Source organism: Blastococcus sp. KM273129, from assembly GCF_021698995.1.
In the GTDB taxonomy this organism is placed as follows: Bacteria; Actinomycetota; Actinomycetes; order Mycobacteriales; family Geodermatophilaceae; genus Blastococcus.
On sequence record NZ_SSXB01000005.1, the window covers coordinates 1 to 57,671 of the forward strand.

At 71.0% G+C, this 57,671-nt stretch carries 38 protein-coding genes (1 of these 38 running past the window's edge); 24 read left to right on the forward strand and 14 right to left on the reverse strand.

Annotated elements, in window-relative coordinates; all coding sequences use genetic code 11:
• Window positions 1-108: 108 nt before the first annotated feature.
• Window positions 109-1,311, forward strand: a complete 1,203-nt coding sequence (locus tag E9565_RS22880) for a transglycosylase domain-containing protein (RefSeq protein ID WP_308196079.1) — start codon at window positions 109-111, stop codon at window positions 1,309-1,311.
• A 45-nt stretch (window positions 1,312-1,356) separates the two neighbouring features.
• Here E9565_RS22880 and E9565_RS02500 read toward each other — a convergent pair whose 3' ends face one another.
• From E9565_RS02500 to E9565_RS02510, 3 genes are all read right to left on the reverse strand, one after another.
• Window positions 1,357-1,530 carry a hypothetical protein gene (locus tag E9565_RS02500; protein ID WP_236827406.1) on the reverse strand — a complete coding sequence of 58 codons (174 nt, stop codon included), beginning with the start codon at window positions 1,528-1,530 and terminating at the stop codon, window positions 1,357-1,359.
• Window positions 1,531-1,648: 118 nt separating this feature from the next.
• Window positions 1,649-3,322: a CocE/NonD family hydrolase gene (locus E9565_RS02505; protein WP_236834000.1), complete on the reverse strand. Its 1,674-nt coding sequence runs from the start codon at window positions 3,320-3,322 to the stop codon at window positions 1,649-1,651.
• 40 nt (window positions 3,323-3,362) lie between these two features.
• Window positions 3,363-5,018, reverse strand: a complete 1,656-nt coding sequence (locus tag E9565_RS02510; protein ID WP_236834001.1) for an FAD-dependent oxidoreductase — start codon at window positions 5,016-5,018, stop codon at window positions 3,363-3,365.
• Window positions 5,019-5,132: 114 nt separating this feature from the next.
• On the opposite strand from E9565_RS02510, the gene E9565_RS02515 reads away from it, so the two are divergent.
• Window positions 5,133-5,768: a hypothetical protein gene (locus E9565_RS02515; protein ID WP_236834002.1), complete on the forward strand. Its 636-nt coding sequence runs from the start codon at window positions 5,133-5,135 to the stop codon at window positions 5,766-5,768.
• A gap of 78 nt (window positions 5,769-5,846) precedes the next feature.
• Here E9565_RS02515 and E9565_RS02520 read toward each other — a convergent pair whose 3' ends face one another.
• The gene (locus E9565_RS02520; protein WP_236834003.1) at window positions 5,847-6,722 is read right to left on the reverse strand and encodes an NUDIX domain-containing protein; all 876 of its coding nucleotides are present in this window, start codon (window positions 6,720-6,722) and stop codon (window positions 5,847-5,849) included.
• Window positions 6,723-6,807: 85 nt separating this feature from the next.
• On the opposite strand from E9565_RS02520, the gene E9565_RS02525 reads away from it, so the two are divergent.
• The 3 genes from E9565_RS02525 (at window position 6,808) to E9565_RS02535 (ending at window position 9,384) form a co-directional block, all read left to right on the forward strand.
• Window positions 6,808-7,467: a helix-turn-helix domain-containing protein gene (locus E9565_RS02525; RefSeq protein ID WP_236834004.1), complete on the forward strand. Its 660-nt coding sequence runs from the start codon at window positions 6,808-6,810 to the stop codon at window positions 7,465-7,467.
• Window positions 7,460-8,230 (forward strand): hypothetical protein, encoded by a 771-nt coding sequence (locus tag E9565_RS02530; RefSeq protein ID WP_236834005.1) that lies wholly within the window; start codon window positions 7,460-7,462, stop codon window positions 8,228-8,230. The genes E9565_RS02525 and E9565_RS02530 overlap by 8 nt, the downstream gene beginning before the upstream one ends.
• A 113-nt stretch (window positions 8,231-8,343) precedes the next feature.
• Complete coding sequence (locus E9565_RS02535) at window positions 8,344-9,384, forward strand: NAD(P)-dependent alcohol dehydrogenase (protein WP_236834006.1); 1,041 nt, start codon at window positions 8,344-8,346, stop codon at window positions 9,382-9,384.
• Between the two features lie 12 nt (window positions 9,385-9,396).
• On the opposite strand, the gene E9565_RS02540 is transcribed toward E9565_RS02535, so the two are convergent.
• The 5 genes from E9565_RS02540 to E9565_RS02560 form a co-directional block, all read right to left on the reverse strand.
• Window positions 9,397-10,398, reverse strand: a complete 1,002-nt coding sequence (locus E9565_RS02540) for a DUF3048 domain-containing protein (RefSeq protein ID WP_236834007.1) — start codon at window positions 10,396-10,398, stop codon at window positions 9,397-9,399.
• A gap of 466 nt (window positions 10,399-10,864) precedes the next feature.
• Window positions 10,865-11,101, reverse strand: a complete 237-nt coding sequence (locus E9565_RS02545) for a hypothetical protein (protein WP_236834008.1) — start codon at window positions 11,099-11,101, stop codon at window positions 10,865-10,867.
• A 716-nt stretch (window positions 11,102-11,817) separates the two neighbouring features.
• Entirely contained in the window at window positions 11,818-13,476 is a 1,659-nt protein-coding gene (locus E9565_RS02550) for a nuclease-related domain-containing DEAD/DEAH box helicase (RefSeq protein ID WP_236827392.1), read from the reverse strand.
• Window positions 13,477-13,636: 160 nt separating this feature from the next.
• The gene (locus tag E9565_RS23040; RefSeq protein WP_236827391.1) at window positions 13,637-14,257 is read right to left on the reverse strand and encodes a matrixin family metalloprotease; all 621 of its coding nucleotides are present in this window, start codon (window positions 14,255-14,257) and stop codon (window positions 13,637-13,639) included.
• 451 nt (window positions 14,258-14,708) lie between these two features.
• A complete protein-coding gene (locus E9565_RS02560) occupies window positions 14,709-15,347 on the reverse strand; it encodes a hypothetical protein (protein WP_236827390.1) in 639 nt (212 codons plus the stop codon).
• 164 nt (window positions 15,348-15,511) lie between these two features.
• Between E9565_RS02560 and E9565_RS02565 the strand changes: the two genes are divergently transcribed.
• The 5 genes from E9565_RS02565 to E9565_RS02585 all read left to right on the forward strand — a co-directional run bounded on the left by E9565_RS02565 (window position 15,512) and on the right by E9565_RS02585 (window position 19,685).
• A complete protein-coding gene (locus E9565_RS02565; RefSeq protein WP_236827389.1) occupies window positions 15,512-16,294 on the forward strand; it encodes a thioesterase family protein in 783 nt (260 codons plus the stop codon).
• Between the two features lie 349 nt (window positions 16,295-16,643).
• Window positions 16,644-17,213, forward strand: a complete 570-nt coding sequence (locus E9565_RS02570) for a hypothetical protein (protein WP_236827388.1) — start codon at window positions 16,644-16,646, stop codon at window positions 17,211-17,213.
• Complete coding sequence (locus E9565_RS02575; RefSeq protein ID WP_236827387.1) at window positions 17,210-17,683, forward strand: hypothetical protein; 474 nt, start codon at window positions 17,210-17,212, stop codon at window positions 17,681-17,683. Before E9565_RS02570 ends, E9565_RS02575 begins: the two co-directional genes overlap by 4 nt.
• Window positions 17,680-18,435 (forward strand): hypothetical protein, encoded by a 756-nt coding sequence (locus E9565_RS02580; RefSeq protein WP_236827386.1) that lies wholly within the window; start codon window positions 17,680-17,682, stop codon window positions 18,433-18,435. The genes E9565_RS02575 and E9565_RS02580 overlap by 4 nt, the downstream gene beginning before the upstream one ends.
• Window positions 18,436-18,785: 350 nt before the next feature.
• A complete protein-coding gene (locus tag E9565_RS02585; protein ID WP_236827385.1) occupies window positions 18,786-19,685 on the forward strand; it encodes a hypothetical protein in 900 nt (299 codons plus the stop codon).
• Window positions 19,686-19,714: 29 nt separating this feature from the next.
• On the opposite strand, the gene E9565_RS02590 is transcribed toward E9565_RS02585, so the two are convergent.
• Window positions 19,715-21,034 (reverse strand): endonuclease/exonuclease/phosphatase family protein, encoded by a 1,320-nt coding sequence (locus tag E9565_RS02590; protein ID WP_374201715.1) that lies wholly within the window; start codon window positions 21,032-21,034, stop codon window positions 19,715-19,717.
• 20 nt (window positions 21,035-21,054) lie between these two features.
• Window positions 21,055-21,720, reverse strand: a complete 666-nt coding sequence (locus tag E9565_RS02595; RefSeq protein ID WP_236827383.1) for an NUDIX domain-containing protein — start codon at window positions 21,718-21,720, stop codon at window positions 21,055-21,057.
• Window positions 21,721-21,796: 76 nt separating this feature from the next.
• On the opposite strand from E9565_RS02595, the gene E9565_RS02600 reads away from it, so the two are divergent.
• The 5 genes from E9565_RS02600 to E9565_RS02620 all read left to right on the forward strand — a co-directional run bounded on the left by E9565_RS02600 (window position 21,797) and on the right by E9565_RS02620 (window position 26,367).
• A complete protein-coding gene (locus E9565_RS02600; RefSeq protein WP_236827382.1) occupies window positions 21,797-23,212 on the forward strand; it encodes an ADP-ribosylglycohydrolase family protein in 1,416 nt (471 codons plus the stop codon).
• Window positions 23,209-23,667 carry a hypothetical protein gene (locus E9565_RS02605; protein WP_236827381.1) on the forward strand — a complete coding sequence of 153 codons (459 nt, stop codon included), beginning with the start codon at window positions 23,209-23,211 and terminating at the stop codon, window positions 23,665-23,667. The genes E9565_RS02600 and E9565_RS02605 overlap by 4 nt, the downstream gene beginning before the upstream one ends.
• Window positions 23,664-24,926 carry a hypothetical protein gene (locus tag E9565_RS02610; RefSeq protein WP_236827380.1) on the forward strand — a complete coding sequence of 421 codons (1,263 nt, stop codon included), beginning with the start codon at window positions 23,664-23,666 and terminating at the stop codon, window positions 24,924-24,926. Before E9565_RS02605 ends, E9565_RS02610 begins: the two co-directional genes overlap by 4 nt.
• Window positions 24,927-25,592, forward strand: a complete 666-nt coding sequence (locus tag E9565_RS02615) for an HD domain-containing protein (protein ID WP_236827379.1) — start codon at window positions 24,927-24,929, stop codon at window positions 25,590-25,592.
• A gap of 139 nt (window positions 25,593-25,731) precedes the next feature.
• Window positions 25,732-26,367 carry a hypothetical protein gene (locus tag E9565_RS02620; protein WP_236827378.1) on the forward strand — a complete coding sequence of 212 codons (636 nt, stop codon included), beginning with the start codon at window positions 25,732-25,734 and terminating at the stop codon, window positions 26,365-26,367.
• 34 nt (window positions 26,368-26,401) lie between these two features.
• On the opposite strand, the gene E9565_RS02625 is transcribed toward E9565_RS02620, so the two are convergent.
• On the reverse strand, window positions 26,402-27,085 hold the full coding sequence (locus tag E9565_RS02625; RefSeq protein WP_236827377.1) for a DUF6308 family protein: 684 nt from the start codon (window positions 27,083-27,085) through the stop codon (window positions 26,402-26,404).
• 279 nt (window positions 27,086-27,364) lie between these two features.
• Between E9565_RS02625 and E9565_RS02630 the strand changes: the two genes are divergently transcribed.
• The 6 genes from E9565_RS02630 to E9565_RS02655 all read left to right on the forward strand — a co-directional run bounded on the left by E9565_RS02630 (window position 27,365) and on the right by E9565_RS02655 (window position 45,094).
• Entirely contained in the window at window positions 27,365-28,501 is a 1,137-nt protein-coding gene (locus tag E9565_RS02630) for a hypothetical protein (protein WP_236827376.1), read from the forward strand.
• Between the two features lie 17 nt (window positions 28,502-28,518).
• Entirely contained in the window at window positions 28,519-29,493 is a 975-nt protein-coding gene (locus E9565_RS02635; protein ID WP_236834010.1) for a DUF4268 domain-containing protein, read from the forward strand.
• 133 nt (window positions 29,494-29,626) lie between these two features.
• A complete protein-coding gene (locus E9565_RS02640) occupies window positions 29,627-32,689 on the forward strand; it encodes a PD-(D/E)XK nuclease family protein (protein WP_236827000.1) in 3,063 nt (1,020 codons plus the stop codon).
• Window positions 32,686-35,913, forward strand: coding sequence for an exodeoxyribonuclease V subunit beta (locus E9565_RS02645; protein WP_236827001.1), 3,228 nt, complete (start codon window positions 32,686-32,688; stop codon window positions 35,911-35,913). Before E9565_RS02640 ends, E9565_RS02645 begins: the two co-directional genes overlap by 4 nt.
• A 146-nt stretch (window positions 35,914-36,059) precedes the next feature.
• On the forward strand, window positions 36,060-41,960 hold the full coding sequence (locus tag E9565_RS02650) for a DUF4011 domain-containing protein (RefSeq protein WP_236827002.1): 5,901 nt from the start codon (window positions 36,060-36,062) through the stop codon (window positions 41,958-41,960).
• Entirely contained in the window at window positions 41,957-45,094 is a 3,138-nt protein-coding gene (locus E9565_RS02655; protein WP_236827003.1) for a DUF3427 domain-containing protein, read from the forward strand. Before E9565_RS02650 ends, E9565_RS02655 begins: the two co-directional genes overlap by 4 nt.
• Before the next feature lie 304 nt (window positions 45,095-45,398).
• On the opposite strand, the gene E9565_RS02660 is transcribed toward E9565_RS02655, so the two are convergent.
• Complete coding sequence (locus E9565_RS02660; protein WP_236827004.1) at window positions 45,399-48,152, reverse strand: AAA family ATPase; 2,754 nt, start codon at window positions 48,150-48,152, stop codon at window positions 45,399-45,401.
• Between the two features lie 47 nt (window positions 48,153-48,199).
• Window positions 48,200-50,116, reverse strand: a complete 1,917-nt coding sequence (locus tag E9565_RS02665; RefSeq protein ID WP_236827005.1) for a hypothetical protein — start codon at window positions 50,114-50,116, stop codon at window positions 48,200-48,202.
• Window positions 50,117-50,432: 316 nt separating this feature from the next.
• On the opposite strand from E9565_RS02665, the gene E9565_RS02670 reads away from it, so the two are divergent.
• The 3 genes in view from E9565_RS02670 to E9565_RS02680 are tightly spaced (each overlapping or abutting the next) and all read left to right on the forward strand, a layout consistent with a single transcriptional unit that may run on beyond the window.
• Window positions 50,433-53,990 (forward strand): helicase-related protein, encoded by a 3,558-nt coding sequence (locus E9565_RS02670; RefSeq protein WP_236827006.1) that lies wholly within the window; start codon window positions 50,433-50,435, stop codon window positions 53,988-53,990.
• Window positions 53,987-55,156, forward strand: a complete 1,170-nt coding sequence (locus E9565_RS02675) for a hypothetical protein (protein WP_236827007.1) — start codon at window positions 53,987-53,989, stop codon at window positions 55,154-55,156. The genes E9565_RS02670 and E9565_RS02675 overlap by 4 nt, the downstream gene beginning before the upstream one ends.
• Window positions 55,153-57,671, forward strand: the 5' portion of a protein-coding gene (locus E9565_RS02680; RefSeq protein WP_236827008.1) for a DUF1156 domain-containing protein. Its footprint extends 229 nt past the window's final position; 2,519 of the gene's 2,748 nt are visible here — the first part of the coding sequence; it begins with the start codon at window positions 55,153-55,155; its stop codon lies beyond the right edge, outside the window. The genes E9565_RS02675 and E9565_RS02680 overlap by 4 nt, the downstream gene beginning before the upstream one ends.

The window sequence follows — 57,671 nt, forward strand, 5'->3', positions numbered from 1 at the left end:
GACCCGCCCGCCCCGGCCGAGCGCGAGCCGGTGGGCGTCGGCTAGGCGGTTCGCCCGGCAGGCCGCCGTACCATCGACTCTCGACGCCGACCTGAGGAGCACCGCCTCGTGGCCTCCGTCCCGCCCGACCCGCGCTCCACCCGCTGGCTCCGCCGTCGGCCCACCGAGCCGCTGCCGCAGCAGGAGCCGCCCCGCCGGCCGCGTTTCGACCGGCCGCCGCCGGAGCGGGACGACTGGTACGCCGGGCCGCCGCCCGCCGGGGGTCCACCACCGCCGCGCACCTGGCCGGGGCAGGCGCCGCAGGGCCGGTGGCCGTCGGCCCCGCCCGGGGGCGCGTACCCGCCACCGTCCTATCCGCCCCCGCGGGGCCCGTTCCCCCCGGAGCGCGGCCCGTTCCCGCCGCCGCGCGGGGCGTACCCACCGCCGCAGGCCCCGGTCCCGCCGCCGGCCCCGCCGGCCGGACCCGAGCGCGGTCGCCGTCGCCGGCTGCGCGCGCCCCGGCGCCGCCGGGGGCTCGTCCGCCGCATCGTGAAGGTGCTGGCGGTGCTGGGCGTCGTCCAGGCGCTGGTCGTGCTGTCGCTGCGCTGGGTGGACCCGCCGACGACGGCGTTCATGGCGGCCAACCCCGCGGGCTCGGTCCAGCAGTCGGTGCCGGTCGAGCACGTGTCGCGGAACTTCCTCGCCGCGGTGATCGCGCACGAGGACGCGCAGCTGCCCTATCGCGACGGCGCCTTCGAGTGGGACGCGCTGTGGGACCGCGCGACGGCGCACCTCTCCGGCGCGGAGGACCCGTCGGGGTCGACCATCCCGCAGCAGGTGGCGAAGAACCTGTTCCTGAACCAGGAGCTCAGCGCCTGGCGCAAGGGGCTGGAGGCGGCGCTGGCGGTGGAGCTCGCGGCGTTCGTCGACGACCGCCGGATGCTGGAGCTGTACGTCAACTACGCGCAGTTCGGCCCGACGATCTACGGGGTCTGCGCGGCCGGCTGGTACTACTTCGACTCCCCGCCCGCCGAGCTGTCGGCCGACGAGGCGGTGATGCTCGTGGGCCTGCTGCCCTCGCCCGGGCACGTGCAGCGGGCGCCCGGCGGCGGGATGGACTTCCAGGTCGACGACGGCCTGGGCTGGCTGTCCCGCTCGCACGTGCTGAACGCGCAGGCGCGGGTGCCCCGCCACCTCGACCGGCTGGGCTTCACCCCTGTCGAGGACGCCGGCGTCACGGGGCTTGCCTCGGAGCAGGAGCCCTCGGGCGACGACTGCTCGACGCCGCCGCAGGAGGTCACCGACCTGATCGCGGCGGAGGGCACGGCCTGAGGGCGTCGCGCGCCGGGAGCCCCCACGGGGCTCCCGGCGCGGCGCTCAGCGCTGCTCGGCGTCCTTGCCGAACTGCGGGTTGGGGACGCCGGGGCGCGGTTGCCGCAGGCCCGCGTCGAACCGCTGGGTGGCCTCGAGCTCGGCCGTGTCCGGAGCGGCGTGCCGCCCCGGGCGGGGCATCGTGAATTCGGCCGTCTCGTCGAGCAGGTGCTTGCCCACACCATGTCCTTCCGTGGAGGGTTTGGGCCAGCCTACGAGCGGGGTCCGACGGTTCGCGGGACCTCCGTCGAAGGTGCAGGTCGGCTGTGACGAGTGGGGCGGCCGGGGTGTCCGGGGCTCAGCCCAGCGGCAGCGTGACCGACGACGCCGACGCCCCGCCGTGCCCGATCCGGTGGGTCACCGGCACCCCATGGGTGCCCTGGCCGGGCGGCTCGCCGGTGCCGAGGTTGCGGGCGTACCGGGGGTGGGCGCCGCCGGAGACCTGCAGGCGCAGGCGGTGCCCGGCGAGGAATCGGTGCGCGGTGTCGGGCAGCGTCGTCTCGACCAGCCGCTCGCCCACGACCGGCTCCTCGCCCTCGGCCGGGTCGAGCCGGACCAGGCGGTCGGTCACGTTGACCGAGCGGCCGCGGGAGTCCACGTCGCAGAGCCGCACGAAGACGTCGGCGTACGGGTTGTCCGAGGTCAGGCACAGCCGGACCGTGGCGCCGCCGAGCAGCTCGACCGGCTGCGTCAGCGGCGCGGTGGTGAAGGTGCGGACGTCGTCGCGCGCCTCGAGCCGGCGGTTGTCGCGCCGGCCGGCGCTGCGGGCGAGCACCCGGCCGCCGACCGACGGCGTCGGGTCCACGGGGTCGTGGCGGAAGCTGGTCGCGTCCGGTTCCGCGGGCGGGTCGTCGCGCAGCGCGCCGCTCCCGGCGAGGTACCAGGTGCGGTCGGTGGTGGGCGGCGGCCAGTCGTCCATCCCGCGCCAGGCGCGCGCCCCGGTGACGTGGACGCGGACCCGGTCGGGGCGCCGGATCGGTTGCGTGCCCTCGACCGGCAGGTGGGTGTTCAGCCAGGCGAGGCTCTCCGGCGTCGTCACGGCGGCGTCGATGGTGAGGTGCGCCCACGGGCCGACGGTGAGGCCGACGTCGACCCCGCGGTCGCGCAGCACGGCGTACTGGTGGAGCGTCTGCTCGAGGAACCAGTCCTGCCAGCCGCCGATGAGCAGGGTGGGGACGGTGCTCGAGTGGACCGCCGGGGTGGCCCGGTAGCGGTCCCAGTAGGGGTCGTCGAGGTCGGGGTGGGCCAGCCACTCGTCGAACCACGGCGCCGGGTTGCCGCCGAACCGCTCGGCCAGACCCTGCAGCGGCAGCCGGTGCAGGTGCGGGGCCAGCCGCCGCTCCGCCGTCATCAGCCGGGCGGTGCCGCGGATGGCACCGAACCGCTCCTGGTGGGCGACGAGCTCGGTCCAGATGGCGAGGTTGGTGAGCTGGAACGCGCCGTCGACCAGCCCGGCCTGGGCGAGGTCGTGCGGGCCGATGTGCAGCACCATCGCCTTGAGCTCCGGCGGCGGGTCGAGGGCCAGCGCCCACTGGGTGTAGCCGAGGTAGCTCGGGCCCAGCGTCGCCAGCCGCCCGTCGAACCAGGGCTGGTCGCGCAGCCAGGCGACGGTGTCCTGCCCGTCGTGCTCCTCGTTGACGACGGGCGCGAAGTCGCCGCCGGAGCCGAAGGTGCCGCGGACGCTCTGCAGAACGACGGCGTAGCCGCGCTCGGCGTAGGGCACGGCCATGGTCACGGCGAACTGCGGGCCGCGACCGTACGGGGAGCGCAGCAGCACGGTGGGGTGCGGGCCGACGGTGGGCGGGAGGTGGACGTCGGCGCGCAGCGAGGCGCCGTCGCGCATCGGGACGGCGACGTCGCGCAGCACCCGCGCCGGGCCGAGCGCCCGGGGCAGCCGCCACCGCTTCGCCAGCGCGGTGGCGGCGAGGCGGGCGGCTCGGGACAGCGGCTGACCGGCGTCGACCTGGGGCACGGTCGCCGACCCTAGCCAGGGGCGCCGACAGCCCCTCGGGTCAGACCTTGAGCAGGCGGTGCACGTACTGGATGGCGATCCCGCCCTCGCCGACGGCGGAGGCGACCCGCTTCACCGACCCGTGCCGGACGTCGCCGGCCGCGAGCACGCCGGGGATGCTCGTCTCCAGTGGCAGGGGGCGCCGGCCGAGGGCGTCGACGCCGGCCTCGCTCAGCTCCGTGCCGGTGACGACGAAGCCGGCCGGGTCCCGCTCGAGGTCCGGCGGCAGCCACGCGGTGTGCGGCTGGGCGCCGATCATGAGGAACAGCGCGTAGGCGTCCACCTTCTCCTCGGCGCCGGTCGCCCGGTCGCGCAGGACGAGGTGGTCCAGCCAGCCCTCGCCCCCGCCGTCGACGACCTCGGTGCCGGTGCGCACCTCGATGTTCGCCGTCTCCTCGACCTGGTGCACGAGGTAGTGCGACATGCCCGCCTCGAGGCTGCCCGCGCGGACGACGAGGGTGACCCGGTCGGCCCAGCCGGCGAGGTGGATCGCGGCCTGCCCGGCGGAGTTGGCGCCGCCGACGATGAACACCTCCCTGCCGGCGACCAGCGGCGCCTCCGAGGCGGCGGCGCCGTAGAAGACGCCCGCGCCGTGCAGCGCCTCCAGCGACGGGACGTCGAGCCGGCGGTAGGCCGCACCCGTCGCCAGGACGACGGCGCCGGCGACCACCACCCCGCCGGTGTGCAGGCGGACGACGACGCCGTCGCCGTCCGCGGTGAGGTCGGTGACCTCCTGCATGAAGGCGAACCGGGCGCCGAACACCCACGCCTGCTGGTAGGCGCGGCGGGCGAGGTCGGCCCCGGTGATACCGCGCGGGAAGCCGAGGTAGTTGCGGATCGAGGAGCTCGACGTCGCCTGGCCGCCGATGCTGCCCGAGTCGATCACCACGGTGCGCAGCCCCTCCGAGGCGCCGTACACACCGGCGGAGAGGCCGGCCGGCCCGCAGCCGACGATCACCAGGTCGTAGCGCTCCCCGGTCGGCTCGATGACGGTGCCGGCGGAGCGGGCGATCTCGACGTCGCTCGGGTCCTCCATGACGTCGCCGGTGGGCATGACGAGGACCGGGAGCTTGCGCGCGGGCGCGTCGCCGAGGAGGGCGCGGCCCTGGTCGGACCCGGCCAGGCAGAAGCGGTGCGGCATGGCGCAGCGGCCGAGCACCTCGCGCAGCTCGAACGCCCGGCCCGACCACGACTCCCCCACCACGTCGATGGTGTGCGGGGCGCGGCGGCGCTCCTCCGCCCAGGCGAGGAGGAACGTCGACAGCGCCTGGTGGAACTGCTCGTCGGGCGGCGGGGCGGGCCGGACGACGTAGTGGTCGATCCGGCCGCCGGCGATCGCCTCGAAGATCGCGTCGCCGGCCTCGGCCACCCCGACGCTGGCCCAGTCGACGAGCAGGGCGCGCTGGGCGTGCCGGAACAGCCCGGGCACCTCGCCGAGGAGGTCCGCGCCCGGGGCGCCCGCGAGCTCGTCGGCGGCGAGGACCAGGGCGACGTCCTCCCCGTCGGCGGCGAGCTGCTCGAGGGCGGCGAGCGCGGCGGCCGGGGTGCGCAGGCAGGAGACCCGGTAGTCGGGCTCGTACCGGGTGCGCAGCTCCCGCTCCACGGTCGCGAGCCGGGCGGGATCGTCGTCGACGGCGAGGATCAGCGGGACGGGCATGGGATCTCCGGTGGCGTCGGACGGCCCCCGCTGCCGAAACGGTAGGCCCGGTCTCCGCGATGCACCAGGGTCCGGCGGTGGGTTGTCCCGGCGAGCCCGTGGTAGGTCACCCCGGTGGACACGCGCACCCTGCTGCTGGGCGACTGGACGCCGGTGATCCGGGACGGCATCGACGTCCTGCGGCTGGTGATCCTGGGCGGGGCCGTCTTCTACGCGGTCGCGGGCGACTGGGGTGCGGCGGCGCTGCTGGCGTTCTTCTTCGGCATCACGCTGGTCGCGCGGCTGCTGAACCTGCCGCGGCCCTACGACCTGTCGCTGACCGTGGCGATGGCGCTGCAGGGGTTCGGCGAGGTGCTCGGGCTCTACGACGAGTGGCTGGCCTTCGACGACCTGGTGCACTTCACGCTGCCCATGCTCACCGCGCCGGTGGTCTACATCGCGCTGGCGCGGGCCGAGGTGGTGCCCGACCCGCGCGACGAGACGCACCTGCCGCACTACATCGGGATCGCCGTCGTCACCGCCGCGCTGGGCATCTCGATCGGCGCACTGTGGGAGGTGTACGAGTGGCGCTCCGACGCGTGGCTGGGCACGGACCTGTCGATCGACAACGACGACACCAACGGCGACCTGGTGCGCGACTCGCTGGGCTCCCTGGTCGGGGCCGGGCTGCTGGTGGTGTGGGCGCGGTTCGGCTGGGGGTCGGTGCGGCGGATCCCCGGGGTGAACACCCACGAGGACGTCTCCGCCTGAGGGCCTTTTGTGCACATAACGCCCCGCGGTGCGCTCTGTGCACAAAAGGCCGTGTGGTGCGCCCGGTTGTGCGCCGGGTCAGCTGATGGCGGTCGGGTCGACGTCCCGCGCCCCGAACGGCTCGACCAGCCCGGAGAGCGGGGCCGGGCCGTCGTCGGCGTCGTAGACGTAGTCGACCCGGCCGCCGTCGAGCACCGGGCGGGCCAGGACCGGTCGGATGCGCCGTGGGGTCGCCATCACGGAGGCGACGTCCGGGTGGGCGGCGAGGTCGCGCAGGGTCGAGGCGGTGGCGTTCATCATCGTCAGCGACCCGGCGCGGAAGCCCGCGAACGCCTCGGCGACCGGCAGCCAGGTCACCCGGTCGGCCTCGCCGCCGACGTCGCGGGTGCGCTGACCGGCCGGGAGCGCGGCGAGGAAGAACCGGGTGTCGAACCGGCGGGCCGACCACTCCGGCGTGATCCAGTGCGCCCAGGGGCGGAGCAGGTCGGCGCGCAGCAGCAGCGACCGCGCGGCCAGGAAGTCGCTGAGCGCCAGCGTGCCCGCGATGAGCGCCAGCCGGTCGCGCTCCCAGTCGTCGCCGGTCGTGTCGGTGACCGGGGTGCCGTCCCGGTGGGCGGCGAGCAGGACGCCGGACTCCTCGAACGTCTCGCGGACCGCCGCCGCGACGAGCGCCGTCGCCAGCCCGGGGTCGCAGGAGAAGGCGGCGGCCCACGCGGCCGGCGGCGGGCCGGCCCAGTGGTCGGCGGCCTCGCGGTCGCGCGGGTCGACCGAGCCGCCCGGGTACACGTGCATGCCCGGGGCGAAGGCCATGGTCGGACGGCGCCGGAGCAGGTAGACCTCCGGGCCGGTCGCCCCGTCGCGGAGCAGGACGACGCTGGCGGCGTCGCGGGCCGCGACGACGTCGGTCTCCCCGCGCAGGTAGCGCGCGACGAGCTCCGTCCGGTCGGCAGCCATGGCCGTCATGCTCGCACCGAGCGGCGCGCACGCGTTTCGGCTTGACCGATAGCGTCGTTCTGACGACATTGTCCGTATGCCCCTGATGACCACCGAGCAGGCCGCCGACCGGATGGGCGTCTCCGTCCGGCACGTGCAGCGCCTCGTCTCCGGGGGCGACCTGCTGGCGATCGGCCCCGACCGCGTCGACGCGGACTCCGTGGCCCAGTGGGTGGCGCAGCGGCGGGGCAGCCGGGTGCGCGCCTGGGAGGAGCCGACGGCCTGGGCCGCCGTGGCGCTGCTGGAGGGGCGTCGGGCCGGGTGGCTCGGGCAGGCGCAGCGGTCGCGGCTGAGGTCGGCGCTCGCGGTCTCGGCCGCCGACGAGCTCGCCGCGCGGACCCGCAACCGGGCGTCGGTGCACCGCTACCGGGCGCACCCGCGGGCACTCGGCCGGCTGGCCCGCGAGGTCGTCGCCTCCGGCGCCGCCGGGGGCATCGGCGGGTTGAGCGCGGCGCCGGACCGGTGCGACGGGTACGTCGCCGAGTCGGTCGCCGACGCTCTCGTCCGGCGCTACCGGCTCGACGCCGACCCGTCGGGTGGCGTCACGCTGCGGGTGACGGGCATGCCGATGGACGTCGTCGAGGAGCTGGCGAGCGGACGGCGGCAGGTGCTCGCCGGGCTGGACCTGGCCGCCTCCACCGACCCCCGCGAGCGGTCGGCCGGCCACCGCATCCTCGACCGCGCGCTCGGGCAGCTGCGTGGCTGAGCTGCTGCGGCCGCCGACGCCGGCGGGCGGATGGGCCCGTCCCTGGCCGGACGTCGCGGAGCTGGCCCAGGCGGTGCCGGCCGACGCCTGGACGCTGATCGGCGGGCTGATGGTGCAGCTGCACGCCGCGGTCGCGGGGCTGCCGGTGGTGCGGCCGACCGGCGACGTCGACGTCCTGCTGCACGTGGAGACGGGGCGCGGGCGGGCCGCGCAGGTGGCGCGCTCGCTCGAGGAGCTCGGGTACCGGCTGGCGCCGAGCGTCGATCCCCGCGTCGGCACCGCGCACCGCTTCGTCCGGGACGGCGCCGTCGTCGACCTGGCGACGTCGGGCAGCGAGCGCTCCGTCGTCGACGTCGTCGCGGCCGACCACGTGCCGCCCAGGGCGCTGCCGCGCTTCCGCGGCTACGACCTGGTGCGGGTGGCGGGCGGCACGCAAGCGCTGCGACGGACGGTGCTGGCCGAGCTGCGCATCACCGGCACGGGGACGACGACGATCAGCGTGCCCGACGCCTTCGGGGCGCTGGTCCTCAAGGCCGCGGCGCACCGCACCGACGGCCGGGATCGTGACCGGCACCTGGCCGACGCCGCCGTGCTGCTGGCGTGCGTCGACCCGTTCGAGGAGCGCGCCCCCTCGGGGAGCGACCGCAAACGGCTGCTGCACCTGCAGCGGCACCTCGCGGACCCGACGGCGGCGCCCTGGCTGCTCCTCCCCGACGAGGCCCGCCGTGACGGGCAGGTGGCGCTCGACCTGCTCTGCGCCTGAGCTCGTCAGACCAGGGACTTCCGCCCCTGACCGCGGGACACGACGACCTGCCGCCCACCGCGGTCCCGCCCTAGCGTCCGGGGGGACGACGTCCCCGGCACGGAGGAGCAGGCATGCGCGCGGTGCAGTACCGGACCATCGGTGGCGAGCCCGAGGTCGTCGAAGTCCCGACACCGGAGCCGGGCCCGGGGCAGGTCCGGCTGCGGGTCACCGCCGCGGGGCTGTGCCACTCGGACGCGTTCGTCATGGGACTGCCGGCCGAGCAGTACGTCTACGGGCTGCCGCTGACGCTCGGGCACGAGGGCGCCGGCGTGGTCGACGCGCTGGGCTCCGGCGTGACCGGCGTGGAGGTCGGCGAGCCGGTGGCGGTGTACGGGCCGTGGGGCTGCGGGCTGTGCCACGCCTGCGCGTGCGGCGCGGAGAACTACTGCCCGCGGGCGGCCGAGCTGGGGATCCAGCCGCCCGGGCTCGGCTCCCCCGGCGCGCTCGCCGAGTACATGATCGTCGACGACGTCCGGCACCTGGTCCCGCTGGGCGACCTCGACCCGGTGGCCACGGTGTCGCTGACCGACGCCGGGCTGACGCCGTACCACGCGATCGTCTCGTCGCTGGGTGCGCTGCCCGCCGGGAGCACCGCCGTGGTGATCGGCGCCGGCGGGCTCGGGCACGTGGGCATCCAGATCCTGCGGGCGATCACCGGGGCGACCGTCGTCGCGCTGGACATCAGCGAGCAGAAGCTGGAACTGGCCCGCGAGGTGGGCGCGCACCACGTCCTGCGGTCGGACGAGTCCGCCGTCGGGGAGATCCGGTCGCTGACCCGCGGGGTGGGCGCGCAGGTGGTGTTCGACATGGTCGGGGCGCCGCCGACGCTGGAGATCGCCCGGCAGTCGGTCGCGCTGGACGGCGTCATCCAGATCGTCGGGATCGGCGGTGGGCTGCTGCCGACCGGCTTCTTCTCCACGCCGATGGGGGCGTCGGTGCGGGCGCCGTACTGGGGCCGGCGGTCGGAGCTGATGGAGGTGCTCGACCTGGCGCGCGTCGGAGCGATCCACGTCGAGGTGGAGCGGTACACGCTCGACCAGGCGCCTTCCGCATATCGCAAGCTGCACGAGGGCACCATCCGCGGCCGCGCCGTCGTCGTCCCCGGGGAGTGACCTCCTGCGCGCTCAGCCGGTGGTGACCGCGCCGGAGTTGGGGACCATCTCCACCCAGGTGGTCCCGGGTGTGAGGGTCACCGGGTCGCCGTCGGCGTCGGTCAGCTCCACCCGCTCACCGACGGCCGGCTTGGACCAGGTCGCCTCGGCGGTGTGACCGCCGGAGGCGACGAGGGCCCGCCCGCTGCCGGTCAGGACCGTCTCCGGGACGGGGTTGCCGGCGGGGTCGCGGGCTCCGGTCTGGACGACGTCGACGCGCAGGACGACGACGTTCGCGGCACCGATGCGCGCGCCGTCCGCCTGGACCGCGGGGGTGCTGCCCTCGGCGCGCAGCCAGCGGCCGTCGGTAGCGCTCCAGGTCCAGCGCGGTGTGCTGATGCCCGACAGCGCGAGGTCCAGCGTGGCCGTCGGCTGACCTGCGCTAATGGCGGTGGCCTGCTCCCCCGGTGCGGCGTGGTCGAACTGGGTTTCAGGAGCAGCGCGGTGGTCGGCGTCGGCCTGGTCGAGCAGGGTCTGCGGGGTCGCGTGGACGTTGTGCGGCGCCGAGCGGGCCGTCGTCCGGAAGAAGCCGTCGGCGCCGGCGTCCTGGCGGAGCACCTGCAGCCCGGCGTTCTCGGCGGCGGCGATGTAGGGCGGCACGCCGCCGGAGAAGGCGAGCAGCCCGCCGAGCGGTGCGGCGATCGCGGCGTCCATCGGCCGGATCGACCGGACGGGGCCGATCTCGGGCGGGAGGGTGGAGTGGTAGACGGCGACGAACCGGGTGATGCCACCCTCGACGACCTGCTCCCACACCATGTCGGCGGCGTTGAGCCCGGTCTGCGGGCGGGCGGCAGAGCTGTTCTCGATCTTCACGGCGAGCGCCGGGCGGTCGGGGACCGAGTCGGCCGGAACGCCGGTCAGCGGCCAGGTGGGCCCGGACGGCGACGTACCGGCGAGCACGGAGTCGAGGAACGGCAGGGCTGTCACGTGCGGCTTGACCGTCGGCCACACGACGACGCCGGCGACCACCAGCACCGCGAGCAGGAGGAGACGACCGCGGCGGGACCCGGAGCGGCGACGACCACGGGCTGTCTTCTTCTTCGCCGGCGTCGATCGCTGACCGGCGCCCTTCCTGGGCCGGGAAGGCTTCGGCGACCAGCGGCCGGTCGTCGACCGGCCGCGGGGCCGTGGTGCGGTGGTCCTGGGCAACGGGGAGCTTCCTGACTCGGCGACGTCCTGCGTTCTCCTCATCGGCACGGTGGACCGGACCCACGACCAAGCCGCTCACCGACCCGAACCGAACCGGCTGGTCGCGGATGCCAGGCTCGACCGCGCAGCCGCCAGGGGCGTCGCCGCTCGCCAGCGCCCGCCAGCCAGACGCCGCTCAGATCGACACGCTGGTATCACCCGGAGGTACCCGAGATGCAGCCGATCGCCGGTAGTCCGGGCACAGGCATCGTGCCCTGAGCCCGACTAGGCGGTCGACTCACCGATCATGGCGTCACCTGCGGTCGGCATCGCTCAGTTCGAGGATGGCTTCACCCGACAGCCGACTCCGCTTGAGGAGCACACGCTGCTGCACGCGGTCCCACACCACGTCCCGGCCGGGACGCCGCGCGAGCGCCACCAAATGTGCGCGCAGGTAGTCCTGGAGCGGCTGACCGGCCCTGGCCGCCTGCGTCGCCAACTCCTTAGCAACGTCATCAGGAACGTCGGGAATCTTCACGGACACCGGCATGCGGGCACGGTAGCGACGGTCGCAGCAGCAGGCATCGGAGATTGGAGAAGACCGTGCATCTTGGCGGCACAAGGCGCGCCGCGGGACAGCGCATCTCGGCGCCGCCCCGCGTGTCCGACGGAGGCTCGTCGCCGAGCGGCGAGCATGGCCGGGAGGGTGACCGCCAGTCCGTGGAAGAGCTCAGCGAGGGGTGACCCGGAGGCGGGATGCGATCACCACGACGGCCGACGCCCGGTCGCCACGTCCATCGCGGGCGGACCGGCGTCGTCGTCCAGGTCCCGGGCGTTGCCGTTCAGGTCAAGGACGATGACCGCCGCAAGTCAGAGCAGCCGCTTGTTTGCCGTCGACCAACGCAACGTTCCGGACGACCGAGTGCAGTGGGGGCGCAGCCTTCAGCGGAAGCGACCCGTGGGCGTCCTGCCCGAACGCCTGGGCACGAGGTCGGCCGGCGGCGGAGTCCAGGAGCCCGACGTCCCTGACCGGGCCGCCGATCGCCCGTCAACGCCCCGATCAGCCCGCCGACTGGTGATAGCGACGGAGCAGATCGGCCGAGATCCGGCCGAGGTCGCTGACGGCGATGCCCTGCGTCCGGGCTCAGGCGCGGATCTCGGGGGACGACACGGGCCGGGTCGGCATGGGCTGGCCGGGAGCGACGCCTTCGCGAGCATCACAGGCGGCTGGTCGAGCTCCCAGCACCGGGCCGCACCGCCCGGCCCTCAGCCGGTGGGCGCCGATCCGGCGGACTGCGCGAGCCGCTGGGCGACGGCCGGGCCGCCCACCCGCCGGATCAGCTCCAGGTCGCCGCAGACCACGAGCAGGTCGCGGGCGCGGGACAGCCCGACGTACAGCATCTCGCGGGCGCGCTCCTCGTCCCGGAAGCCGTTGACCGCGAGGACGACCGCCGGCCGCTCCAGCCCCTTGAAGCCGAGCACGTGCCCGTAGAACAGGTCGTCGTCGGCCCAGAAGGAGTCCCAGTAGGCGTCCTGCCCGGCGGTCTGGCGCTCCGCCTGGACGGGGTGCCGCCGGTAGGTGGTCAGCAGCGCCACCGACTCGGCCGGCCACCCGGCGTCCAGGAGCGCGGCCGCCTCGTCGTCCGCCGCGCCGATGGCGTCGTCGGTGTCGCACTGGACGAAGCGCACCGGGACGCCGTCGCCACCGCGGTAGCGCATCTGGCTGGTGGTCAGGCTGCCGAAGGTGCCGGCGATCTGCTTGGTGTTGCGCAGGTTCTCGTCCAGGTCGAAGGGGGTCAGCGCGACCGGTGGGCGGCCCTGGCGCGCGAAGACCCGCTGCCCCTCGTCGGCGAACACGTAGAGGCAGCCGCCCTCCGGAGTGCGCAGCGCGGCCAGGACGGCCGGCCACCAGCTCTCGGCGAAGTCCTGCGCCTCGTCGATGACGATCGCGTCGAAGCGGTCGGCCACGGACAGCGCGCCGGCGAGCTTTACCATGCGCTCGGGGAGGTACTCCTCCCAGTAGCCGCTGTCGTCGTCCGATCCCGGGGTGACGCCCCAGTCGATGCCCAGCCCGTGGAACGTTCCGACGTAGGCCGGGCGCTCCTTCGGCTTCCACGTCTCGACCCGGCGGCGGAGGTACTCGGCCAGGCCGCGGGAGTAGCACATCACCGCGACCCGCTCCCCCTCGAGCGTCAGCCGGCGGGCCTTCTCCAGCGCGAGCCAGGTCTTCCCCGAGCCGGCCCCGCCGCGCACCTCGACCCGCCGGTTGGAGCGCAGCCAGTCGAGGACGCGCGCCTGATCGCGGGTGAGCAGGTCGCACTCGGCCTCGCGCTCGTGCAACGTCGCGAGCAGGTCCTGCTGCGGGATGCCGACCCCGGCCAGGCAGTCGACGAACGCCTCGACGTCCTCGGCCGTCGGCGGCTCGACGTCGCTCTCGCACTGCCGCAGCGCGCTCGCCACCCGGGCCGCGGCCTGCGGCAGGTCCGTCTTGTCCAGCACCATCCAGCGGGGTGCGTCGGGGGCGGCGAAGTCGTCCGGCAGCGTTGTCGCCGGCAGGGCGACCAGGTGGACCATCCGCGGGTCGCCGGCGGTCCAGCGGCGGTCCCGACGCAGGTAGTCGCGCAGGAGGTACTTGCAGCGCAGCGCCTGCTCGACGGGGCGGATCTGCTTGTCGAGCCCGCCGCCGACCTGCCGCCACTCACCTCCGCGGAGGTGGACGCTGCCGCCCTTGACCTCAACGACGGCGATCCCGAAGCCCGGCCAGGCGACGATGACGTCGGCCTCGCGGTCCTCCCGTCGGTCGCTGAACCGCTGGCCGCAGACCATGACGGCGTCGTCGGGCAGCTGGTCGCGCAGCGCCTCGGCGAAGAGCCGCTCGGCGTGCGACTCGAAGACCGGACTGCTCGGGAAGACGCGCGCCGTCATGCGCGCACCGCGGACGTCGTCATGCCGTGCCCCCGTGGCTGGCTGGGTTGGATCGTCCCGGCAGCGTGACATGCCACACCGACATGTCCGTCCAACCGGACGCCGAGTTTCTCCCCGCAGAACCCATCCGTATCCGTCCGACGCTGCCCCAGCAGTCCGCTCACACGTTCGGGACGCACTCCCCTCCCCCGAGCTGGGACAGGCCGGTCAGGTCACCGGCGTTGAAGTCGAGCACCGTGCTGGTCGTCGGGTACATCAGCTGCCCGGGGTCCGCGACGTGTGCGAGTCCGACGAGGTGGGCGAGCTCGTGGAGGACGACGGCACGCGCACCCGCGACCCCAGCCGGATCGGCGAGCATGTCTCCGAAAGCGGCCGCGTCGAGTCCGACGACGCCGGTGACGAACACCCGCGGGCCGCCGGGCGGCTCGACGATGGCGCTGCCGGCGAGCCCGGCGACACGGCCGGCCAGCTCCGGGTTCTCGGCTTCGGTCTGCCACGACACGAGCACGGGCACCCAGCGGTCCCCGTAGCGGTCGGGCTGGAAGCTCGGGCGGTCCTCCCACGCCGACTCGTCGGTGGCGCCGTCGAAGACGAACTGCAGACCGGTGACGTCGGAGACCCGGGCGAAGGCCTCGTGGACCAGCGCGTCTCCCCCGGGCGGCGCATGGTCGGGGCGGATGACGTAGTGGACCGGTCGGCAGGGGTCGTAAGCCACGGGTCGCTCGCCGTCGTCCTGCACCCCGAGGAAGAGGTGGGTGCCACCGGGACTCGGTGCCGGCACGGGTGTACCGAGCGGCGCATCAGCAGCCTCGAAGCCAGGCGTCGGCCAGTTCGCCGGCCTGGCGTCGCCGACCACCCCTCCGAGCCCGCGGGGGTCGAGCACCACGGCGCAGAGGACTCCCGCCCCCGCCAGGACGGCGACCAGGTAGGCCAGACGGCGGCCGCGACGCCGAGCCGGTCGCATGGACGACGAAGCGGGTGACCAGGAGCGCCAGGGCTCCGGGGTGGATGCCCGACCGCTCGCCTCGTCGAGCACCCACTGCGGCACCCGGCCGGTGGGCGACGTCCGGAGACCGGACGGCACCCGGCCCGGTCCTGCACCGTTCCGCACTGTCGATCCCCCGCGCTCGCCGCTGGCCTGACGTCCTCCCATCGGAACCTCCGCCGGCCCGGAGGAGGCCGACGCCGGGCTGCCTACTCCCGACGGGCGAGGCCCTGGCGACAGGCGGGGATCAGGGATCGATGAAGGTCTGGACGCAGGTCGCGCAGGACCCCTCTGCGGTGACGAACGCTTCCGGCGCGGTGGACCGGCGGCAGGTGCGGCACCAGCGGAAGGACCGGCGCCGGTGGGAGGCGATGGCCTCGGCCATCTCGGCGACGAGGTGCGGCTGGTGCAGGACGTCGTCGCGGGTCAGCCGCGGCTCTTCACCCATCAGCGGACCGGGACGGTGCTGACCCCAGGAGGTGAGCGGCCGAGCCAGGACGAACCACGGCCCCTGGACGCCGATAGCGAGCTGCGCTGGCTCGCCGCTGACGAACCACCGCACGCCGTCCTGACCGTCGGCCGCGTCCTCGCGCCGCCACCCGGTACCCAGTGCTCGGATGAGCACGGGGTGCTCCACGTCGAGCAGGCCGGCCAGCTCGGCCTCGTCGGCGGTGGGATCGGACTCGCTCCCCCACGCCAGGTCGCAGCTGCGGCAGACGAAGGCCGGCTGCTCGTCCATCACCAGGCAGCCACCGAGCGCGACCTGCCCGTGCTCCGCCTGCTCGAAGAGGTCACCTCCCGGCAGCCCGTAGACGAGAGGGACAGAGTCCTCCCGCCCGCACCCGGGGCACACCCGCCCCGCCTGCACACCGACTGATCCGCCCATGCCACTCCCTGGTCCGCACCGTCCCCGTGACGGCAGGGCGGACCATGACAGGCGCCACCGACAGCAACCGGGCGCCCGCCCAGGCATCCGCCGCAGCGCCACCCGATCAGGCGACGGCACGTCCGCCCGGTCCCCCTGGAACCGCCTCCGCCACACTGCCGGGCATGGAGATCGAGGCCTTCTACCTGCCGCTGGGCGACAACCGGTTCGCGCCCACCCGGGCGACCGAGAGCCCCTGGGACCACAGCGCCCAGCACGGTGGACCGCCGTCCGCGCTGCTGGCCCACCTCGCCACCGACGCCGCCCGGGCGACGGGGACGCCCACCCGTCCGGCACGGATCAGCGTCGACTTCTTCGGCGCCATCCCCCGCCGCGAGCTCGCCGTCGAGGTGTCCCCCGTCCGCCCGGGACGACGGATCGACCTGACCGAGGCGGTCATGACCGTCGACGGCCGCACGGTCGCCGTCGCCCGCGTCTGGTCGCTCGCCACCGGGCCCACCCCGCCGGTGGTCACCGAGCTCAGCCCGCCTCCGGCCGTGCCCGACTCCTCGCCGCAGGTCCTGTTCGGCCTTCCCGACTGGGGCTTCGGGCAGGCCATCGACTGGCGCTACACCGCCGGGTCGCCGGAGGAGCCCGGGCCGGCCGACGTCTGGACCCGGGTGCGCGTCCCGCTGGTCGCCGGCCTGCCGCTCACCGGCCTCGACCGCGCGCTCATCGCCGCCGACGCCGCCAACGGCATCTCCGTGGAGCTGCCCATCGACAGCTGGTGGTCCATCCCGCCGGGCATGACCACCCACCTGACCCGCGAGCCGGACGGCGAGTGGGTACACCTGGCTTGCCGCACGCGGATCGCCGCCGACGGCATCGGGCTGTGCCACGGCGAACTGTCGGACGAACGCGGTTCGATCGGCGAGGTCGCCCAGCCGCTGCTCGTGCAGGCCCGCTGACGGAGTCACGAGCTCCCCGCTCGAGCGTCTCTACGCAGACTGAGGCGGCCGGATGCTCGCGATCGCCGGCCCGGTGCGGTGCGGTGCGCTGCAACCACGCCTCGCAGATGTTCGGCCAGCTTTCGGACAGCCGCCTCGCTCACTTGGACGGGCACGCCGGCGACGCCCACCCTACGGGGCGAGATGGCGGTGTCGTCCCGGATGCGTCGCCCGGCGCCTATAACCTGCCGCAGTGCCTCTCCCTCTGATCGCGATAGCCGCTGCCCTGGCAGGCCTCGGCGTCCTGGGCGCGGCTGCTACAGCAGTCGCCACTCTGTGGCCAGGGCTGCCCAAGAAGACGTTCCTCATCATGGGTCCCGTCGTCAGCGGCAAGACCACGCTGTCGGAGTACCTGGCGCACGGAGTCGTCCCAGAGGAGCTGGTGGCCACCGGCGGGATCCAGCGCATCGAACCGACAGCGGATCTGGCGCTCGCCGGGTTGAAGCTCAAGGTCAAGGTCGTCCTGGACGCGAGCGGCGAACCGGAGGCGATCCGGGCATGGCACGACCAGGCGGTCGTCGCCGACTTCCTCGTGTACCTCGTCAGCTACGCCGAAGCAGCCGATGAGGCCTACATGGCTCGAGTACGCCGCGACGCCGGGCAACTGCGCGACTGGAAGCAACTCGGCGAGCTCAAGGACGACTGCCACACCGCTCTCGTGGTGACACACATGGACTGCCACGAGCCGTTCCGCCAGGGCATCGGATTAGAGCTGGCCGCGGACGCCGAACGGGTAGCGCGTACGGCACCGGCGGTCCGCGCGGCTGTCCGGGAACTGGGCCCGAGTTGCACCGTGATCGCCGGCTCGCTCGCCGACGACGAAGGTTGCGCGGATGTCACCGCCCGTCTCCTCACCGCACTGAACGCGAAGCTGGCATGAGCCTCCTCGAAGGCGCGTGGGTACAGGCCGACGAGGAAGCCGACACGCTTTTCCTGCTCAATGGCGTCGCCCTCTCCGTCGAGGAGGACGCTGAGCGCCAGGACTTGGTCCGGGCGCTCTCGAACGTCACGGTCGACGGCCGCCGTTACGGCTGGTCCGACGGCACCGCCCTCTACGTCCTCGATGGCCTGCAGGGTCTGCACGACGTCGTCATGGAGGTTCGGCGAGCGAACTACACGGACTCGCACGGCCGGCAGGTGCTGGCCAGCCTCGTGCTTGGTTCGGTGAGCTCCGGGGAGGCCGAGGACCGGCTCACCGCCATCCGGGAGAATATCGCCGATCACGGCGTCGCGCTCCTTCCTCCGCCAGCGGACCTCGGCCTTCGCCTGCGAGGCCTCGTCGCCGCCGGGCGGCAGGGGTGTCTCTCCCCTCGCGCACCCGGACAGCCCATGGGAAGGATCGAGCGATGACCACGCCGCGCGAGGGCGCTCGCAAGCTCGTCATGGTGCTGAACCGGGCCGGTCTCGACCGGTGCAGCTACGACGACGATGGGGCAGAACTGCTCCGTACGCCCGGACTCTGGCTGGTGTCGGACTCGCCGACGGACGAGCAGCTGCAGGACCCGCTGATCGCCGGCCTCGACCACGCGGGGCTGCTGGTGGCAGGCAACGTCCTGGTTCAGATGCCATATGACCCGGACAGCTACGAAACCGCTGACGAAGCGCAGCAACGCGCGGCCGAACGCAAGCACCTGATCTTCACGAAACTGTGCCAGCTCCTGGGCGCACGGCACGTCCACCTCGAGGTGGTGGAGACGCAGAGCGACAAGGGCGAGGCCCGGGTCGACCTCACGGGATCCGCTCGCGGGGTCACCGGTAAGGGCCACGTCGAGAAGAAGACCGCCGAGGCACTCGCCGCTTCGATGAGGCTGGACGACCGTTACGTCGGTGGCGCGACAGACATCGAGGCAGCCGAAGCACTTCTGGAGAAGCACCGACTCACGTCCGAGCCCCAGATGCGTTCCCTGGTGGACGCGCGAGCTTCCAGCAACCAGCTGCACTCCCGGAAGTACACCGTCGACCTGTCCCGTGAATCGTCGCGCCAGTTGCAGGCGGCGGCACAACTCAAGGTGCCGAAATTCCTGACCGTGGGCGCGAGCGCCCTCAGCGCCAGCACGAGCACGCTGAAGTACCGGGCCACCTACGAAGTAGCGTTCGAGTAGCGGCCGCGGCTCGCACGTCCGGCGACCGACCGGCGTCCCGAGGGGAACCCTGCGCCGCCATGAGTCGGCGGAGCTCGTGTCCGTGACGCGACCTCGGCCGTTCCCTCTCTGCCTGCGCCCGATGGTGATGCACCCCTGACAGCGCCGCACCTGATGAGGGCCCTCGGCCGAGGCAGCACCCGATCGGGCGACGACCGCGATCGCTGGCTTCACGGACTCCCGGGTCGAGTGCGGTGCGCGGCGCGACCTTGGACTGCGACCCCTGACACGGCGAGCACGTCGCCCGCGAGATCTCCGATACGCCTTTCGGGAAGGCTGCAGGCCGACCTGCGACGCGGCACGCTGACCGGATGTTCCCCAGCAGAGAAGTGCTCAAGGCCGCGGACGTCCTCGTGGCGAAGGATGCCCCGTGGCAGTCCGAGCTGCGACTTCGTCAGGCGAAGTGGCGGGAGCAGCTCGGTCAGCCGGCGGGTTTGGCCGGTCAGCGACGTCTCGGCTCCCGGCTCCCCGCCGGCGACACGACCAACAACTTCCTGACCCCGGCAGTCGCCCGCGCGGTGGCGGCGGCGAGGGAAGACCCTGGCGCGTTGATCAGCGCACCCCGCATCTACGACAACATGCTGTCGTCGCAGCCCCTGGCGTTCAACCTATTCGCCGAGCTCCAGCAGGACCTCGACCTGGCCGCGGTCGTCGGTCGGGCCCTGTGGCCAGATCTGATCGAGTCGGTGGAGTCCATCCGGTTCGAGTGGTCACCCGGGCGTGCCGACCCGCAGTTTCTCGGCAACCGCTCAGCCTTCGACGTGGCATGGCTCTGCCGCGACAGGACAGGAACCGCGACGTGCGTGGGCATCGAGGTCAAGTACCACGAAGACCTGTCGCAGGACCCGGGGTCGCCGGACAGCCCTCGCTACTCGGCGGTGGCAGCAGCTTCCGGTGTCTTCCGCGATCCGGATGAGCCTGCGTTGCGGGCGCTCCCCCTGCGCCAGATCTGGTTCGACCACCTGCTGGCGTTGTCGATGACCAGAGGCGACGGACCGGTTGCCCGATCCCGGTTCGTGCTGCTCGCTCCGGCGATCAACGAGGCGGTCAACGCCGTCGACGTCCGCTACCGGAGTCTCCTGAGGGATGCGCTCACCTACGAGCGCCGGACCCTGGAAGAGTTGACGGCGGTGATGGCTGCCGTCACCTCCGCGGACTGGATCCGCTCCTTCCAGCGCAGGTACCTGACTCCGAGCACCCGCATGAGCTGATCGCCGTCGGCCGGACGGCTACGGGCTCCTCAGTCGTCGCAGCTCTCGCAGCGTCCGCTGCGCGGCCGCTGGATGAAGTGGACCGGGCACAACTCGCCCCAGGTGTCGTGGACGGCGGCGGCGCTCCTGCCCGTGACGTCCCGGTAGTCCGGCAGTTCGATGAGCTCGTCGGCGGACGGGTTGACGTAGGTCTTGCCCGACCACGCCACGGCGCGACCGTTGCGGCCCAGGGCGATGTAGGTCCCACTCGCGACGATCCACACCTGATCGTGATCGACCCCGGCCAGGTGCTGGGTGATCAGCGGCCAGTTGCCCCGCGGGGCACCGAACTCGGGCAAGGCGTCGGCGAGCGAGCTGAAATAGCGCCGGCCCTCGCCGCGAAGTTCCTTGTCGCACCAGGCGCACATCTCGCCGTCGGTGACCGTCGCCTCGAGCACCTGCGAGTCGCTGAGGTGCGGGCAGCTCCGGATGTGCAGGCGCCCACCGGTTGCGGTGCGGTACAGCGGCTCGCTCGCCGCGCTCACGGACGTTCCCCCGTGGACGCCGACCTCCGCCGTGTAGGCGGCGTGGTCGCTCAGGTGTCCGCCGTCGTACTCCGGGCGGTGCACCGAAGCGATCTGCTCGCCGGCCAGGAGGTCACGACTGACGGCCAGGTGGTCGATGGCGTGCGAAGTGCCGTTCAGGTGCTCGGCACGCTCGGTCAGCGGCACGAGCCCCAGCTCGTCGAACGCGGCTCGCAGGGCCTCGGCGCCCTCAGCTGTGGTGAACCAGTACGGCGGAGTCAGCTGCTGGTTGAAGTCCCCGCCCCAGACGAGCGGCTCTCCCTCGAGGCGTTCGGCCGAGATGCGGGCGACGTGGTGGTCGAGGACATGGCGGAACTCCGCCGCCTGACCGGATGGGAGTCCCGGCCAGTACGGGCCGGCTCCCTTCCACGGCAGCACCGAACACGCCACCAGGACGGACGACGCCCTGTCCAGCTCCAGCCGGGCGAGCGTCAGCCCCTCCTCCCCCGCGTGGGAGGGGTCGCCCGACGTCCGCAGGTCACCCAGCGGCAGGCGCGTCTCAACACCAGACCACCGCTTCTCCGCCGGCGCGATCCCCCGCTCAGGTGCGACGACGAAGCGCCCGTCACCCGGCGTCCAGTCCCGATGCACCTCGGTGAGCAGCCAGACATCGACGTCCTGGCTCTTCATCCAGTCGGCGATCGCCTGCCCGCGTGCGGAGGAGGACGTCGGGCAGAGCCGGAGGTTGTAGGTGCCGATGCGCACGGTGCTTTCTGTTGACTGGACGACGAGAGACGCCCCACCTGCTGCGCAGCGTGAGGGGCGGCGACGCACTGTCGCACGCACGTCCGACAAACTCGCGCAGGTCAGCGGCGGACGTAGAGCTGCGCCGGCTTGCCGACGGTGCCCTCGGATCGGCGCCTCGTCTCCTTCAGCCGCGGGAGCATGGCCCGGCGGAAGGTGTCCGGGGAGAACCCCAGCCCGCCTTCCACGGCCTCGTGCAGGCGGTGCAGGTCGCGGATCGTGAACGGCTCGTCGAGCAAGCCGTCCGGGTCGGGGCGCTCGAGGTACTGCCGGCGCATGTCGGCAACCGCTCGGCCCACGATCTCGTCGTGGTCGAAAGGCAGCCCCCGGACCTCGTCCACCGGGCGCACGCACACTGCTCCCCCACCCGTCGCCAGCACCGGCTCGATCTCCCGCCACGGCAACGCAGCCACGTGCGCCACGGAGAGGACCCGGCCCCGCCAGTCGCGGTCGGGGTGGTCGAACACGTGCAGTTGGCGAGGGGTGACGTCCGGCGTCAGCCCGGCCTTCTCGCGCAGCGATCGCCCGACCGCCCTCGCGAGCGTCTCCATCTCATGCAGGAAGGTGCCGGGCAGCAACCACTCCGACCCTTCGCCCTCTACCGAGCGTCGGACCAGCAGAACGAACAGCCGCGTGTCCTCGTCCGGCACGGTGAGGACGGCGGTGTCGACGGCGACCGACGGCTGGGGGTAGTCGGTCAGCGCCCTGCCGGAGCTGTCGCGGTACACGTCGTTGACGTTAGCGCAGGTCTCGTCTAACTTGGGGTTAGCGCGTGGATGCGCTAACTCGTACGGAGGAGAGTCCATGACCACGCCCATGCACCGCTCCCACCGCGTCGCCGGCGCGCTGGTCGGCTCGGCCGTCGGCGACGCCCTCGGTGCCCCGTTCGAGTTCGGCCCGCCCGGCCGGTTTTCGGCGCGCTTCCCCTCCCCCGCCCGCGGCGCCCGCACCGAGATGTGCGGCAGCGGCCCGTGGGAGCCGGGCGAGTTCACCGACGACACGCAGATGGCGCTGCTCGTAGCATCGTCCCTGGCCGACCTCGGCAACCTGGACGAGGCGGACCTCTTCGACCGCTTCCGCGCCTGGGCAGCGGCGGATCCGAAGGACGTCGGCATCCAGACCCGCACCGTCCTCGACTCCAACCGGCCGTGGGACGTCGCCGCCACAGAGCACTTCCATCGGACCGGCCGCGCTGCGGGCAACGGCTCGCTGATGCGGACGACGCCAGCTGCGATCCGGTTCTCGCGCGACGGACGCGAGGCGACGATGGACGCCGCGCGGCGGATCTCCGCGCTGACCCATGGCGACCCGTCCACCGGCGAAGGGTGCGCGATCTTCCACGAGCTGATGCGCGCGGCCCTCGACGGCGGCGACCCGCTTGCGGCGATCCCCTCGGCGCTGGAGGCGGTCGCCGACGAGCACCAGGAGCGGTGGGCGACCGTGCTCGCCCCGGACTGGACGCCGGACCGGGCCACGGAGTCCAACGGCGCGGTGTGGCCGACGCTCGGGCAGGCGGTGTGGGCGCTGCGGAACGGCCGCGACTTCGCCGAGGCGCTGCGGCTGGCCATCGATTTAGGTGGCGACACCGACACGGTGGCGTGCGTCGCCGGCGGGCTGGCCGGGGCGGTCTTCGGGATGGGCGCCATTCCGAGTCGTTGGGCGTCAGTGGTGCACGGTCGGGTACCCGGCCACGGCGACAAGGTCTGGCGGCTGGCCGACCTGCAGCAGCTCGCGGCCACGCTCGACGGTGGGGTGCAACAGAACTACGACCCCGGGGTGATCCCCCGCATCGGGCCGACGGAGGTCCTGCCCGGCATCTGGGCCGGCAACCTCGACGGCGCGCGCTACAGCGACGGAGACTTCGCCGTCATCTCGCTGTGCCGGCTGGGCGAGCCGTTCCCGCACCCGGTGCACCGGATGGCCTACATCGCCGACAACGACCACAACGCCGACCTCGACGTCATGCTCGCCGACGTCCTGGACGACATGAAGGCACTGCAGGCGGAGGGACACCGGCTCCTGGTGCACTGCCACGGCGGCGCCTCGCGCACCGGCCTGGTGCTGCGCGGCTGGCTGGTGCGGGAAAAGGGGATGTCGGTCGAGGAGGCGACGGCGCACGTCGCCGAGCGCTGGCCGCACCTCGGCCTCTGGAACGACAGCTTCACCACCGCGCTGCAGCGCCTCTCCGCGCGGTCCCACGACGACGGAGGTTCGCAATGAGCACCCTGCAGGCGCACCTGGACGACCTGGCCGCCACTCCCCCGGTCCGGAGCCTGGCCGAAGCTCTGGCGGCCCGGACCGCCATAGAGTCCGATCGCACCGGCACCTACGTCAGCCTGCGCCCGTCGCTGTCCGGCGCTATCGCTGTGTACGCCCACCGCAACCGGATCTCGATCGGCTTACCGCCCGAGCGCGCCGCAGAGGTCGTCGCCCGGTTCCCTGGGGCCAAGCAGGAGGAGAAGGGCCCGACGACGTACCTCCAGCTCAGCGACGAACTGCTGGCGAACCACGCCACAGCTGTCATGGACCTAGCTGTCGAAGCCGTGACGTGGAAGGCCGCGGGGCCGGCTTCAACGCTAGGCGGGCACGCCAAGCAGTCGGAAAAGGCGCCTCAGATCTGCCCGGAGCACTGGTATGCGCTGTCCCCCGCCGGCGCATGCCCGGTCTGCGGATGAGCGGCGTGCAGTACGACGAGGTGCGCCGCCGAGTGGCCGAGTCCGTCGCTGCCTGGGATGACGAGGACGTCGCCATCCGCGTCGAACAGGCGGCGCTGCACCCACTGCAGGTGATGATCAGCAGCAAGCACCCGTCCACCTACTACAACCAGTGGGTCGACCTGCAGGACGACGGCGCCGTGCACCTCCCGGCTCCCGACGACGGCTTCACCTCAGTCGGCGCGCAGGGCACGACGGCGGCTCGGGCGACCACCACCGACGAGGCGGTCGAGTTGGTCGTCCGCGAGGTGTCGGCCGCGGTGCGGGTGCTCGAAGTGCTCCAGGCCAGGAACCTGGCGTGGCACCGCCCCGTCGTCCAGCCGCCGGTGCCGGACGACGCCCTCGCCGAGGCGTGCAGGTTGTGGCAGGGCGGTAAGAACGTGGGCTCGTCGCCGGTGCGCGCCGCGGCTCGCGTGCTCAGCGGCGTGCGCCACTACTTCCACGCGGGGTTCATCACCGACTACGACGAGCAGGCACGGACGACGCCCGAGGTGCTGGCGGCCGGCCTCGCACTGCTGCGGGCGGTCAACGATGCACCACACCGGGACGCGAACGGCTGGTCCACCGCCGTCGGGGTACCCGCCGGCACGTTCGCCGGTCGGGGGATCAAGTCCAAGCCCAACGAGGACCCCCAGATCGAGAAACGCCTGGCGACCGGACGCATCAACATGCCGCTCTGGGGCGTCTCCCTCTCCCCCGACGTCGCCGCCGGCTTCGGCACGCGGTTCCTGTTCGAACTGGTGGGCGACTTCCCCGCTGTCCCGGCGTGGCAGCACTCAAGCATCAAGGACGACGAGCAGGAGCTGGTCACCGGCGGGCAGTACCGGGTGCTGTCGCAGGAGGTGCGCGACGGGACCACCCACGTGCGGCTGCAGTGGTTCGGCGCCAGCGGTGACCGGGTGGGCTCCGACCCGCTGCTGCTCGCCGTGCTCGGTGCCGCTCCCAGCGTCGTGCACAGTTCGCTGACCCGGTCGACCACCGCACCGCAGGAAGAGACGCTGGAACTGCGGCTCGGTGGCGAGGACTGTGCCACGGTCACCCGCGCACCTGAAGCTCAAACCGTGAACGTCGTCCGTTACTGGGCGTGGGAGCCCGGCTGGGACGCCAAGGGCGACGACGAGTACAGCCAGTGGGCCGCCATGCGCGCGGCCTCGCGGACGACGACAGAGCCGGCCGACGTCGAGGCGGTCGTCGCCGCCATCAAGACGGGGAAGAACTGAATGACCACGACCTTGGATGACCGCCGCGCGATGGGGAGCGGGCCGTTGAGCGAGCGCTTCGACGAGGCCCTGCTCTACGCGTCGCGGCACCACCGCGAGCAGCTGCGCAAGGGCTCGCGTGTGCCCTACATGACGCACCTGATGAGTGTCAGCGCGCTGGTGCTCGAGCACGGCGGCACCGAGGACCAGGCGATCGCCGCGCTGCTGCACGACGCCGTGGAGGACGCGCCCGCCGGCCAGGGCGGCGCCGTGCTGGCCGAGATCCGGTCGCGGTTCGGAGGCGCGGTAGCTGACATCGTCCGGGCCTGCTCGGACGGCCTGCACGCCGACGGCAACCGGAGCGGGACGTGGGCCGCGCGAAAGCGCCCGTACGTGGCCGGTCTCGGCGCCAAGCCGCTCGACGCGCTGCTCGTCACGGCGGCGGACAAGACGCACAACGGGCTCTGCATCGCCGCCGACGTCCGCCGGTACGGGCAGGACTTCTGGACGACGTTCAACGCGAGCCGCGACGAGCTGCTCTGGTACTACACGAGCGTCCGCGACGTGGTCGCGAACCGGCTGCCCGGTCACTCGATCTCCGACGCGCTGGGCTGCGCCGTCAGCGCCCTGATGACCGCGGAAGGCAACAAGCAGCCTGAGGGAGGCACGTATGTCCTGGGGGCCTGATCCCGTTTCGCCCAGATTGATCGGCGACAGTGGACCGTGGATCTGGGGACTTCCGACACTAATCCAGGCGCTCAACGACCCGGACGGCCCTTGGTCGCCACCGCCCGCACCGTGGCAGCCCGGCGGGCGCTCGGACCCATTGGCCGAGGCGATCGCCTTCTGGGCACCGCTCACCACGCTGACCTACGGGGTCCTCGGCTGGACGCAGCCCGACCTCGGTGTGCAGCGCTGGCTCGCCGCCGGACGCCCGACAGACACCCCCCAATTGATGCTTCTGGACCGCTGGTGGGGAGAGCACGCACTCGCTCTGACCGCCTGGGCGCAGACGTCCCCATGCCCAAGAATGCACGCGCGCGAGATCGCCAAGCGGACAGGATCCGTTGTGGCAACACCAGCGGCGACCGAGCCGGTGCGGGTCCTGCCGGAGTGGCATCGCACGCTCGGCGGCGGCGCTGACCCACTGCACCTGGGCCACGTCCTCGACCACCTTCTTGGTCCGGGACTCGACGACCACGGAGTCACCGGGACCTTGCTGCACCCCTCGCCCACGAGCGGTCAGCGGGAAGCCAGCCTCGTGCTGGACACCTACGCCGGCTGGTACGCCCGTCTGGCTCGCTGGGGCAACGAGCTGCCGCAGCGTCCCGACGGCCGGTCCTGGCAGGTCCACGTCACCGTGAAGCCGGTGGGCTATCTCGGCGCCTACCGGCGGTCCAGGACGACCGGTCGGTGGTTCGCCGGGCGGCACGCCCACCACCTCCTCGGCTGGCCCGGCTGAACATCTCAAGCTGCTGCGGTCAAGCCGCGAACCTTCAGACCAGACCGGCGCACCCATTCGTCAGATGAACGGGTCGGTGGCGCATCCAGAAAATCACGTCCAGCACCCGGAGCGCAGACACCTCGGGCGACACACCTGCCGCGTCACGTGCCGCCTCAAGACGGTCGGTCAGCCGGGCGCCGTCATCCGCGAACATCGCAAGCAGCCAATTCCACAACCCGTCGGGCCGCCCGAAGGCACAACGGACCACCCGGTCGTACACCGGGAGCAGCTGGGGCCGCTTCCGGGCCAGCAACTTGCCTGTAATCACCCAGCCCATGCCGTGCGGCTCCTCCAGCAGATCCCAAGCAACCCTTGCGTGCGAGTGACTGGCGAAGTGCTGGGCGGCAGTGCGATCGCTGATCGCCACGTCGGTGGGGATGCGCTGAAGATGCCGGCTGATGTCGCGCCCTAGGTCGCCTTCCAGCAGCTGCAGCGCCACGTCACCGGGCACGTCGACCGACAGGAGGGTCACCGCCACGAGATCGTCGACAGTGATCCGATCAGCCGTCTCGGGCCGGTCGCCGCCACCCGCCAAGAACTCGAAGCGACTGCCGGAGTAGCGCGGCATCGTCCCCGGGGCGCGCGTGGGCTGGAAGTACTTGCGGAGGTCTTCGGTCGCCCGCGGGTCGTCGACGATGGACAGCAACCGGGAGAGCTCGATCGGAGTTCGGATCACCCCTCGACTGTCATGGATACGAGCCCGGGTGTCGCGGACACGCCAATGAGAGCCGTCGAACCAGCGCGCAATGTGCCGTTGCTGCCAGGGACGGATCGCCGTTCATGGCCGTCATCGCCCCAGCTCTGCGGCGTCGACAAGCCCTGCACATGTGGTCCGTCGGCGGGACGGTCCGGGCAGGACGTCCGCAGCGTCGACAGCTCCTCGACGGCCGCCACGACCGGCGCGCCTCCGGTCAACCTCGCCAGCGTCGTCTCAGAGCCGTGCGACAGTGCCACCGTGGCTTCACCGCGCAGCGCTGTCGAGATCCGCGTCCGGGACCACGGTGGTAGGTGGACCGAGCCCAACAGCTACGGGTACGTCAACGAAGCTGAACTGCAGCAGATCCTGTGCGAGCAGCCGAGCCTCATCGAAGGCATCAGCTCCGAGGCGATCGCGGTCCGCGAACTGGTTACCAGCGTGGGTCGGGCCGACCTCGTCGTCATCGACAGCGACGGCACCATCACCATCGTCGAATGCAAGCTGGCGACTGACGCGGACATCCGCCGGACCATCGTCGGGCAGATCCTCGATTACGCAGCACGTCTCGCTGAGCTCACTCCGAAGATGTTCGAGGAACTGTGGCAGTCGCGCGGCGGTCCGTCCCTCGACGTTCTCTTCGACGGCCAACCGGATGACGCACGCCGCGCCTTCGAGATGAATCTCGAAGCCGGCGTCTTCACGTTGGTGCTGGCGGTCGACTCGATCAGTACGGATCTCCGACGAATCGTCCGCTACCTCAACACGCACACCACAGCGGGGATGCGCCTGCTGGCCATCGAGCTTCGCCACGCCGTGCACAGCGACACCGAGATCCTCATCCCGACCGTGTACGGCTCGGAGTCAGCCGAAGACAAGAACGCGCGCCGCAGCACAGCCAGCACCGTCCGGTGGAACCACACGGACGTCGATGCCTGGTTGCGGGAGCGCGATCCTGGACTTGCGGACGCGGTCGTGTCGTTTGTCGACGACCTTGCGACTCACGGCTTCCGTGTCCGACACGGCGGCTCGGGCACCTACCCGAGCTACTCGCTCTGGGGCACCGCAGCCTCCGGAGCCGAGATCGCTCCGTTCAGCGTGTACTGCGGGTTCCCCACATCGCTCTCGTGCAACTTCCAGTGGGCGCGCGGAGCCGACCCCGAAGCTCTGGGTCGCTTCCTGGAAGATCTCTCGGCCGCGGGCCTCCCGCTGGCGACCGATGCCATCACCCGAGCCGAGTTCAAGAAGCGGCCCGGGGTACCTCTCGACCTGTTGAAGCGCTCCGACCTGCGCGCCGCCATCGTGGCTGCCGCCCAACGACTGTGCGGGCCCTCCCCATCGAGAGATGCTCCATCGAACATCTCCGATGCAGGATCCGGCGCTCTTGTTCTGAATTGATTGCTGAGGTTCGCACGGTGACCCACGTGCCGCTGCTGGGGAAGCTCGAGACGGTCCCGGTGACCGAGGTCTGGTCCCACGAGGCGTACGTCTTCACCCCGTGGTTGCTGGAGAACGCCGATCGGCTCGGTGACGCCCTCGGCATGGACCTCGAGCTCACCGTGAACGAGCACCCGATCGGCGACTTCTACCTGGATCTGCTGGGCCACGACATCAGCACGGGCGAGACCGTGATCGTCGAGAACCAGCTCCAGAAGACGGACCACAGCCACCTCGGGCAGCTGCTCACCTACGCCGCTGGTGTGGATGAGGTGAGCAACATCGTCTGGGTGGCACCGGAGTTCAGGCAGGAGCACCGGGCCGCACTCGACTGGCTCAACACCCACACGCAGGAAGGCACCCGCTTCTTCGGCGTCCAGATCTCCGCGGTGCGGATCGGCGACTCGGCACCCGCACCGCTGTTCACGGTCGTCAGCCAGCCCAACGACTGGGCCAAGTCGAAGAAGACGGCCGCCCAGAGCCAGCAGCAGTCCCCTGGCGTGAAGGGTGTGCTGTACCAGCAGTTCTGGCAGGAGCTGCTGGATCGTCTGAAGGCGGAGAAGTTGAACTGGTCGAAGGGTAAGGCGCCGACCACCAGCCACTTCGACATGCCCGGCGGCGGCCAGGGCCTCATCTGGGGCGTGAGCTTCGCGAAGGACTCCCGCCTGCGCAGCGAGCTGTACTTCGACAACGCCAGCGCTCAGCAGAACCAGGCGATGTTCGCCCGACTTCTGGACGTGCGCGAGCAGTTCGAAGCCGAGTACGGCGGACAGCTCCACTTCGATCCCTTGGAGGGAAAGAAGGCCTGCCGGATCGAGGATCAGACGGGGCCGGCCGCTGTCGACCAGCGCGAGAGCTGGCCCGCCTACCTCGACTGGATGGTTGAGACCCAGACGAGGCTTCGACGGGCCTTCGCGTGCGTAGGCGGCATCAGCTATGTCGTGGGCGGCTGAGTCGGTCGCTCGTGCGATGCGTGAGGTCGTTGTGACCCGATAGGGGGAGACGCCAGGCAGCATCCGGTGCGGTAACCGCTATGCCGCGGCGTCGTTGTTACGGTCCGCCGTGGTTCTGACCACGGGGGGATGCATGACCGCGTACGGCCGCGCTGCGCTGGAAGAACTCCGAGACGCCGTCCGGGAGGCCAAGGACGGCGACCCGCTCGCACCCGTGACGGTCCTCGTGCCCAACAACATCGCCGGCATCGTGGCCCGCCGCTTCCTCGCCCACGGCCTCGGCGACGGCCACTCCGGGGTCGCGGCCCTGTTCCCCACGACGATCGTGCGCCTCGCCGAGCAGCTCGCGACTCCAGCGCTGCACCCCCGCCGCCCCGCCACCACGGCAGTCGTCGCAGCGTCGTGGCGGGCCGCGCTCAGCAAGGAGCCCGGCGTCTTCGAGGCGGTCGCCGAACACCCCGCCACCGTCGAGGCCCTCGTCCGCGCCGGCCGGGAGCTGCGCGACCTCGACGACGCCGTCCTCGATGCCGTCGCCGGCGCCACCACCCTCGGCCCCGACCTCGTCCGCCTCCACCGCGACGTGCGGGCCGGCCTCTCCCCCGCCTGGTACGACGAGACCGACCTCCTGCACACCGCCACCCGCATCGCGCGCGAGCAGCCGGAACGGATGCGAGAGGTCGGCACCGTCGTCCTCTACCTGCCCCAGCAGCTCACCCAGGCCGAGGCCGACTTCGTCAATGCGGTCGCCACCGCGGGCACACTCCGGGTCGTCGCCGGCCGCACCGGCAGCGACAAGGCGGACGCCGCCGTCCTCCGGTCCCTCCACCGGGTGGGCGCCGACGCCGGCGACAGCGCACGTGAACCCACCGCCACCCGCGTCGTCACCGCCTCAGACGCCGACGACGAGGTCCGCTGCGTCGTCCGCGAGGTCGTCACCGCGCTGAAGACGACGAAGGCCCACCGCGTCGCCGTCCTCTACGCGAAGGGCAACCCCTACGCCCGTCTGCTGCACGAGCACCTGGGCGCGGCCGGCATCACCGTGAACGGGCCCGGCACCCGCCCGGTGCACGAGCGCGCCGTCGCCCGAGCCGTCCTCGAGCTGCTCGATCTGGCGACCAACGAGCTGTCCCGTAGCGACCTGTTCCGCGTGCTGGCCGCCGTACCGATGCGGACCGCCGACGGGCAGCGCATCCCCGTCTCGCGCTGGGAGCGGCTGTCGCGTGCGGCCGGCGTCGTCCAGGGCGACGACTGGGACACGAGGCTCCAGCACTACGCCGATGCCCACCGCGAGGAGCTGGCGGGGACCGACAGCGACGGACGGCGCGAGAAGCTGGCCGCCGACATCGACAACGCCGAGCGGCTGCGCGGCTTCGCCGTCCGCCTGCGTGCCGAGCTGCACCGCGGCGCAGGCCTGCTCAGCTGGGCGGAGCTCTCCGGCTGGGCGCTGGATCTCGTCCACTCGCTGATCGGCGAGGCCGAGGAGCTGACTGCCCTTCCCGTCGAAGAGCAGTACGCGGCCGGCGCCCTGGAGCAGTCACTCCGCGCGCTCGGCGCCCTCGATGCCCTCGGCGCCCCGGCCGGGCTCAGGAAGCTGCGCGAGACGCTGGCCAGCCAGCTCGAAGCCGCGCTCCCCCGCGTCGGCCGGTTCGGCGACGGCGTGCTCGTCGCCCCGGTTTCCGCGGCCATCGGGCTGGACGCCGACGTCGTCTTCGTCCTCGGCCTGGCCGAAGGGATGTACCCCGGCCGGCTGCGCGAGGACCCGCTGCTGCCGGAGCGCGCCCGCGAGGTGACCGGCGGCCAACTGCTCGGCTACCGGGAGCGGATCGACGCCGCCCACCGCCACCTGCTCGCTGCCTTCGCCGCCGCACCACGCGTCGTGGCGTCGTTCCCCCGCGGCGATCTGCGCACCAAGAGCCGGTACCTGCCCAGCCGCTGGCTGCTGCCCACCCTGCGGGAGCTCTCCGGCGACCCGGGCCTGACCGCCACCAAGTGGGAGACGGCCGCAGGCCACCTCACCACCTCCCCCTCCTTCGCCGGTTCCCTGGCCACGGCCCAGCAGCCGGCCAGCGAGCAGGAGTGGCGGACGCAGGCGGCACACGGCGGCCTGCAGCTGGACGACGCCGTCGTCGCCGCCGCGCACACCCTCAACGCGAGCCGCGAGAGCGACGCGTTCACCCGGTTCGACGGTGACCTCTCCGCTGTCCCCGACGGGCTCCCCGACTTCGCCGCCGGCGAGCGCGCCGTCTCCCCCACCGCGCTGGAGAAGTACGCCGGCTGCCCGCACTCCTACTTCATCGACCGGGTGCTGGGCATCCAGCCGATCGAGCAGCCCGAGGACGTCCTCACGATCAGCCCCGCCGACATCGGCACCCTGATGCACGAGTCGTTCGACCAGCTGGTCACCGAGTTCGCCGAGGACCTGCCCGGCCACGGCGAGCCCTGGACCGACGCACATCGCCACCGGCTGGCCGAGATCGCCGACGCCCGGGCCGCGGAAATGGCCGCCGACGGGCGCACCGGTCACCCGCGCCTGTGGCAGCAGGTGCTCGTCCGCATCCAGGCTGACCTGCAGGCGATGCTCGCCGCCGACGACGTGTGGCGCGCCGAGCAGCAGGCCCGCGTTCTCGCGAGCGAGCTGGCCTTCGGCATGAACGGTGCAGAACCGGTGGCCGTCCAGCTGCCCGACGGCGGCACCGTGCTCATGCGCGGCTCGGCCGACAAGGTCGACGAGACGGCCGATGGTCGGCTCGTGGTGACCGACATCAAGAGCGGCAGCGCCCGCTCGTTCGCCGGCCTCTGCGCCGACGACCCCGTCCTCGGCGGCACGAAGATGCAGCTGCCCGTGTACGCCCACGCGGCCCGGCAGGTCCTCGACCGGCCCGACGCCGAGGTCGAGGCCGCCTACTGGTTCGTGCGGCGGGACAAGGGGCGCATCGCCGTCCCGCTCACGCCCGAGGTGGAGCAGCGGTACGCGGAGACCCTGCAGGTGCTGGTCGCCGGCATCCGCACCGGCCTCTTCCCGGCCAGGCCGCCGGAGAAGGACGACTTCGCCTACGTCCAGTGCGCCTTCTGCAACCCCGACGGCATCGGCCACGGCAACGCCCGCGCCCGCTGGCTGCGCACCAAGACCGATCCGCGGCTGGCCGAGCTGGTCGCCCTCATCGAGCCGCTGCCCGCCGACGGAGGCCAGGCATGAACCTGAACGACGACGCCGCCCGCCGCGCGATCCGCGAGGACCTCGACCGCACCCTCTTCGTCGAGGCTGGTGCGGGGTCGGGCAAGACCACCTGCCTGGTCGACCGGATCACCGCGCTGGTCACCGAGGCGCGCGTCCCCATGCGGTCGGTCGCCGCGGTCACGTTCACCGAGAAGGCCGGCGCCGAGCTGCGCGACCGGCTGCGCTCGGCGCTGGAGCGCGACGACGGCGAGCTCGCCCAGCAGGCGCTCGACGACCTGGACGGCGCGGCGATCGGCACGCTGCACTCCTTCGCGCAGCGGATCCTCGGCGAGCACCCGATCGAAGCGGGCCTGCCGCCGCTGCTGGAGGTCGCCGATGAACTGAGCAGCTCGGTCGCCTTCGAGGAGCGGTGGGCCGAGCAGCGCACCCGGCTGCTGGACGACGACGCCATCGCGCATCCGCTGCTGCTGGCGATGTCGGCCGGCGTGACGCTGGACCACCTGCGCTCCCTGACCAAGTTGTTCAACGCCGACTGGGACCTGGTGTCCGAGCGGGTGCTCACCGACGAGCAGCTGCCGGTCCCCGAGCTGCGGGACCTCGACGACCTGGTGCGGATGGCGACCGAGCTGGCCGGCCGCACCGATGAGTGCACCGACGCCGCCGACAAGTTCCTCCCCGACCTCACCTCCTTCGGCGCGTGGGGCACCCGACTGGGTGCGGCGGTGGACGCGGCCCAACGGCTCGAGGTCCTGCGCGAGGCCGCCGAGCTGAAGCACCGGTACGGCCAGGCGAAGAACTGGGGCGGCAAGGCGGCCTTGGACGGGATCAAGGACGCCTGCAAGCAGCTGATCGTCGACGCCGACGCGGTCGTCAAGGACGTGCTGGAGACGACGCTGCGGCTGCTGTCGCGGTGGATCGCCGCGCGGGTCATCGACGCCGCCCAGGAGCGCAAGGCCGCCGGCCGCCTGGAGTTCCACGACCTGCTGGTCATCTCGCGCGACCTCCTGCGACACCAGCCCGCGGTGCGGGCGGCGCTGCACGACCGCTACTCGCACCTGCTGCTGGACGAGTTCCAAGACACCGACCCGATCCAGATCGAGCTGGCGGTGCGCATCGCGGGCGGCGCCGAGGCGAGCCAGGAGCAGTGGGAGGACGTCGTCGTCCCACCGGGGTCCCTGTTCGTCGTGGGTGACCCCAAGCAGTCGATCTACCGGTTCCGCAGGGCCGACATCGCGATGTACCTGCGGTCGCAGCGGGTGATCGGCACCGAGGTCAGCCTGACATCGAACTTCCGCACGACCGAGCCGATCCTCTCCTGGGTCAACGACGTCTTCGGCCGGCTGATCGTGGCGGAGCCGGACAGGCAGCCGGAGTACCGCGCCCTGGACGCGGTGCGTGAGCCGCTCGGGAACGCACCGTCCGTCGTGGCCCTGAGCGCGGAGGCGCACACCGACAAGCTTTCAGCGGCGGAACTCCGTGAGCTGGAGGCCGCGGACGTCGCCGGGGTGGTCCGCCGGGCGATCACCGAGGCCTGGCAGGTCTGCGACGACGAGACGAAGGAGTGGCGGCCGGCGCGGCTCGACGACATCGCCATCCTCGTGCCGGCGCGCACCTCCTTGCCGTTCCTGGAGGAGGCGCTCGACGACGCCGGCATCCCCTACCGCGCCGAGGCGAGCTCGCTCGTCTACGAGGCGCAGGAGGTCCGGGACCTGCTGGCCGCCGCCCGGGCGGTCGCCGACCCGAGCGACGGCCTGGCCCTGGTCACCGCGCTCCGCTCGCCGCTGTTCGGCTGCGGCGACGACGACCTCTGGACCTGGAAGCGCGACGGCGGGGTGCTCAACCTCCTGGCGCCGGTCGCCGACGACCGCCGCGACCACCCGGTGGCGCAGGCGTTGGCATACCTGCGGCGGCTGCACAACGACTCGCGCTGGCTGTCGCCCGCCGAGGTGCTGGCCGCCCTGGTGGCCGACCGCCGGATGCTCGAGGTGGCGGCGACCAGCCCGCGGGCGCGAGACCAGTGGCGGCGGCTGCGGTTCGTCGTCGACCAGGCGCGGGCGTGGTCGGAGTCGGAGCACGGCGGGCTGCGGGCCTACCTGGCGTGGGCGGAGTTGCACGGCCAGGAGAGCTCACGGGTGGTGGAGGCGTCGCTGCCGGAGACCGACGCCAGCGCGGTGAGGATCATGACTATCCACGCAGCGAAGGGGCTGGAGTTCCCGATCGTCGTGATGAGCGGCCTGACCGCGGGGCCGCGCAGCCCCTCGGGGGTCCGGGTGCTGTGGCCGGCGTCCGGCGGCTACGAGGTGTCCCTGCGCAAGGGCGTGACGACGGGTGACTTCGACGCCGCCCAGCCGGTCGATGAGCAGATGGACGAGCGCGAGCGCCGGCGGCTGCTGTACGTCGCGGCGACCCGGGCCCGGGACCACCTCGTGGTGTCGCTGCACCGCTCGGCGGTGTCGCGCACCGAGACGGCGGCCAAGTTGATCGCGGACGCGGGAGGTAGCGCGTCCGGCGCGGAGTCGTGGTCGGTGGCGGAGCTGGGCGACGGCTCGTCGGTCTTCGCCGAGCCCGTCGCGCCCCGGGTTCCGGAGGAGTACGGCGACTGGCTGGCGGAGCTGACCCGGGTGCGCTCGGCCAGCGGCGTCGCCTCGGCGGTCTCGGCATCGGGGCTCGAGGGGACGGAGCCTTCGGTCGCTTTCGGCGGCGGCGACACCGGCTCGGCGAAGGGCGCCCTCAACGTCGAACTGCCGGCCTGGTCGAAGGGCCGGTATGGGACGGCGATCGGCCGGGCGGTGCACGGGGTGCTGCAGCAGATCGACCTGGCCACCGGGAGCGGTCTGGACGACGCCGTGGCGGCGCAGTGCGTGGCCGAGGGTGTCGAGATGCACGCCGACGTCGTCACTGCGCTGGTGCGCTCGGCGCTGGAGTCGGAGATCGTGCAGCGGGCGGCCGCGAGGGAGCACTGGCGGGAGATGTACGTCGGAACGGTGCAGGACGACGGCACGGTGCTCGAGGGCTACGTCGACCTGGTCTATCGGGAGGACGACGGTTCCCTGGTGGTCATCGACTACAAGACCGACGCTATCCCGGCCGAGGCGGTCGCCGCCCGCGCCCAGTACTACGCGCCGCAGCTGCGCTCCTACGCGACGGTGCTCAGCGCTGCGACGGGCAACACCGCCGTCGACTTACGCCTGGCCTTCCTCAACCCCGTCGGCTCGGTGGTCGCCGGCCCTCCGTCCGGCTGAAATCCTCCGCCGTCCGCGTGAGTCCGAGGAGCCGGCAAGGGCGCCCATGGCCGATGGGGGTGCCACTCCGCTCACTTCCGACCCGATGGCATGACGCTCACCCGCTCCTGATTCATGGAGTCAGCCGCAGAAGGTAGGAACACCGCATGGGTGACAGCACGGGGGCCGACCGGATGCCGTTCGACGCCGAGCAGGGAGCGACCGCATCAGCTCCTCCGATCGGGATCGACGTCACCGCCACGAAGGTTCTGAGCTACGCGCTGGCCCACAACCGGGTGCCGGTGATCTCCCGCCTGGTGGTCACCAACAGAGGGCGACCCGTCGACGCCGCGATCGTCCGACTGTCGGTGTGCGACGCCGAGGGGGCGATCGGGACGCCCGTCGAACTGCTCGTGGACCTCGAGGAGGGAGCGACGGCGGTTCTCACCGACGTTCCCCTGCGCCTCGATCCCGCCGCCATGCTGCAGGTCGAGGAGCAGCGCCCCGGCACGGTGGACGTCGAAGTCGCCCAGGGTGAGCGCGTACTGGCTCGCAGAGCGGTTCCGGTCCAGGTTCTGGCCGCGCAGCAGTGGCTGGCCTCACCGCCGGCATTGGCTCTGGAGATGCTGGCGGCCCACGTCATGCCGAACCACCCGTCCGTCACTGCGCTCGTCAGCGAAGCGGCGGAGCTTCTCCGGTCGGCGACGGGCAGTTCAGCGGTGCAGGGTTACCAGTCGGGCGCCGAACGCGTCGACCAGATCGCCGACGCCCTCGCCGAAGCGATGCGGCGTCGTTCCATCCGCTACAGCGAACCGCCGGCGAGCTGGGCCGACAACGGACAGAAGGTCCGGACGCCGGGCGACGTCCTGGACGGCCGGATCGGTACCTGCCTCGACACTGTGGTGGTGCTCGCCGCAGCGCTCGAGCAGGCCGGCATCCGTCCGCTGCTGTGGGTGGTGGAGGGCCACGCGTTCCTCGGCTACTGGCGGGAGGAAGTGCCAGTCGAGAGCACGGTCTCGACCGAGGTGGCGTCGCTGGTCAATCTCGTCGACCTCGGACTGATCCGCCTGATCGAGACCACCATGCTGGTCGGCGACGACCAGAACTCGGCCGGCGACCTGCACCGGCAGCCGTATGCGAAATGGCTCGCCGGAGACCTGGATCGAGTCACCGGGGTCGTCGATGTCCACCGCGCCCGCCAGGATCAGATCCTGCCGCTGCCTGCCCGGACCAGGGACGCCGATGGCGCGATCAACGTCGTCGAGTACCGCCCTGCCGAGCACAGCGCTCCCCTCCGCTTCGTCCAGCCTTCAGATCGCCCTGCCGGTCCCGCTGACCGGCCGGACGTCCCCGCTCGCGTCCAGCAGTGGAAGAACGCCCTGCTCGACCTGAGCCTGCGCAACCGGCTGATCAACTACACCGACCGGTCCGGGTTGGCGCTGACGGTGCCGGACGCTTCCCTCGCTGCCTTAGAGGACATGGTCAACGAAGGGACGCCGATCAATCTGCTCCCCTCCGACCACATCGCCGAGATCCAGCGAGCTCGCGGCTTGCGGTCGGCGCGCGAGCTGCCCCAGGACCAGCTGACGGAAATCCTGCACAGCCGGCGCGCCGTCTTCGCGGACGTCACCGAGGCCGGCTACCTCACCCGCTTCCGCAACCTCGCGTACAAGGCGAAGACGATCGTCGAGGAAACCGGCGCCAACAACCTCTACTTGGCGCTGGGCAGCCTTGCCTGGGAGCTCGATGGTCGGCCACTCCGGTCGCCACTCGTCCTGGTCCCGGTGAACGTGGTCTCCGGCGCTCGCAACAGCGGATATCGGATGGTCCTCGACGAGTCCGGCACCAGCACGCCCAACTACTGCCTGCTGGAGAAGCTGCGCCAGCTCCACGGCCTTTCCGTGCCGGGTCTCGCAGAGCCGGCCGAGGACGGAGCCGGCATCGACCTCGACGCCGCGCTGCAGGCGATGCGGATAGCCCTCGCCGAGCGCGGGCTGCCCTATCGGGTCGAGCCAACGGCCGACCTGGCCATCCTGCAGTTCGCCAAGTTCCGCCTCTGGAAGGACCTGGACGAGCACTGGGCTGAGCTATCGACCAATGCGCTCGTCGCCCACCTGGTCAGCAAGCCCACCGAACCGTTCATCGACCCCGTCACGACGGGAGCCGACCACGCCGACCTCGACGACCTGGCCGCACGCTGCCCGGTCCCGGCCGACGCTTCCCAGCTGCGCGCCGTGGCCGAGGCCGCCGCCGGACGGACCTTCGTGCTCGAGGGCCCACCCGGCACCGGCAAGTCGCAGACGATCACCAACCTCCTGACCCGCGCCGTCGCCGACGGCAAGCGGGTGCTGTTCGTCGCGGAGAAGCGCGCGGCCCTCGATGTCGTCTATCGGCGGCTGGCCGCGGTCGGGATGAGCCCGTTCGCGCTCGACCTGCACGACAAGGGCAGCAAGCCGGCGGTCGTCCGGGCCCAGATCCGGCAGGCGCTGGATCACGCGGTCGCGGTGGACGACCAGGGGCTGGCCACCGACCAGGAGGACCTCCGGTCGGCCCGCCGGAGCTTGGACCGGTACACCCAGCGGCTGCACGAGACGAACGGGGCGGGGCTGTCGCTCTACACCGCTCGCACCGCCGTGCTGTCCGCAAGAACCGAAGTTGCGGCTCTCCCGGTCCCCACCACCTTCGTCGCCAGTACGTCTCCGGAGGCGGTCGCCGGTATCCGGCAGTTCCTGGCCGGCCTCCCGGACCTGACCGACCAGGCTCGCCCCCGTCCGGACCACCCGTGGGCGTTCGTCGACACCGCCGACGTGTCGGCCTCCGCCGTCCGGCAGGCGGCGATGGACCTGACGGAAGCGTTGGCGGTGCTGCCTCGCGAGGGCCGTCTCGCTCCCGTCGTCCGGGCAGCGCGGACGCCGACAGACCTGGACACACTCGCTCGACTCCTGTCGGGGCCGGCCGTGGGCCTGGCCGTCCTCGACGAGACCCGCTCGCCACGGTGGAGCGATGCCACGCGATCCGTGGCCCACGAGGTCTCGGCGTTCGTGGCCGCCACGCATCCCGGGCTGGACGCCGCCACCCCGGCGGCTCTCGACCTGCCCCTGGCCGACATCCACGCAGCCGCCACCGCCGCCGCGGCGTCGAGCTGGTTCGGCCGGAAGAAGCGACTGATCGCTGTCCGGGAGCAGCTCGCACCGGTCCTGCGGCCCGGGGCCGAGGTCGCGCCGAAGGCGGTGCCCGAGCTGACCGGGGCGCTGCTGCAGGTCCAGTCCGCAGTCCGCGCCATCGCCCAGCGGGCCGCCGGCGTCCCCGGACTCGCCGTGCCCCCGCAATGGAACCCGCTCACCGACGCCGGGCGGGACCTGCTGGATCGGCAGGTCGAGTGGCTACGCCACGCCGGCGCAGCCGTGGATGCCGCAGACGGCTTCCCCGGCATCCTCCGCTCCCTCCTCGCGGCCGGCCCGATCGTCGACGCTGACGCCGGCACAGCTGTGGAGCGCGCCCGAGACGCTCTCTCGCGCCTGCTGTCCGCATGTCGAACCCCGGAGGACCGGTTCGCCGCCTGGGCCGGCGCCGAGGGGGTGCTCACCCGCTGGGACGCCACCGCGGCAGAGCGAGCTATGGAGGTGCCCGAGCTGCCCTCGTTGCAGCGCTGGCTGGACCTCATCGCGGGTGTGGAGTCGTTGCGCGCCGTCGGCCTGGGCGAAGCGCGCGAGGTCATCCTGTCCGGCCGGCTCGAGGCCGATGATGCGGTGCGCGCATTCGATCGAGGACTCGCCGAGTCGTCGGTTCGCGAGCGCCGAGCGGCCACCGGCCTGGACGGCTTCCAGCCGGAGCGGCACGAGCGCGCCATCCACCGCTTCACGGCCGCTTCTCGCGCGGTGCGCGAACACCTGCGGTCGGCGGTGCCGGCCGGAGTGCTGCAGAGCCGACCCTTCGACCCGGCGACCGGGCTGGGTCAGGTCGGAGCACTGCAGCGGGAACTGGCGAAGCAGCGCCGCGGCCTAGGAGTTCGCGGCCTGCTGGCCACCTACGGCGAGTTGATCACCGCGGTGATCCCGTGCGTCTTGGTGAGCCCCGACTCGGTGGCGAGGTTCTTCCCCGCCGAAGCCGAACTATTCGACCTGGTCGTCTTCGACGAGGCGTCGCAGATCCGCGTGGCAGACGCCATCGGTGCACTAGGTCGCGCGAAAGCTGCCGTCGTCGTCGGGGACAGCAAGCAGATGCCCCCAACGACGTTCGCCGAGCCCGCATCCGGTACCGGCGACGACGAGGACGTCGAGAACTCCGCCGAGCCGGTCGTCGAGGACGAGGAGTCCATCCTCTCCGAGTGCGTCCAGGCACGGGTACCCCGGCAGTGGCTCTCCTGGCATTACCGCAGCCAGGACGAGTCGCTGATCGCCTTCAGCAACCGGCAGTACTATGAGAACCGCCTGTCGTCCTTCCCGGCACCGGTGCACGGCCGCGCGACGGCAGACCCTGACGGGCGTGGGATCTCCCTCGTCCGGGTCGACGGCACCTTCCAGCGGGCCGGAAGGGGTCAGTTGCTGCGCACGAACCCCGTCGAGGCCGAGGCAGTCGTCGCTGAGATTCGCCGCCGGTTCGCCGCCTCGCCCGACGACCTGCCGTCGCTCGGGGTCGTGACCTTCAACCAGCAGCAGCGCGCCTACATCGAGGCGCTGTTGCGCGATGCCGGAGACGAGCGACTCGTCGAGGCGCTCGACCGCACCGACGGCGAGGGTCTCTTCGTCAAGAACCTGGAGAACGTCCAGGGCGACGAGCGCGACGTGGTGTTCTTCTCCACGGGCTTCAGCGTCAACGAGCGCGGCGTGCTGCCGTTGAACTTCGGTCCCCTGAACCGCGCGGGAGGCGAGCGGCGGCTGAACGTCGCCGTCACCCGGGCGCGCCGGCAGGTCGTGGTCTTCTCGTCGTTCGACCCGGCCCAGCTGCGGGCGGAGGAGACCTCGTCGGTAGGAGTCAAGCACCTGCGGTCCTACCTCGACCTCGCCGCTCAGGGCACCGGCGTGCTCCCCCGTGACGGGCAGGCTCCCTCCGTACCCGATCGGCATCGGGAAGAGATCGCCGCCGGACTCCGGGCCCGTGGTCTCGCGGTGCGGACCGATGTCGGCCTCTCCGACTTCAAAATCGATCTGTCCGTCGCTCGGGCCGACTCGCCGGACCGTCCCCTGATGGCCGTCCTTCTCGACGGTCCGGCTTGGGCGGGTCGAGGCACCGTGGGCGACCGCGACGGGCTGCCGGTCGACGTCCTCGGGGGGATGCTCGGCTGGCCGGCGGTCGAGCGGGTGTGGTTGCCGTCCTGGCTCGCCGAGCCCGATGCGGTTCTCGATCGGCTGGTCGCCGCCCTGGACGCGCCCGCGCAGCAGCCGCCGCCCCGCGCAGCTGACGCCCCTCGGCCCGCCGCTGTGTCCTCGGACCCCGGACCGAGCGTTGCCGTCGAGGCGGCAGCGCCGTCGTCCACGGTGGAGACGGCTCCGGCTCCGAAGGCAGTGGCAGCCACCTTGGAGGGCGAGTCCGAGTTCGTGGCGTGGCAGCCCGACGCGACCGGTGATCGCAGCGTCCTCGACGAGTTGCCGGGCCGCCGCGCCGCCGAGAGGGTCCGGACGGTCCTCATTTCGGGCGTGGAGGCCGAGGGTCCGATTCACTTGGACCGCCTGGCGCGCCTGACTGCGTCGGCGTTCGGGCTCGGCCGGGTCGCCCAGGGGCGCAAGGACGCGATCGCCGCGGTCATCCCTGCGTCGCTGGTCGTGGGTGACTTCGTCTGGCCGGCCGACCTTCAACGAGGGACGTGGACGGGGTTCCGCCGTCACGCGAATGGCACCGATCGGCCGCTGGAGCACGTCGCTCCCGAGGAGATCGGCAACGCGATGGCGGCGCTCTGCCGCGCCGCGGCCGGCATGACCCAGGACGAACTGTTCGCTCAGACGCTGGAGGTGTTCGGCTTGCGCCGACGGACCCCCGCCCAGGTGGCGCTGCTCGAAGCGGCACTGGCACACGCCATGGCTTCTGGGCGTCTGACCATGCAGTCGACGGGCCTGGTGCTCCCCGGATGACCATGGGATTGGACAGGCACCAACTGTCGACCGAGGCTGGACTGGCTCCCGGGCTCTACGAGCACCTGGTCACCGATCGGCTGCTGCGGTCATTAGCGGAGGTTCCGCCGGAGCTTGTCGACCTCGGTGGACTCGACCCTGCCGATGCCCACGAGGCGTTGACCCGCCACATCACCGAACTGGCCAAGCGGGCGTTGCGCGCTGCCGGCGGCTCCGACGCCGCTGCCGTCGCCCGCCAGGTGGCGCTGGCCAATCGCATCGTCACGTTGATCAATGAGCTCTCTGCCGATGCTGGCGCCTTTGACGAGCCGGTCGCTGATCCGCCACGCACCCTGCTCGCGGTGGCGGCGCCGCGCACGGTGCCCGGCCCCACGTCATTTCCGGAACGACCGGCTACGCCGCTATCCACGAGCGCGCTCCTGGTCAACGGCCGCGGGCAGCCGCGCATCGGCTTCGAGGTGGCCCGGGAGCTCGCCTCCGCTAACGACGTCGACCTGCTATGCGCGTTCATCAAGTGGCAAGGTGTGCGGGTCCTCGAGAAGGCCCTGCTAGACCTGCAGGAGCGGGGCGGCCGACTCCGGGTCATCACGACGACCTACATGGGGGCGACCGACCAGCGCGCCCTGGACCGTCTCGTCGAACTGGGCGCCGACGTCAAGATCTCCTACGAGACGCGCACGACGCGGCTGCACGCCAAGGCCTGGCTCTTCCGCCGCGCGAGCGGCATGTCAACCGCCTACGTCGGCTCTTCGAACCTGTCGCGGACGGCGATGACCGACGGCCTGGAGTGGAACGTCCGCCTGTCCAGCGTCGAGCAGGGGCATCTGCTCGATACCTTCGCTGAGACCTTTGACAGCTACTGGGCGGATCCATCGTTCGAGACGTACGCGCCCGGGCGGGATGGCGACCGGCTGCGCGCAGCACTCAGCGCGGAGCGCGGGGGGCCAACGGACCTGCCGATCGAGATCACGTCGCTCGATGTTCGGCCGTTCGGCTACCAGCGCGAAATTCTCGACGAGCTGGAAGCCGAGCGCACTGTCCACAACCGGTGGCGCAACCTCGTGGTGATGGCGACGGGGACCGGGAAAACCGTGGTGTCCGCGCTGGACTACAAGCGCTTGCGAGCCGCGGGGACCGCCGACCGCATCCTCTTCGTCGCCCACCGGGAGGAGTTGCTGGCGCAGAGCCTGTCAACGTTCCGCCACGTGCTGCGGCAGGGTGACTTCGGTGAGCTGTACGTCGGTGGCCAGCGCCCCCGGGAGTGGCGCCATGTCTTCGGATCGGTGCAGTCGCTGTCCCAGCTCGACTTGGCGGAACTCGATCCGGCGCATTTCGACCTAGTGGTCGTCGACGAGTTTCACCATGCGATGGCCGCCACCTACCGACGCCTTCTCGAGCACCTCACGCCCAAGGTCCTCGTCGGACTCACCGCGACGCCCGAACGGACGGACGGCGCCGATGTGCGGGAATGGTTCGACGGCCGCACCGCAGTCGAGTTGCGGCTATGGGAAGCGCTGGAGCAAGGGCTGTTGGCGCCGTTCCAGTACTTCGGCATCCACGACGACGTCGCCCTAGAACAGGTGCGATGGAGGCGCGGACGCGGCTATGACACAGCTGAGCTGACCAATATCTACACCGGCGATGACGTCCGGGTACGGCTCATTCTCCAAGCGATCCGGGACAAGGTCGACGACCCGGGCAGGATGCGGGCCCTCGGCTTCTGCGTGAGCATCCAGCACGCTGATTTCATGGCGCGCCGCTTCACCGACGCGGGCATCCCCAGCCTCGCTGTCACCTCGGGAACCTCCCGTGAGGACCGCGCAGCGGCACTCATCGCACTGCGCGATCGCACAGTCAACGTGCTGTTCACGGTCGACCTGTTCAACGAGGGGCTCGACGTGCCGGCCGTCGACACCGTCTTGTTCCTCCGGCCGACGGAGAGCGCCACCGTCTTTCTCCAGCAGCTCGGGCGCGGCTTGCGGTTGTCCGAGGACAAGTCGTGCCTGACGGTTCTCGACTTCATCGGGGCGCAGCACCAGGAGTTTCGCTTCGACCTTCGGTTCCGCGCTCTCACCGGCAGCTCACGGCGAGGCTTGCAACGAGACGTTGAGCAGGGGTTTCCGCTCCTCCCGGCCGGCTGCCACATCGAGCTCGACCGGGTGGCGCAGCAGCTCGTACTGGACAACATCAAGTCGTCACTGACCGTGTCTTGGAAGGGGCTCGCCGCCGAGGCTCGTCGTCTCCAGCGCCCGACCCTCGTGGGGTTCCTCGAAGAGTCCGGCGTGGATCTCGAAGACCTGTATCGCGGCAGTGGTCGCAGTTGGCTGGACCTACAACGAGCTGCCGGGTGGGTGGAGGACCGGCCGGGACCCGACGACGCCACTCTGGGTGGAGCGCTCGGCCGCATGCTGCACGCGGACGACGTCGAACGGTTGCAGTTCTTCCGGTCGGTCACCGAGGGGAAGTTCAAGCTCGACGACCGGACCCGCCGTCTCGCAGCGATGCTGCACTTCTCCCTTTTCGGCAACCGGACGCCTTTCAGCAGCATCGAAGCCAGCCTGGAACGGCTGCTGGCTCACCCGGGACGCGCGGCCGAGCTCCGTGAGCTGAGCGGTGTGCTGCACGACCGTATTCACCGCGTCGCGCCGGCGCTGGAGATCGCCGGCCCCCGGCCGCTGCACGTCCATGCGCGGTACAGCCGAGACGAGGCCCTGGCTGCGTTCGGGATGGAGAACCTCAACGGCACCTTTGGTTCGGGAGTGCGGTGGGTCCCGGACGATCGAGCCGACGTCTTCTTCGTGACGCTGTTAAAGTCAGAGGCGCACTTTTCCCCCACGACCATGTACGCCGACCACGCCATCTCCCCGACGCTTTTTCAGTGGGAGTCACAGAACAACACGGCCGAGCGGTCCGCAACCGGCCAGCGGTACATCAACCACCGCGAGCTGGGCACCTCTGTGCACTTGTTCGTCCGCGAGACGAAGACGTCGGACGGAACGCTGGGCACGCCGCCCTACCTGTACGCCGGCCCGATGACATACCTGTCTCACACCGGCGAGCGACCGATGCGGATCCTCTGGCAGCTCCACCACGCCCTTCCTGCGGACGTCTTCCACGCGGCCAAGGTCGCCTGACGAGACCAGGATCTATCTCCTCCAGTCGTCGCGTGTCGGGGCTGCCTTAGCGGGGTCTGCCGGCGCCCGCCCCGGACCTCGGCATCTACGGCGTGCGCGTGGTGGATGCCGGCCGCACTGGGGCACACGGTGCCTAACGGCGCCGTGACCCGGCTGATGCAAGGCTCCGCCCTGGCGGCGACAGCTGGAGGGGTTCGCGGACGCGTGCCTTCGGCATCAGGCGCCGTCGCCTACTCAGGGACGCACGCCTCCTGCGGACCGCTCCATTGCCAACCGCTTGTTCGGAGTAGGACAGGGACGCCACTCATTGGAATCCGCGCGTTGATTCAGTCGTATATCCCAGGTCTGAAAGACGTCGTTCGGCCACCCACAGCTCCTCAGCCGTGAACAAGGGAGCGAATCGAGGATCGAGCACTGCTGCCTCGATGCTGTAGAGAAGTAGTCTTTTTCGCGCCAACGTGTACAGCAGCCGCACAGGCTCAGCGCGCGCGAGCAGGAACTTTGCAAAGCCCACTCCCCCGAGCTCCCCGAGGTTGCGCGACAGCCAGTCGTTTATGTGGCTGCCATGCTTCACCAGGTCATCCTTGACCCGCTTGTCGAAGGCAGCCTCGAGCCCGGCGAGGTCCAGTTCCTCGGCGGCGTCGGATGGCGCGTCGGCGGGCTCAGGATCTGGATCACGAGGAGCGAGAACGGCAGGAGCCGGAACGCCGGGGGACTCTGGCGCTGGGGCAGCGCTGTGGAGGCCGAGCTCCTCCCGGAGACGGTCGAGCAACCGAGGCCACAGACCGGGCGGGACGCTGGCACGGATCGTTTGCGCCAGCGGCCCAGTGACCGCTCCTACGACGAGCTCGCTGACCGCGTCCAGCCCCGCCGCTGGTGGCGTGGTCAGGGGTGGACGTGTTGGCGGCAGCCACTCGACACGAACCTGCTCCCTCGTAGCCGGCTCGTCGAGATTTAACGGCTGGCTGCCCACTGCCGCGACAGCCCCTTCCTCTGGCCCCTCCATCTCAAGCGACGGGGCAATGGCAGCGGCTGCCGAGTCGGACGCCACTAGTGCGACCGGCAGCTCCTCCAGGGGTAGCAGTGCGCCCGTGTGCACGACGGCGAGGTGTTGAGTCGTACGTGTCAGCGCCACGTACAGCATCCGCAAACCGTGCTGGTGCTCGGCGACGATGGCCTCAGGCTCCACGACGACCACGGAGTCGAACTCGAGCCCCTTGGCGTCCGCAGGGCTCACGAGGTTGATTGAGGCGCCGATGCCCCCTGCGCTGGCGTCGCTGAATGTGACTCGCTTGGCCTTCAACCGAGCGACCAAGTCGTCTCGCAATGTGTCTGGACAAACAAGGCCGACGAACAGCCCCTGACCGGCCCTCTCCTGGGCAATTCGAACCGCCTCCACCAAGCGATCCTCTTCATCTACTTCGACGAGCTGCGGCGCCTCCGGCCCCTCCCGGACCACCCGTGGAGGCGTAACGTCAGGCGCAGCCTGAGGGAGCAGTCGAGCCGCCAGCTCGAACACTTGTCGTGGAACCCGGTAGCCGAAGCTGAGCTCTTCGATTTGGACGTCGTAGGCCTTCTCCAGTGCCTCAGCAACGTCGTCCCACGAGTCCCTGGCCCATGCGCCGGTTGACTGCGCTAGGTCTCCTACAAGGGTCATGGAGCCTTCCGCGGAGCGCCGCGCCAACGAACGCAGCTGCATCGGCGCGAGGTCCTGTGCTTCATCAACCACGATGTGTCCAAAGCGCGGACCCGGTCCGTTGATCAGCGCGTCCGCCTCATCCAGCAAGGCGACGTCGGCATCGCTCCACGTCTCTCCCGAGAGGCGGTCGGCTTGCTGGCGCACCAGGCGCCCGATCTCCGTACCCGTGAAGTCGTCGCCTGCCGCTGCAAGTAGCCGCTCCCGGGAGCCCAGGAGGTCGCGGAGGAAGGCCTGCGGACTGAGTGAGGGCCATAGACGCTCTACGGCGCTCTCGATCTGCGTGGGCGTTACCGTCTCGGCCGCACGACGTACGGGGCCTTCATTTACCCACCTGCGGAAGGCGGCTCGTCCCGAGGCATAGGTTCCCTGAGAGGAGTAGCGCTCGAGCGCTGACTCGAGCTGTGGCCGGGGGATCCGCACCCCACCGCGCTCTGGCCCGACAAGGACTTCCGTCAGCCCGTCCGGGACACGCACACGTTGCATAAGTGCGCGGTCGAGCAGGTCGGCCATCCGCGCATCGCCCTTGAGTCGGGCGGTGGCCGGATCCTCGAGGCGGCCAGAACTCGGCTGAGGCCCCAGGCCGCGCAAGTCACGGTGGATGACGTCAGCGTCACCCAAGCCCGGCAGCACGGAGCGGATGTACTTGGTGAAGGTGGGATTGGGGCCCACGACGAGGACCTGCTCAGGCGTCAGCCGATCCCGGTTGTTGAAGAGCAGCCAGGACACGCGGTGAAGGGCCACCGCCGTCTTCCCTGTCCCGGGACCACCTTGGACGATCAGAAGTCGCTCGAGGGGCAACCGGATGAGCTCGTACTGGCTGGCGTGAATCGTTTGGACGATGTCACGCATTTCGCCAGTGCGGTGCTGTTCGAGGTCGCGGAGAACGGCGTCATCGATGCCGGACTGCTCGAGTCCGGAGAGCTCCCCGATGCGTCGTGCGAGGTCTTCGAAGACGAGCTCTTCAAAATCGTCGACGGTGTTCTTCGTCGTTTGGAACTTGCGTCGCCGAGTAAGCCCGCGGGGGTCGTCGTACGTCGCGGTGAAGTACGGAGCCGCGAAGTCGGTCCGCCAGTTAATGACCAGCGGGTCGTGTGAATCGTTGGCGATGAGGTGCTTGCCGACGTATACGGCCTCCCCATCCGCCAGGTCGAAGCGTCCGAACGCGACTGGCTCGTCTGGCGCACCGATCGACTCCAGCAGGCGGTCGGCTCCCTTCTTGACCGCTGAGACGGCCGCCCGCGGGCCAGCGGCAGCCGAGGGAGCACCCTGCAAGGTCCGGCGCTTGCGCTCCCGCGCTTCCCATGCAAGGTCGAAGTGCTCTTGCTCGAGCGCTAAGTCTGCCCTGTTTGCGGTCGTCATCGTCTACGTCCACTCATCCCTGAACCCGCGAAGGGCCGTCTGCTGTGTCACTTGAACTGGGCCGTCGGCAGGTGCGGCCCCACGTATCCGACATGAACACACCCGGTAGCTCCGCGGGTGTCGTCGTGGAAGTGCAATCGCGGAGCAGGCGCTCCCCGCTTTACCACCTTGATATGTGCCGGCATGTAGAGGCGCTCGCTTGGGTGGACGGTTGGCGGCACCGGGAATGTCCGCTTGCTACGAAGATCCGGGTGCGAGTCGACAGATTCCGACTCCACAAGTGAGAGCGCCGTCGCCGAAATCGCCGTAGCTGACGCCGGCGGCGACTGGCACCAGAGATGGAAACTCCCGGCGAAGTCTCCGCCTGCAACCGCTGCTGCATAGTCCTCAAGCGCCATGAGCGCGTTCCACGTCTTGGCTGCGAAGAGCTCTGCACCGGGATGCACGTCTAGTTCGGCGGCCACCTGGTCAGTCGCGCCAATTACCACGTAACGCAATCGCGAGCGTGCGACCACAAGTACCTCAGCCACGGACGCTGGGACGTGGACGACTTCCGCCGGGGCCTGCCAGGCCGACAGGCCCGCCTCGCGGACCTGGGATTCGAGCCATCGCGCGCGCCGTCGCGCCGCGTCCGAGTCCCGTGCCGCTTCGGCAACCTCCAGCTGCAAGTACTCAGCATCGTCTGTGAGCCGGCGTACCGACACGGCTATCTCTCTCGCCTCGGCCTCGGCCTCCGTGAGCAGCTGGCCCAGCACCTCACGATCGGCCTCACTGGCGGCCAGCTCAGCACGGAGTTGCTCCAGGTCATCTTCCCGAGCGCCGACGACCAGCGGAGCAGCTGTGCGGTCTCTGAGCAGCGCGTCGATCTCGGTCGCTAGCGTCCGCTGAGCAACGGCGACAGACCGGAAGTCGGGCGTCGAGCGCTCCGCCCCGGTACGGCTTCGAATCCGCACCACTTGCCGCCCGAACCAGGCCAGCAGGGCCTCCGACCGGCTTGGCTGCCCACCAGTAGTTGCGAGGGACTGTGTGGCCGGCTCAGCGAGGAGTCGTCGCACCGTCAGGGCATCAAGCGGGCCAGGACGCTGCGTCGACAGGTGGAGGATTTGGTCCTTCACGGCCGGAAAAGCTCGAGAGCCCAGCGTTGTAATCGACGTGCGGCCGAGCACACGATGCCGTGTGGGCGCGTCCTCAACTGCGAGCGCCCCGGGCAGGTAGGTCCTTAACGCGCCGCCGTAAACCTCGTAGCCGTCCGGCACGGCCGTGCCGAAAGCCGCTGTAGCAACTCCGTCGGCCAAGCGGAAGACAGCTGCCACGCCAGCCAGGTCTCGGGCCAGCAACCGAGCGAGTCGATTCTGGTCGTAGGCACGGTGAGGGTCGTGCGCGAAGACGACGATAGGGACGCGCCGGTTCGGGTCGCCCAGGTACGACACAAGCTCAGAGACGTGGCTGACCGTGACCATCAGGGCTTCCGCTGTAAGCGGCAAGCGTCCGTCGTGCGCCTCGCCGGCCGCCATCAGATCCCTGACCAGCCGTGGGCTTCCGGGCCGCAGCGGTCGCCCGCCAGACGGCTCCTGCTCCAGATCGATCCAGATCCAGTGCCTCGCGGCCCCGACGTTCAAATCGATGGCCGCGAGCTGCTCGGGCGCGTGATGGCCGACGTCGATGACTTGCTGCTGCGCCGCCTCGGTGGCCCACAAGGCAGTCGTCGTCCACCTGCCCTCCGGCGTCTCCTCCACGAGCCGGATGCGGTGAAGTTGCCCCCCAGACCGGTCGAGTCGAACCGAGCGCCGCTGAATCCATGCAGGGTCGTCGCTGGCAGACAGCGCGGTACTCATGCCAGGGCTGAAGGCGAAGTCGTCGGTGGTCAGGCCCTTCTCGTGCATCCAGGCGGCGAAGAGGGGCTCGACCCGACGCGCGATCTCCCCGTCGGTGTCATCGAGCACAGCCCGGTACACCAGTGGCACGTCAACTCCCCCGTGGGCAACCGCATGAGTCCGGCGTCACGCCGGCTGCCTTTGCTAACACAGATGGACGACGAAAATGGTTCCCCCGCGCTCGTTCGAGGGATAGCGAGTGCACCCGCGCCGCACCTGCCACTCATGGCGCCATCGACGGAGCCCTTCGCACTCGCACCCGGTGCGCGAGGCACCTCCCGTGGCCCCTGTTGCGAGTAGCAGTAGGTGAGGAAGAAGGGGCCGTGGTTGCGCCGCCGGTGTTATCCGAGCTGATCACGAGCCGGAACCCTCCCGTGACGGTGGTCCTGGGTACGGTCACGGGACGATGACGGACCTTCCCTACACCTCGCAGCACGCTCACATCGGCGAGCGCACCCACTGGCGCCTGGAGGACCTCACGCCCGGGGCGCGAGTTCTCGGCGTAACAGCTACGGGGTCAGTCTCGGTCATCGACGTCTCGTGGCATGGGGCAAACGCCGTCACGCTCACCTATCGCGACGACTCCGGCCAGGTCGCGGAAACCCTTCTGTATCGGGACGTCGAGGCCCGCCTGCGCGTGGAGCAGCCGTCCCGCGCGTACGCCTTCGACGGCGATCCGCACCTCTTTCGGCTCGCGGCTGAGGCGCTGCGCATCCGCATGGCCTCCCGCTTCGACCCCATGCTGGCGGTCAGCACCAGTGACCTCGAGCCGCTGCCGCACCAGATCAAGGCCGTGTACGGCGAGCTGCTGCCGCGCACCCCCCTGCGCTTCCTGCTCGCCGACGACCCGGGCGCCGGTAAGACGATCATGGCGGGCCTCTACATCAAGGAGCTCAAGCTCCGTGGTGACCTGGCGCGCTGCCTCATCGTTGCCCCGGGCAGTCTCGTCGAGCAGTGGCAGGAGGAACTGCTCGACAAGTTCGGCCTGCGCTTCGAGCTTCTGACCCGCAGCATGATCGACGGGCTGCTCGACGAAAGCGCCTTCGATCGCTATCCGCTGCTCATCGCTCGCATGGACCAGCTCAGCCGGTCGGAGGAGCTGCAGCAGCAGCTCGAGCGCGCCGATTACGACCTGGTCGTCGTCGACGAGGCCCACCGCATGTCCGCGCACTACTTCGGCGCGGAGCTCAAGACCACCAGGCGCTACGAGCTGGGCCGCCTGCTGGGCCGAGTGACCCGTCACCTGCTGCTCATGACGGCAACGCCACATGCCGGCAATGAGGCCGACTTCCAGCTGTTCATGGCGCTGCTCGACGGGGACCGGTTCGAGGGCAAGTACCGCGACGGGGTGCACTCTGTCGACACCGACGGCCTCATGCGACGCATGATCAAGGAGGACCTCCTCACCTTCGAGGGCAAACCGCTGTTCCCCGAGCGTCGCGCGGACACGCTGGCTTATGAACTCAGCCCGATGGAGCAGGACCTGTACGAGGCGGTCACGGACTACGTCCGCGAGCAGATGAACCGGGCGGAGCAGCTGGCCAGGGAAGGTGAGGGCAGGCGTGGAAACACCGTCGGCTTCGCGCTGACCGTCCTGCAGCGGCGTCTGGCGTCCAGCCCGGAGGCGATCCTTCGCAGCCTGGAGCGGCGACGCCGGCGGCTGGAGGCTCGCCGGGTTGAGCTGCAGCAGCCTGGTGGTGGCAGCGACTTCGAACGGCGTCTGGCGGCACTGCTCGGCAGGGCCCAGCAGCTGGACGAGGAAGAGCTGGACGACCTGACCGGCGAGGAGCGCGAGGCCGCCGAAGACGCCGTCGTCGACTCCGCGAGCGCCGCCCGCACCATCGCCGAGCTCGATAAGGAGATCGCCGTGCTCGGCGACCTGGTGAAGCTGGCCACGCGGGTCCGACTGTCGGGCACGGACAAGAAGTGGACCGAACTGCGCAGCCTGCTGCTCGACGACGAGGCGATGTACGACCGCGACGGCGCGCGGCGGAAAATCATCATTTTCACCGAGCACAAGGACACCCTGAACTACCTCGTCGACCAGGTCCGCACGTTGCTCGGCCGGGATGAGGCGGTGGTCGCCATCCACGGTGGCGTCGCGCGCGAGCAGCGCCGGGCCGCGCAGGAGCTGTTCACCCAAGACAAGGACACCGTGGTCCTGCTGGCAACCGACGCTGCGGGTGAGGGACTAAACCTGCAGCGAGCTCATCTGATGGTCAACTACGACCTGCCCTGGAACCCCAATCGCATCGAGCAGCGCTTCGGGCGCATCCACCGGATCGGGCAGACCGAGGTGTGCCGGCTGTGGAACCTGCTGGCCAAGGACACCCGCGAAGGTCAGGTATTCCAGCGGCTGCTTGACAAGGTGGAGGAGCAGCGGCGCGCCTACAAGGGCAAGGTCTTCGACGTCCTGGGCGAGGCTTTCGAGGGGCGTCCGCTGCGCGACATCCTTATGGAGGCGGTCCGATACGGCGACCGTCCCGAGGTCCGCGCTCGGCTCGACCAGGTGATCGACGCCGAGGTCAGCGAAGGCCTCGACCGGCTCATGCAGGACCGCGCGCTGGGCCTCGAAACCCTCGCTGACGCCGACGTCGCCACGCTGCGCCGCCGGATGGAGGAGGCGCGAGCTCGCCGGCTCCAGCCGCATTACGTTCAGGCGCTGTTTGCCGAGGCCTTCCGCCACCTCGGTGGCCGGCTGAGCCCTCGGGAGTCCGGACGGTTCGAGGTCACCCACGTCCCGGCCGAGGTGCGCGACCGGGACCGGCAGATCGGTACGGGGGCGCCGGTGCTGCGTCGCTACGAGCGGATCTGCTTCGAGCGCGAGCACGTCCGCCTGCCGGGCAAGCCCAAGGCCGATCTCATCGCGCCCGGCCACCCGCTGCTCGACGCGGTGATCGATCTGGTCGTCGAGCGCTACGGCACGCTGCTCAAGAGCGGCACCGTGCTCGTTGACGCGCAGGACGTCGGGGAGGAGCCGCGCCTGCTGGTCGCACTGACCCAACGCATCGATGACGGGCACACCCTGCCGCGGACCGTCTCCCAGCGCTTCGACTTCGTGGAGATCGGTCGGGACGGCGCCCAGCGCTCCGCCGGCCCGGCGCCCTACCTGGACTACCGGGCTGCCACGGCGGACGAGAGCGCACTGCTTGTCAGCGTCCTCGACGAGCCGTGGCTCGCGGAGGGTGTCGAGCGGCTGGCGGTCAGTTGGGCCGTTGAGCACGGTGCGAGCGAGCACTTGACCGCCGTGCGGGAGCGGGTGCACGCCGGTGTTGAGCGGACCCGCAAGGAGGTCAAGCAGCGTCTGACCCAGGAGATCAACCACTGGGACCTGCGCCACGCTGACCTGCTCGACCAGCAGGCCGCCGGCCGGCAGCTCAAGATCCGCCCGGAGACCGCGGAGCGGCGAGCGCGCGATCTAGAGGCCCGACTTGCGCAGCGTCTGGCCGATCTCGATGCCGACGAGGCGCTCCGTCCGCTGCCGCCGGTGGTGGCAGGTGGAGCGCTCGTGGTCCCGGCCGGGCTGCTCGATCGTCTCGCGGGCCGGCGGGACCAGCCTGTGGCGACGTACGCCAAGGACACCGCGGAGGTCGACCGGCGTGCCGTCGCCGCCGTGATTGCTGCGGAACACTCGTTGGGTCGCCAGCCGGAGGAAATGCCGCACAACAACCCGGGCTTCGACATCCGTTCGCTCACCGAGGACGGGCACCTGGTGTTCATCGAGGTGAAGGGACGGATCGAGGGAGCTGACGACTTCTCCGTGACACGCAACGAAGTGCTGTTCGGCAAGAACGCAGACCGATACAGGCTCGCTCTCGTAAGGGTGTCCCGGGACGGCGCCGACCACGACGAGGTTCGCTACCTGCAGGACCCGTTCAGGGACTTCGACTTCGGCGAATTCGCTGCCGACGCCGTCCGGGGTGACTGGGCAGCCATGTGGGACCGCGGGCAGCAGCCGGCATGAGCGCAGCGGCGCCCGGGGCGGTCACCCACCGCTCGCTGTTGAGCCTTCGCGCTGCCCCCGAGGAGGTGGCACGCGCTCTCGACGACACAGGAGGGTCAACGATGGCTTCGGATGCTGGTCAGTTGATGTTGGCTCCCTGGGCCGCCGCTGGTGGGGAACCGGATGCTATTAGCGCAGAGGCACATGTGTGGCCGGTGGCTTCCTGCGCGACGGTTGTAGCCACCTCGGGAGGTCATGTTGCCGCTGAGAAGGGGCCCGTCACCGAGTCCGAGGCCGTGCAGAGCCTCAACGCGCTCATCAACGCGTCCATGCGCTACAACGAGTCCCGGGCATACGAAGAGCTCGTGGCTTTCATCCGTAGGTTCCACTGGTACGCGCCATTCAACGCCCTGCTTGTCCACATCCAGCGACCTGGCGCAACGTACGTCGCCACCGCACGGCGCTGGCAAGACTTGAGACGTGACGTCGCTGTCGATGCGCAAGTCGTAATGATCCTCCAGCCCTTCGGGCCGGTGATGTTCGTGTACGACGTCAACCAGACGTCGCCGATGCCCGGAGCTCCTCCGCTGCCGCCCGAGGTGCTCGACCCTTTCGTGACGCGTAGCCGGCTCACCAAGGCCCGTGCCGACAACCTCTGGTCGCGACTGGTGACGAGTGCTGTGCGCGACGGGGTGTACATCGATCGCGTGGACCACGGGACCGGGAGCGCCGGCTTCATCGCCACGGCCTCGGGCAGGCGGGCACAGGAGCACGTGGTGCGCGTCAGGCCGAGCAAGCACACGGTGTCCGTTCCAGTCCGTTACGACCTGAGGGTGAACCGTGCTCAGCGCGGCGCGTCGGCCCTTGCGACTCTCGTTCACGAACTCGGGCACCTTTACTGCGGTCACCTAGGGACGCCGGACGCCAAGTGGTGGCCTGATCGGCGTGCGGTTTCCCACGTGGCGTCGGAGTTCGAGGCCGAGTCGGTCGCGGCCATCGTCATGCAGCGCTGGGATTCGAGCGTTGAACTCCCACCGCACCTGGCGCAGTACCTCAAGAAGGAAAGCAGACTCCCGGCCGACGTGTCGTTGGAGCGCATCGTCAAGTCGGCAGAAGACATCCTGGCCATGGCGAGACACGACCGTCTGCCCCTCCGCGTGCAAGGAAAGAGAAGGAACGAGCAGTGAAACGCAAGCTGATCGAGGTAGCGCTGCCGCTGGAGGCCATCAACCGGGAGTCCGCCCGGGAGAAGTCCATCCGGCACGGTCACCCCTCCACGCTGCACCTGTGGTGGGCGCGCCGGCCGTTGGCTGCCTGCCGAGCGGTGCTGTTCGCGCAATTGGTCGATGACCCGTCCGCGCACCCTGAACGGTTCCCGACTGAGGAGGACCAGGCGCTTGAGCGTAAGCGGCTGTTCGACCTCATCGAGCGCTTGGTCGTGTGGGAGAACGCCGGCGACGAGCGGCTGCTTCGTGAGGCGCACGCCGAGATCGCCAAGTGCTTCGACGGCGACCCGCCGGCGGTCCTCGACCCATTCGCCGGCGGCGGGTCGATCCCGCTCGAGGCGCAGCGGCTCGGACTTGATGCGCATGCGAGCGACCTCAACCCAGTCGCGGTGCTCATCAACAAGGCGCTCATCGAGATTCCGCCGCGGTGGGCCGGGCAGCCGCCCGTCTTCCCCGGCGCCGCCGACTCCAAGCTTGGCGGCTGGCCGCGCGCCACCGGGCTCGCCGAGGACGTGCGGCGGTATGGCGCGTGGCTGCGCGACGAGGCCGAACGTCGCATCGGCCACCTGTACCCGAGTGCGACCCTGCCCGACGGCACAAAGGCCATGGTCATCGCTTGGATCTGGGCACGCACGGTCGTCTGTCCCAACCCCGCCTGCGGCGCGACCATGCCGCTCGTCAGCAGCCTCTGGCTGAGCAAGAAGAAGGGCCGGCCGACGTGGTTGCGCCCACGGCCTGCCGGAGACCATGTCGACTTTGAGGTCGTCACCGGCGCAGGGGGGCCACCCGATCCGCCCAAGCTCGGCCGTGGCGCGAAGTTCCGCTGCCTCGTCTGCGGGGATGTCACCTCCGACGCCTACATCAAGGCCGAGGCCATCGCCGGGCGTATGGGGCAACAATTGCTCGCGACCGTCGCCGAGGGCCAGCGGCAGCGCGTCTACATCCCGGCAACCTCAAGCCACATCGCTGCCGCGGACGTACCTCGGCCCGACGACGTCCCCGACGGGGAGCTGGCCGACGATCCCCGCAATATCTGGTGCGTAAATTACGGCTTGCGGACGTTTGCAGACCTCTTCACATCTCGGCAACTTGTCGCGCTCACCACCTTTAGTGACCTCGTGGCAGAAGCCCGCGCGAAGATTGCCTCCGACGCCGCTAACCTCGATCGACGCGAGGCCGCCGCTTACGCCGACGACGTGGCGACGGCGATGAGCTTCGCGCTAAGTCGAGTGGCCGATTACCACAACGCGCTATGTACTTGGCGCAGCGACCCAAAGAATGAGGGAGTCGGTCACCTCTTTGCACGACAGGCCATCCCTATGGTTTGGGACTTTTGTGAGGGGAACCCCTTCAGCGCGTCTTCTGGTAACTGGCTGGACGCTTTCGTGTGGCCCTCGAAGGTGTTGGAACGCCTGCCTGCGAGAGCACGCGGATACGCGCAACAGGCGGATGCCCGGCAAGTGAATGCCGCCGCGGTGGTCAGTACTGACCCGCCTTACTACGACAACATTGGCTATGCCGACCTTTCAGACTTTTTCTACGTCTGGCTTCGCCGGGCGCTCGTCGATGTTCACCCGAGCCTACTGTCGACGATGCAGACGCCCAAGAGCGACGAGCTGGTGGCGACGCCGTACCGCTTCGGCGGCAGCAAAGTGAAAGCAGAGGAACACTTTGAGACCGGCTTTGTCAGCACCTTTACTCGCATTCGCCAAGACCATCGTCCCGATATTCCTGTGACGGTCTTCTACGCCTTCAAACAAGCGGAAAGTGACGACAGCGGGACCGCCTCCACTGGCTGGGAAACTATGCTCAACGGCCTCATTGAGGCCGGACTGACCGTCACCGCAACTTGGCCGATGCGGTCGGAGATGAGCAACCGCATGATCGCGGCCGGAAAGAATGCACTCGCGTCATCTATTGTCCTCGCCTGCCGCCCGCGTAGGGATACCGCCGAGGCCACTACACGCCGCGGTTTCTTGCAGGCGTTGAAGGACGAGCTGCCTGGGGCGCTGAAGGAGATGCAGCAGGGCTCGCTGGCCCCGGTGGACTTGGCGCAGGCTGCCATCGGCCCGGGCATGGCGGTGTTCACCCGTTACCGCTCCGTCGTGGAGGCGGACGGGACACCGATGACCGTCCGAACCGCGCTGGCGCTCATCAACCACGCCCTCGACGAGGTGCTGAGCGAGCAGGAAGGCGACTTCTCGGCCGATACCCGCTTCTGCGTCAAGTGGTTCAGCCAGTTTGGCTGGGACGAGCAGCCCTACGGCGTCGCCGACTCCTTGTCCAAGGCGGTGGCGACGAGCGTCGACGGACTGGTCCGCGGCGGGGTGTTTTGGGCGCGCGCCGGAAAGGCGCGGCTGGTCGGCCTCGACGAGCTCTCCGAAGGCTGGAACCCGCTGGCCGACGAGCGTCTCAGCGAATGGGAAGTCGTCGTCCGGCTGGCGCACGCACTGGACCGGAAGGGCATCGACGAAGC

What these genes read in the sequence shown, in the direction of transcription:
- E9565_RS02510 (WP_236834001.1), bottom strand. Translation starts at nt 5,018, where the DNA reads ATGCCCGTCCCGCTGATCCTCGCCGTCGACGACGATCCCGCCCGGCTC.
- E9565_RS02520 (WP_236834003.1), bottom strand. Translation starts at nt 6,722, where the DNA reads ATGGCTGCCGACCGGACGGAGCTCGTCGCGCGCTACCTGCGCGGGGAG.
- E9565_RS02525 (WP_236834004.1), top strand. Translation starts at nt 6,808, where the DNA reads ATGACCACCGAGCAGGCCGCCGACCGGATGGGCGTCTCCGTCCGGCAC.
- E9565_RS02535 (WP_236834006.1), top strand. Translation starts at nt 8,344, where the DNA reads ATGCGCGCGGTGCAGTACCGGACCATCGGTGGCGAGCCCGAGGTCGTC.
- E9565_RS02545 (WP_236834008.1), bottom strand. Translation starts at nt 11,101, where the DNA reads ATGCCGGTGTCCGTGAAGATTCCCGACGTTCCTGATGACGTTGCTAAG.
- E9565_RS02550 (WP_236827392.1), bottom strand. Translation starts at nt 13,476, where the DNA reads ATGACGGCGCGCGTCTTCCCGAGCAGTCCGGTCTTCGAGTCGCACGCC.
- E9565_RS02560 (WP_236827390.1), bottom strand. Translation starts at nt 15,347, where the DNA reads ATGGGCGGATCAGTCGGTGTGCAGGCGGGGCGGGTGTGCCCCGGGTGC.
- E9565_RS02565 (WP_236827389.1), top strand. Translation starts at nt 15,512, where the DNA reads ATGGAGATCGAGGCCTTCTACCTGCCGCTGGGCGACAACCGGTTCGCG.
- E9565_RS02570 (WP_236827388.1), top strand. Translation starts at nt 16,644, where the DNA reads ATGGGTCCCGTCGTCAGCGGCAAGACCACGCTGTCGGAGTACCTGGCG.
- E9565_RS02575 (WP_236827387.1), top strand. Translation starts at nt 17,210, where the DNA reads ATGAGCCTCCTCGAAGGCGCGTGGGTACAGGCCGACGAGGAAGCCGAC.
- E9565_RS02580 (WP_236827386.1), top strand. Translation starts at nt 17,680, where the DNA reads ATGACCACGCCGCGCGAGGGCGCTCGCAAGCTCGTCATGGTGCTGAAC.
- E9565_RS02585 (WP_236827385.1), top strand. Translation starts at nt 18,786, where the DNA reads ATGTTCCCCAGCAGAGAAGTGCTCAAGGCCGCGGACGTCCTCGTGGCG.
- E9565_RS02600 (WP_236827382.1), top strand. Translation starts at nt 21,797, where the DNA reads ATGACCACGCCCATGCACCGCTCCCACCGCGTCGCCGGCGCGCTGGTC.
- E9565_RS02605 (WP_236827381.1), top strand. Translation starts at nt 23,209, where the DNA reads ATGAGCACCCTGCAGGCGCACCTGGACGACCTGGCCGCCACTCCCCCG.
- E9565_RS02610 (WP_236827380.1), top strand. Translation starts at nt 23,664, where the DNA reads ATGAGCGGCGTGCAGTACGACGAGGTGCGCCGCCGAGTGGCCGAGTCC.
- E9565_RS02615 (WP_236827379.1), top strand. Translation starts at nt 24,927, where the DNA reads ATGACCACGACCTTGGATGACCGCCGCGCGATGGGGAGCGGGCCGTTG.
- E9565_RS02640 (WP_236827000.1), top strand. Translation starts at nt 29,627, where the DNA reads ATGACCGCGTACGGCCGCGCTGCGCTGGAAGAACTCCGAGACGCCGTC.
- E9565_RS02645 (WP_236827001.1), top strand. Translation starts at nt 32,686, where the DNA reads ATGAACCTGAACGACGACGCCGCCCGCCGCGCGATCCGCGAGGACCTC.
- E9565_RS02650 (WP_236827002.1), top strand. Translation starts at nt 36,060, where the DNA reads ATGGGTGACAGCACGGGGGCCGACCGGATGCCGTTCGACGCCGAGCAG.
- E9565_RS02655 (WP_236827003.1), top strand. Translation starts at nt 41,957, where the DNA reads ATGACCATGGGATTGGACAGGCACCAACTGTCGACCGAGGCTGGACTG.
- E9565_RS02660 (WP_236827004.1), bottom strand. Translation starts at nt 48,152, where the DNA reads ATGACGACCGCAAACAGGGCAGACTTAGCGCTCGAGCAAGAGCACTTC.
- E9565_RS02670 (WP_236827006.1), top strand. Translation starts at nt 50,433, where the DNA reads ATGACGGACCTTCCCTACACCTCGCAGCACGCTCACATCGGCGAGCGC.
- E9565_RS02675 (WP_236827007.1), top strand. Translation starts at nt 53,987, where the DNA reads ATGAGCGCAGCGGCGCCCGGGGCGGTCACCCACCGCTCGCTGTTGAGC.